General features: G+C 68.7%; 46 protein-coding genes (1 of these 46 running past the window's edge). 27 read left to right on the top strand and 19 right to left on the bottom strand.

The genetic code is table 11. The features are described 5' to 3' along the window. Positions 1 to 202 carry the 3' portion of a DUF2339 domain-containing protein gene (locus AVT10_RS09255; protein ID WP_198158541.1) on the top strand. It extends 2,237 nt beyond the left edge of the window, so only the last 202 of its 2,439 coding nucleotides appear in the window; its start codon lies off the left edge, out of view; it ends in the stop codon at positions 200 to 202. 37 nt (positions 203 to 239) lie between these two features. Here the strand turns inward: AVT10_RS09255 and AVT10_RS09250 are convergent, their stop codons facing one another. Then, positions 240 to 737: a DUF6456 domain-containing protein gene (locus AVT10_RS09250; RefSeq protein ID WP_232307943.1), complete on the bottom strand. Its 498-nt coding sequence runs from the start codon at positions 735 to 737 to the stop codon at positions 240 to 242. 60 nt (positions 738 to 797) lie between these two features. Between AVT10_RS09250 and AVT10_RS09245 the strand changes: the two genes are divergently transcribed. From AVT10_RS09245 to AVT10_RS09215, 7 genes are all read left to right on the top strand, one after another. Beyond that, on the top strand, positions 798 to 1,358 hold the full coding sequence (locus tag AVT10_RS09245) for a helix-turn-helix domain-containing protein (RefSeq protein WP_066690085.1): 561 nt from the start codon (positions 798 to 800) through the stop codon (positions 1,356 to 1,358). Positions 1,359 to 1,552: 194 nt separating this feature from the next. Beyond that, entirely contained in the window at positions 1,553 to 3,829 is a 2,277-nt protein-coding gene (gene ptsP / locus AVT10_RS09240; protein ID WP_066690080.1) for a phosphoenolpyruvate--protein phosphotransferase, read from the top strand. 190 nt (positions 3,830 to 4,019) lie between these two features. Further along, complete coding sequence (locus AVT10_RS09235) at positions 4,020 to 4,838, top strand: helix-turn-helix domain-containing protein (RefSeq protein WP_198158540.1); 819 nt, start codon at positions 4,020 to 4,022, stop codon at positions 4,836 to 4,838. A 65-nt stretch (positions 4,839 to 4,903) separates the two neighbouring features. Then, positions 4,904 to 5,893, top strand: a complete 990-nt coding sequence (locus AVT10_RS09230) for a tetratricopeptide repeat protein (RefSeq protein ID WP_066690078.1) — start codon at positions 4,904 to 4,906, stop codon at positions 5,891 to 5,893. A gap of 290 nt (positions 5,894 to 6,183) precedes the next feature. Then, positions 6,184 to 7,299 carry a tRNA lysidine(34) synthetase TilS gene (gene tilS / locus AVT10_RS09225; protein ID WP_084401538.1) on the top strand — a complete coding sequence of 372 codons (1,116 nt, stop codon included), beginning with the start codon at positions 6,184 to 6,186 and terminating at the stop codon, positions 7,297 to 7,299. 69 nt (positions 7,300 to 7,368) lie between these two features. Beyond that, a complete protein-coding gene (gene ftsH, locus AVT10_RS09220) occupies positions 7,369 to 9,330 on the top strand; it encodes an ATP-dependent zinc metalloprotease FtsH (protein WP_066690076.1) in 1,962 nt (653 codons plus the stop codon). A gap of 203 nt (positions 9,331 to 9,533) precedes the next feature. Further along, entirely contained in the window at positions 9,534 to 11,462 is a 1,929-nt protein-coding gene (locus AVT10_RS09215) for a CocE/NonD family hydrolase (RefSeq protein WP_066690074.1), read from the top strand. A 128-nt stretch (positions 11,463 to 11,590) separates the two neighbouring features. Here the strand turns inward: AVT10_RS09215 and AVT10_RS09210 are convergent, their stop codons facing one another. Beyond that, positions 11,591 to 12,499, bottom strand: a complete 909-nt coding sequence (locus tag AVT10_RS09210) for a prephenate/arogenate dehydrogenase family protein (protein WP_066690072.1) — start codon at positions 12,497 to 12,499, stop codon at positions 11,591 to 11,593. Next, complete coding sequence (hisC, locus tag AVT10_RS09205; RefSeq protein ID WP_066690070.1) at positions 12,499 to 13,593, bottom strand: histidinol-phosphate transaminase; 1,095 nt, start codon at positions 13,591 to 13,593, stop codon at positions 12,499 to 12,501. The genes AVT10_RS09210 and hisC overlap by 1 nt, the downstream gene beginning before the upstream one ends. Before the next feature lie 168 nt (positions 13,594 to 13,761). Here hisC and metX point away from each other — a divergent pair, with 168 nt between their 5' ends. The 4 genes from metX to AVT10_RS09185 all read left to right on the top strand — a co-directional run bounded on the left by metX (position 13,762) and on the right by AVT10_RS09185 (position 17,366). Further along, entirely contained in the window at positions 13,762 to 14,889 is a 1,128-nt protein-coding gene (gene metX / locus AVT10_RS09200) for a homoserine O-acetyltransferase MetX (RefSeq protein WP_066690067.1), read from the top strand. Continuing rightward, a complete protein-coding gene (metW, locus tag AVT10_RS09195) occupies positions 14,886 to 15,497 on the top strand; it encodes a methionine biosynthesis protein MetW (RefSeq protein WP_066690065.1) in 612 nt (203 codons plus the stop codon). The genes metX and metW overlap by 4 nt, the downstream gene beginning before the upstream one ends. A gap of 75 nt (positions 15,498 to 15,572) precedes the next feature. Continuing rightward, positions 15,573 to 16,286 carry a hypothetical protein gene (locus tag AVT10_RS09190; protein ID WP_157092723.1) on the top strand — a complete coding sequence of 238 codons (714 nt, stop codon included), beginning with the start codon at positions 15,573 to 15,575 and terminating at the stop codon, positions 16,284 to 16,286. Between the two features lie 69 nt (positions 16,287 to 16,355). Continuing rightward, positions 16,356 to 17,366: an aldo/keto reductase gene (locus AVT10_RS09185; RefSeq protein ID WP_066690062.1), complete on the top strand. Its 1,011-nt coding sequence runs from the start codon at positions 16,356 to 16,358 to the stop codon at positions 17,364 to 17,366. Here the strand turns inward: AVT10_RS09185 and AVT10_RS09180 are convergent. The 3 genes from AVT10_RS09180 to tsaD form a co-directional block, all read right to left on the bottom strand. Further along, positions 17,363 to 19,570 (bottom strand): TonB-dependent receptor, encoded by a 2,208-nt coding sequence (locus AVT10_RS09180; RefSeq protein WP_126014946.1) that lies wholly within the window; start codon positions 19,568 to 19,570, stop codon positions 17,363 to 17,365. The genes AVT10_RS09185 and AVT10_RS09180 overlap by 4 nt on opposite strands. An 84-nt stretch (positions 19,571 to 19,654) precedes the next feature. Further along, a complete protein-coding gene (locus AVT10_RS09175; RefSeq protein ID WP_066690058.1) occupies positions 19,655 to 20,629 on the bottom strand; it encodes an NAD(P)H-dependent glycerol-3-phosphate dehydrogenase in 975 nt (324 codons plus the stop codon). After that, the gene (tsaD, locus tag AVT10_RS09170) at positions 20,626 to 21,666 is read right to left on the bottom strand and encodes a tRNA (adenosine(37)-N6)-threonylcarbamoyltransferase complex transferase subunit TsaD (protein ID WP_066690056.1); all 1,041 of its coding nucleotides are present in this window, start codon (positions 21,664 to 21,666) and stop codon (positions 20,626 to 20,628) included. The genes AVT10_RS09175 and tsaD overlap by 4 nt, the downstream gene beginning before the upstream one ends. Before the next feature lie 307 nt (positions 21,667 to 21,973). Here tsaD and hemC point away from each other — a divergent pair, with 307 nt between their 5' ends. From hemC to AVT10_RS09140, 6 genes are read left to right on the top strand one after another with little or no spacing between them, the layout of a single operon-like run. Next, complete coding sequence (gene hemC / locus AVT10_RS09165) at positions 21,974 to 22,885, top strand: hydroxymethylbilane synthase (RefSeq protein ID WP_066690053.1); 912 nt, start codon at positions 21,974 to 21,976, stop codon at positions 22,883 to 22,885. After that, positions 22,882 to 23,541: a uroporphyrinogen-III synthase gene (locus AVT10_RS09160; RefSeq protein ID WP_066690051.1), complete on the top strand. Its 660-nt coding sequence runs from the start codon at positions 22,882 to 22,884 to the stop codon at positions 23,539 to 23,541. Before hemC ends, AVT10_RS09160 begins: the two co-directional genes overlap by 4 nt. Before the next feature lie 34 nt (positions 23,542 to 23,575). After that, a complete protein-coding gene (locus AVT10_RS09155) occupies positions 23,576 to 24,496 on the top strand; it encodes a hypothetical protein (RefSeq protein ID WP_066690048.1) in 921 nt (306 codons plus the stop codon). 11 nt (positions 24,497 to 24,507) lie between these two features. Beyond that, positions 24,508 to 25,692, top strand: coding sequence for an acyl-CoA dehydrogenase (locus AVT10_RS09150; protein ID WP_066690046.1), 1,185 nt, complete (start codon positions 24,508 to 24,510; stop codon positions 25,690 to 25,692). Continuing rightward, positions 25,692 to 26,204 (top strand): GNAT family N-acetyltransferase, encoded by a 513-nt coding sequence (locus AVT10_RS09145; RefSeq protein WP_066690040.1) that lies wholly within the window; start codon positions 25,692 to 25,694, stop codon positions 26,202 to 26,204. Before AVT10_RS09150 ends, AVT10_RS09145 begins: the two co-directional genes overlap by 1 nt. Continuing rightward, entirely contained in the window at positions 26,201 to 27,307 is a 1,107-nt protein-coding gene (locus tag AVT10_RS09140; protein WP_066690038.1) for a CaiB/BaiF CoA transferase family protein, read from the top strand. Before AVT10_RS09145 ends, AVT10_RS09140 begins: the two co-directional genes overlap by 4 nt. A gap of 283 nt (positions 27,308 to 27,590) precedes the next feature. Here the strand turns inward: AVT10_RS09140 and AVT10_RS09135 are convergent, their stop codons facing one another. The 4 genes from AVT10_RS09135 to AVT10_RS18730 form a co-directional block, all read right to left on the bottom strand. After that, a complete protein-coding gene (locus AVT10_RS09135) occupies positions 27,591 to 28,037 on the bottom strand; it encodes a DUF1772 domain-containing protein (RefSeq protein WP_066690033.1) in 447 nt (148 codons plus the stop codon). Between the two features lie 186 nt (positions 28,038 to 28,223). Then, a complete protein-coding gene (locus tag AVT10_RS09130) occupies positions 28,224 to 30,050 on the bottom strand; it encodes an AsmA family protein (protein ID WP_066690032.1) in 1,827 nt (608 codons plus the stop codon). 113 nt (positions 30,051 to 30,163) lie between these two features. Then, on the bottom strand, positions 30,164 to 32,596 hold the full coding sequence (locus tag AVT10_RS09125; protein ID WP_198158539.1) for a TonB-dependent receptor domain-containing protein: 2,433 nt from the start codon (positions 32,594 to 32,596) through the stop codon (positions 30,164 to 30,166). A gap of 200 nt (positions 32,597 to 32,796) precedes the next feature. Next, positions 32,797 to 32,994 (bottom strand): hypothetical protein, encoded by a 198-nt coding sequence (locus tag AVT10_RS18730; protein WP_232307951.1) that lies wholly within the window; start codon positions 32,992 to 32,994, stop codon positions 32,797 to 32,799. 1 nt (position 32,995) lies between these two features. On the opposite strand from AVT10_RS18730, the gene AVT10_RS09120 reads away from it, so the two are divergent. Next, a complete protein-coding gene (locus tag AVT10_RS09120) occupies positions 32,996 to 35,272 on the top strand; it encodes a TonB-dependent receptor domain-containing protein (RefSeq protein WP_420038503.1) in 2,277 nt (758 codons plus the stop codon). Positions 35,273 to 35,314: 42 nt separating this feature from the next. Here the strand turns inward: AVT10_RS09120 and AVT10_RS17735 are convergent, their stop codons facing one another. After that, the gene (locus tag AVT10_RS17735) at positions 35,315 to 35,482 is read right to left on the bottom strand and encodes a DUF1674 domain-containing protein (RefSeq protein WP_084401532.1); all 168 of its coding nucleotides are present in this window, start codon (positions 35,480 to 35,482) and stop codon (positions 35,315 to 35,317) included. Between the two features lie 88 nt (positions 35,483 to 35,570). On the opposite strand from AVT10_RS17735, the gene AVT10_RS09115 reads away from it, so the two are divergent. The 4 genes from AVT10_RS09115 (at position 35,571) to AVT10_RS09100 (ending at position 40,051) form a co-directional block, all read left to right on the top strand. Continuing rightward, a complete protein-coding gene (locus AVT10_RS09115) occupies positions 35,571 to 36,830 on the top strand; it encodes an RsmB/NOP family class I SAM-dependent RNA methyltransferase (RefSeq protein WP_066690030.1) in 1,260 nt (419 codons plus the stop codon). A 236-nt stretch (positions 36,831 to 37,066) separates the two neighbouring features. Next, positions 37,067 to 37,726, top strand: a complete 660-nt coding sequence (rpe, locus tag AVT10_RS09110) for a ribulose-phosphate 3-epimerase (protein ID WP_066690029.1) — start codon at positions 37,067 to 37,069, stop codon at positions 37,724 to 37,726. Continuing rightward, positions 37,723 to 39,462, top strand: coding sequence for a heparinase II/III family protein (locus AVT10_RS09105; protein ID WP_066690028.1), 1,740 nt, complete (start codon positions 37,723 to 37,725; stop codon positions 39,460 to 39,462). Before rpe ends, AVT10_RS09105 begins: the two co-directional genes overlap by 4 nt. 16 nt (positions 39,463 to 39,478) lie before the next feature. Further along, the gene (locus tag AVT10_RS09100) at positions 39,479 to 40,051 is read left to right on the top strand and encodes a hypothetical protein (RefSeq protein WP_066690026.1); all 573 of its coding nucleotides are present in this window, start codon (positions 39,479 to 39,481) and stop codon (positions 40,049 to 40,051) included. A gap of 109 nt (positions 40,052 to 40,160) precedes the next feature. Here the strand turns inward: AVT10_RS09100 and AVT10_RS09095 are convergent, their stop codons facing one another. Further along, positions 40,161 to 40,940, bottom strand: coding sequence for an SDR family oxidoreductase (locus AVT10_RS09095; RefSeq protein ID WP_066690024.1), 780 nt, complete (start codon positions 40,938 to 40,940; stop codon positions 40,161 to 40,163). 172 nt (positions 40,941 to 41,112) lie between these two features. On the opposite strand from AVT10_RS09095, the gene purH reads away from it, so the two are divergent. From purH to AVT10_RS09080, 3 genes are all read left to right on the top strand, one after another. Next, positions 41,113 to 42,702, top strand: coding sequence for a bifunctional phosphoribosylaminoimidazolecarboxamide formyltransferase/IMP cyclohydrolase (gene purH / locus AVT10_RS09090; RefSeq protein ID WP_066690022.1), 1,590 nt, complete (start codon positions 41,113 to 41,115; stop codon positions 42,700 to 42,702). A 175-nt stretch (positions 42,703 to 42,877) separates the two neighbouring features. Then, positions 42,878 to 43,480: an HAD-IA family hydrolase gene (locus AVT10_RS09085; RefSeq protein ID WP_066690020.1), complete on the top strand. Its 603-nt coding sequence runs from the start codon at positions 42,878 to 42,880 to the stop codon at positions 43,478 to 43,480. After that, positions 43,458 to 44,540 (top strand): glycoside hydrolase family 43 protein, encoded by a 1,083-nt coding sequence (locus AVT10_RS09080; protein ID WP_084401531.1) that lies wholly within the window; start codon positions 43,458 to 43,460, stop codon positions 44,538 to 44,540. Before AVT10_RS09085 ends, AVT10_RS09080 begins: the two co-directional genes overlap by 23 nt. Before the next feature lie 92 nt (positions 44,541 to 44,632). Here AVT10_RS09080 and bla read toward each other — a convergent pair whose 3' ends face one another. The 7 genes from bla to AVT10_RS09045 all read right to left on the bottom strand — a co-directional run bounded on the left by bla (position 44,633) and on the right by AVT10_RS09045 (position 56,154). Continuing rightward, complete coding sequence (gene bla / locus AVT10_RS09075; protein ID WP_066690162.1) at positions 44,633 to 45,676, bottom strand: class A beta-lactamase; 1,044 nt, start codon at positions 45,674 to 45,676, stop codon at positions 44,633 to 44,635. Positions 45,677 to 45,843: 167 nt separating this feature from the next. After that, positions 45,844 to 47,433: an L-aspartate oxidase gene (gene nadB / locus AVT10_RS09070; protein ID WP_066690018.1), complete on the bottom strand. Its 1,590-nt coding sequence runs from the start codon at positions 47,431 to 47,433 to the stop codon at positions 45,844 to 45,846. A 221-nt stretch (positions 47,434 to 47,654) separates the two neighbouring features. Continuing rightward, positions 47,655 to 50,057, bottom strand: coding sequence for a TonB-dependent receptor (locus tag AVT10_RS09065; RefSeq protein WP_232307942.1), 2,403 nt, complete (start codon positions 50,055 to 50,057; stop codon positions 47,655 to 47,657). A gap of 115 nt (positions 50,058 to 50,172) precedes the next feature. Then, complete coding sequence (locus AVT10_RS09060) at positions 50,173 to 52,266, bottom strand: acetate--CoA ligase family protein (RefSeq protein WP_066690012.1); 2,094 nt, start codon at positions 52,264 to 52,266, stop codon at positions 50,173 to 50,175. A gap of 126 nt (positions 52,267 to 52,392) precedes the next feature. Further along, a complete protein-coding gene (locus AVT10_RS09055) occupies positions 52,393 to 53,229 on the bottom strand; it encodes a p-hydroxycinnamoyl CoA hydratase/lyase (protein WP_066690011.1) in 837 nt (278 codons plus the stop codon). An 89-nt stretch (positions 53,230 to 53,318) separates the two neighbouring features. Beyond that, on the bottom strand, positions 53,319 to 54,725 hold the full coding sequence (locus AVT10_RS09050; protein WP_066690010.1) for an aldehyde dehydrogenase: 1,407 nt from the start codon (positions 54,723 to 54,725) through the stop codon (positions 53,319 to 53,321). 154 nt (positions 54,726 to 54,879) lie between these two features. Beyond that, entirely contained in the window at positions 54,880 to 56,154 is a 1,275-nt protein-coding gene (locus AVT10_RS09045; RefSeq protein ID WP_126015047.1) for an MFS transporter, read from the bottom strand. A 210-nt stretch (positions 56,155 to 56,364) separates the two neighbouring features. Between AVT10_RS09045 and AVT10_RS09040 the strand changes: the two genes are divergently transcribed. Further along, on the top strand, positions 56,365 to 57,471 hold the full coding sequence (locus AVT10_RS09040) for a 5-methyltetrahydropteroyltriglutamate--homocysteine S-methyltransferase (RefSeq protein ID WP_066690007.1): 1,107 nt from the start codon (positions 56,365 to 56,367) through the stop codon (positions 57,469 to 57,471). The last annotated feature ends 200 nt before the right edge of the window (positions 57,472 to 57,671 follow it).

Below are 57,671 nucleotides of genomic sequence, written 5' to 3'. Positions count from 1 at the left end.
CCGCTTCGGCCTGACGCTGCTGACGCTCACCACGCTCAAAGTCTTCCTGATCGACGCCTCTGCGCTCGAAGGGGTGCTGCGCATCCTCTCGTTCATGGCACTGGGCGGCGCGCTGATCGGGATCGGCTGGGCGTACCGGCGGTTCGTGATAGTGACGGCACCGGCCCGCTCCCCCTCCCCGCCACCCACGCCAGTATCCTGAATGGGTGGCGGGGAGGGGGAGCGGGCCGGTGCCGGCTTCATACATTCAGCCGGTAATGCGCCGCCAGCCGATCGAGCGCCAGCGTAAGCACCAGCCGCCCGGCCCGCGCCGGCCATCCCAGCGCCTTCTCCGCCGCCGGCAGCCCTTCGTTCGCGCATACCGTCCGCCACAAGATGTCCGACAGCCCCGGCCCGACCGCCGCCACCGCCGCGTCGAACCGGGCCTTGGCCGCGACCTGTCCGCCCGACGGATCGCCCGGAACCCCCTTCGCCCCCCGCGGCGCACCGTCCCAGCGCATCGTCACCCGCGGCCCCAGCGCCGCGCGCTCATAATCGCCGCGCAGCCGCTCGCCCGCCTCATATTGCCGCGCATCGACCAGCGACCGCGACCGCAGCCAGTCGAGCGGCGATTCGCGCAGGTTCACCTGCACCCGCCGCCCGCCCGGCTCGTCGCGCACCCGTCCGTCCGCCAGCCGCCGCTCCACCAGTTCGCGCAAACCCGCCTCCACCTGCCAATTGAGTGACGGGGTTGCCATGGCGGCACCTTTGTAGGAAAGCGTTTGTACCAGATTGGTTTGCGGACAAAGGATACCGACATGATCACCGCCATCCGCGAAGTCCGCCGCGCACAGGGACTGACGCTGGAGGAGGTCGCGATCCGCTGCGTACCGCCCACGACGGCGCAGACCATCGGCCGCCTCGAAACCGGCACCCGCACCGTCTCGGTCGGCTGGCTCAACCGCATCGCGGCCGCGCTTGCGGTCGATGCCGCCGATCTCGTCCGCTTGCCCGAACGCCCCGACCTGCCCGTCGCCGCGATCCTCGACGGCGCCGGGGCCAGCGCTCCCCGCCGCGCGATGAGCGTCACCCCGCCGCGCAGCGAAGGCGACCTGATCGCGATCATCGTGCAGGCGACCACCGGCGACTATCGCGCGGGCGACATGATCTGGTGCCGCCGCCTCGCCCCCGCCGATTACATCGCCGCGCTCCACCGCGACGTGCTGGCCCCCGCGCCTGCCGGCCGCTTCGCCTTCGGCCGGCTGCTCGCGTTCGATGGCGACATGGTATCGATCCTCCCCGCGACGCTCGGCGCCAGCCCGGTGGCCCTGCGTTGCGCCTGGATCGCGGTGGCCGAACGGCTGGTGCGGAACCTCTAGGGCCGACCCTACCCAGCTCACACCGTACCCCCGCGCAGGCGGGGGTCCAGGGCCCAGCATAACAACGGCCGGCTATCGTGACCCTGGATCCCCGCCTGCGCGGGGATACGAATCCCTTCCCCCCAACCCCCAATTTCCCCAACGTCACCCTAAACCGTGATGACGCCCCGCCCTTCGCGTGTTAGCCCTCGTCCATGCCCGTCTCGGCCACCGCCTCCGCCCGCGAAATCCTGACGAACCTTCACGACGTGATGGCGTCGCGAAGTCCGGCGCAGGCGAAGCTCAACTCGGTCGTCCGCATCATCGCCGAGGCGCTGGATAGCGAGGTCTGCTCGATCTACCTGCTGCGCGAAGGGCTGCTCGAACTCTTCGCCACGGTCGGCCTGTCGCAGGAGGCGGTGCACGTCACCAAGCTGGCGCCCGGCGAAGGCCTCGTCGGCACCATCGTCGCCAATGTCGAAACGCTGAACCTGGCCGAGGCCGCGACCCATCCCGACTTCGCCTATCGGCCGGAGACGGGCGAGGAAATCTATCACAGCTTCGCCGGCGTGCCGATCATCCGCCGCGAGCGCGCGGTCGGGGTGCTGGCGGTGCAGCATGCCGATCCGCGCCGCTATGCCGATGTCGAGATCGAGGCGTTGCAGACCGTCGCGATGGTGCTGTCCGAACTGATCGCCAATGCCGACCTGATCGACGCGACCGGCGCGCCCTCCACCCGGCCGCAGGCGACCGGCGCGGTGCGCGTGCCCGGCTTCAAGCTGGTCGAGGGGATGGCGGCGGGCGTCGCGGTCTTCCACCAGCCGCGCATCGTCATCGAACATACCGTGGCCGAGGATGTCGAGGCGGAGCGCCACCGCGTCTATGCCGCGTTCGACAAGATGCGCGACCAGATCGAACGCATGTCGAACCAGGCCGAATTCGGCGTCGGCGGCGAACATGACGAGGTGCTCGCGACCTACAAGATGTTCGCCTATGACGAGGGTTGGGCGCGCCGGATCAACGAGGCGATCGACAGCGGCCTGACCGCCGAGGCGGCGATCGAGCGCGTGCAGCAGCGCACCCGGATGCGGATGCGCGAGATCAAGGATCCGTTGCTCGCCGACCGGATGCACGATCTGGAGGACCTGTCCAACCGCCTGCTGCGCATCGTGTCGGGCCAGCTCGGCACCGCCGCGCAAATGGGCCTGCGGCAGGACACGATCCTGATCGCCCGCAATCTCGGTCCTGCCGAACTGCTCGAATATGACCGCCGCCGTCTGAAAGGGGTCGTGCTGGAGGAAGGGTCGCTGACCGCGCATGTCGTCATCGTCGCCCGTGCGATGGGCGTGCCGGTCCTGGGCCGCGTCCGCGACATCCGCCGCCTGATCGCGGAGGGCGACCGGCTGCTGCTCAATTCGGTCGAGGACCTGCTGGTCATCCGTCCGACCCCGGCGATGGAGGAGGCGTTCGAGGCCAAGCTGGCGCTGACCCAGAAGCGCCGCGCCGCCTTCGCCGCGATGAAGGGCGAGCCGCCGGTCACGAAGGACGGCCACCGCGTCACGATGATGGTCAATGCGGGGCTGCGCGACGACGTCGCCGCGCTCGACCTGACCGGCGCCGACGGCATCGGCCTGTTCCGCACCGAATTCCAGTTCCTCGTGTCCGCCACCCTGCCCCAGCGCGAGCGCCAGCAGCGCCTGTACCGCGACGTGTTGGACGTCGCCGGCGACCGCCCGGTCGTGTTCCGGACGGTCGATATCGGCGGCGACAAGGCGCTGCCCTATCTCGACCATGCCGAGGGGCATGACGAGGAAAACCCGGCGATGGGCTGGCGCGCGCTGCGCCTCGCCCTCGGCCGCGAAGGGCTGATGAAGGCGCAGGCCCGCGCCCTGATCGAGGCGGCGTCGGGCCGCACCCTCAACGTCATGTTCCCGATGGTCAGCGAACCCTGGGAATTCGACGAAGCACGCGCCCTGTTCGAGGCGCAGCGCGAATGGCTGCGCGGGCGCGGCAAGCCGTTGCCGACCGACATCCGCTACGGTGCGATGCTCGAGGTGCCGGCCCTTGCCGACGTGCTCGATTTCCTGTGGCCCAGCCTCGATTTCCTGTCGATCGGCACCAACGACCTGACGCAGTTCCTCTTCGCCGCCGACCGCGCCGACCCGCGCCTCGCGCTGCGCTACGACTGGCTCAGCCCGGCGATCCTGCGCTTCCTGCGCCGGGTGACGAAGGCGGCGCAGGAAGCGGGCAAGCCCGTCGCCGTCTGCGGCGAGATGGGCGGGCGTCCCTTGGAGGCCATGGCGCTGATCGCACTCGGCATCGACCGCCTGTCGATCACCCCCGCCGCTGTCGGCCCGGTCAAGGCAATGCTCCGCTCGCTAGACCGCGGGGCAGCAATGGCCGAAATCGACCGTCTGCTGGCGACCCCCGCCAGAACCCTCCGCCCCGCCCTCGAAGACTGGGCAAAAACCAACGGCGTAGAACTGTCCTAAAAGCTCCTCCCCGCTCCGCGGGGAGGGGGACCGCCGGCGAAGCCGGTGGTGGAGGGGCCTGCCCCAAACGCACTGCCCCCACCCCAATTCCCCGCCATCCGCCCGCTCCGGCGTTGACAGCCGCCCTGCGCTGGCCGAAACCGCCCATGGACCGGGGGCGGACGATCAGCGGGTTGGAAGGGTAGTGATGATGGACGGCGACAGCACCACGGGCGCGCCACGCACGGCGGGCATGATGCTGCGTTCGGCACGCGAGGCGCAGGGCCTGACCCTGTCGGACGTCGCGCAGCGCACGCGGATTCCGCTGCGCCACCTCGAAGCGGTCGAGGACGGCAAGTTTCAGGCGCTGCCGTCGATCACCTATGCGATGGGCTTCGGCCGTGCCTATGCCCGCGCGGTCGGCGTGGACGAGACGGAGGTCGCGCGCGCGCTGCGTGCCGAACTGGCCGCCAATTACCAGCGCCCCGAACCGCTCCAGGACCTCGAACCGATCGACATGCGCCGTGGCCCCTCGCCCAGCGTCGTCGTGATCGCCGCGGTGATCGCCATCGTCCTGCTGCTGGGCGTCGGCCTGTATTTCGGCACCTCGCTGTTCCGCCGCGACGAACCGGCCAATCCGCAGGCGACCGTCGCCGGCGACCTCGGCATGTTGCCGCCGACCGCCACGCCCGCGACCGGCGGCACCGCCCCCGTCGCCCCGCCGGTCCCGGCGGGCGGTGGACAGGTGACGCTGACCGCCACCGGCACCACCTGGGTCCGCATCTTCGACGACACCGGCACGCTGGTGAACAAGGAGATGAAGGAGGGCGATCGCTACGACGTGCCGATGACCGCCAAGAACCCGCAGATCCGCACCGGCCGTCCCGACCTGCTGACCGTCACCGTCAACGGATCGAACGTGCCACCGCTCGGCACCGGCGAACGCCCGGTCACCGTCGCGCTGAGTGCCGAAGCGCTGCGCAACCGTGGCGCGGCCAGTCCCACGCCGACGCCGTCACCCGCCGGTTAAGCGTGGCGACAGCTCGCCTGCCTAGTTTCCAGCGGCCCGTCCAACCTGCTCCGGGGGGAGTTTTCATGCGCCATTTCAAAGCCCTGCCGCTTCTCGCCCTGCTCGCCGCATGGCCGGCGACCGCCCAGACCACCAGCCAGATCGAACCGCGCGTCAACAAGCTGGAGCGCGAGATGCGCGCCGTGCAGCGGAAAGTCTTTTCGGGCGGCGCCCCCAACCAGGTCGAACCGCAGATCACCGCACCGACCCAGCCGACCGAAATTCCCGGTAGCCCGTCGAGCGGCCCGCTCGCCACGCTGACCTCGCGGGTCGACGCGCTCGAATCGCAGCAGCAGTCGCTGACCGGCCAGCTCGAACAGGCGCAATACAAGCTGCGCCAGCTCGAATCGGCGTTCGAGGCATACAAGTCCGCGACCGATGCGAAGCTGAAGGCACTGGAATCGGCCGGCGCGCCCGCCATCGCCCCCGCCACTCCGGGCGCGGTCGCCGCCTCGGGCGACACCTCGACCGACACCGCCGCCCCCGCGACGCGCGGTCCGGGCAATGGCGGCGGCACGCTCGGCGGCACCACCGTCCGCCCGCCCGCCGTCACCGCACCGGCCGCCACCGCCGACCCGGCGCGCGCCGCCCGCATCGCCGCGATCGACAAGCCCGCCACCGGCGACGCGGCCGACGACGGTTATCTCTACGGCTTCCGCCTGTGGAGCGCGAAACTCTATCCCGAAGCCATTGCCGCCCTGCGCCCGGTCGTCGCGAAATACCCGAAACACCGCCGCGCCAGCTATGCCCAGAACCTGATCGGCCGGTCCTATCTCGACGACGGCAAACCCAGCCTCGCCAGCCGCGAATTCTACGATAACTACAAGAACATGCCCGACGGTGAACGCGCGCCCGACAGTCTGTTCTATCTTGCGGATGCGCTGACCAGGCTGAAGAAGACCAAGGAAGCCTGCGACGTCTATGGCGAACTGACCGACGTCTATGGCGACAAGATTTCGGGTGCGATGAAGGCGGACGTGGCGAAGGGGCGGGCGGCGAACAAGTGCGCGGCGTAAGCGGCCTACCTTCGCTGCCGCCCCCGCTTGTCCTGAGTAGCTGCTGAGCCTGTCGATACAGGTCTTCGACTACGCTCAGCCCTTACTCAGGACGAACGGAGTCCATACCCACCCGTTCGGTTCGAGCAGCTTCGAGCTTGTCGAGAAGCGTCCGTCGAGAACCCGGTGGTCGGGGCAGCCCCTTCTCGACTTCAGTTCTCGACAGGCTCGAACCTGCGCTCGAAGCAAACGGGGGACTAGGGGAAGGAACCCATGCCGCAGTCCGATTCACGTCAACCATGCCGCATTCCATGACCCTCCTCCCCGAAACCCTCACCCGCTTCACCCGCGACCTGACGGCGCTGACCCCGCCGCCGACCCCCGACCGCCCGCTGGCCATCGCCGTCTCCGGCGGACCCGACTCGATGGCGCTCCTCGCCCTCGCCGCGACCGCCTTCCCCGGCAGCGTGATCGCCGCCACCGTCGACCACCGCCTCCGCCCCGCCTCGGCGCAGGAAGCCGCGATGGTCGCCGACTGGTGCCACACCCACGCCATCCCCCACGCCACCCTCGCCCCGGCTACGCCGCCAGCAGGCGCCAGCATCCAGGCGCAGGCGCGCCACGCCCGCTACGCCCTGCTCGGCGGCTGGGCGCTCGCCGCCAGCGCGTCCGCGCTCGCCACCGCGCACCATGCCGACGACCAGGCCGAAACCTTCCTGATGCGCGCCGCCCGCGCTTCCGGCCCGGCGGGCCTCGCCGGCATCCGCCCGCGGTGGGAGTTCGACGCCGATCGCTGGAGGGCATCATCCCGGCAAGAAGCGTACCCCCGCGCAGGCGGGGGGCCAGGGCGACAGGACGCAACCGGTGCGACATGCCGCTCTGGGTCCCCGCGTCCGCGGGGACGCAACCGCGAGGGGGAACGACGCCTCCCCATCCTCCGCCCCCTCCTCACCTGGCGCCGCGCCGAACTGCGTGCCCTCGCCGCCGACCTCCCCTTCATCGACGACCCCTCGAACACCGACCCGCGCCACGACCGCACCGCCGTCCGCGCGCTGCTTGCCGCCGGGCACCTCGACCCACTCGCCCTCGCCGCCAGCGCAGCCCATTGCCGCGAGGTCGATGCGACGCTCACCGAAACCGTCGACTGGCTGTGGCGCACCCGCCGCCGCGATGCCGACGCTGGCGAACACCGCCTCGACATGACCGACCTGCCCCGCGAGCTGCGCCGCCGAATCGCCCGCCGCGCCATCGGCGACGTTCGCCGGATCGACGGGATCACCGAAGGCCCCTGGTCCGACGCCGCCAACATCGAATCGCTGCTGACCGCGCTCGAGTCGGGCAAAAAAGCGACGCAATCCGGCGTTCTGGCCTCGGCAAAAGGCGGAATCTGGCACTTTCGCCCCGCTCCACCGCGCCGATCAGACTGATCGACGTTGTTCCATTGCCATTAACCTCGCCTCGCCTATCTTGGGTGCACTGAGAGGTAGTACGTCCGCATGAACGACAACGACAAGCAGAACGGCCCCGACAATAACGGCGGCAACCCCTGGATGAAGAGCCTGTTGATCTGGGTCGGCATCCTGGTGTCGCTGGCGATCTTCGTCCAGCTGTTCAACGGCCCGTCGACCCAGACCCAGGGGCAGGTGATCCCCTATTCGACCTTCCTGAACCGGGTCGACGAAGGATCGGTGCGTGAGGTCAATATCGCGACCAACACCATCACCGGCATCCAGACCAATGACGAGAAGTTCCGCACCAACGCGCTGAACGATCCCAACCTGATCGAACGGCTGCGCGCGAAGAACGTCGTCATGAACGCCCGTCCGGAGGAAGGGCCGAACATCTGGATGGCGATTCTCGTCCAGTCGCTGCCGTTCCTGCTGTTCCTCGGCATCGCCTTCTTCGTGCTGCGCCAGATGCAGAAGGGCGGCGGCGGTGGCGGCGCAATGGGCTTCGGCAAGTCGCGCGCGCGGATGCTGACGCAGAAGGAAGGCAAGGTCACCTTCGACGATGTCGCCGGCATCGACGAGGCGCGTGCCGAGCTAACCGAGATCGTCGACTTCCTGAAGGACCCGACCAAGTTCGCCCGTCTGGGGGGCAAGATTCCGAAGGGTGCGCTGCTGGTCGGTTCGCCCGGCACCGGCAAGACTTTGCTCGCCCGCGCGATCGCCGGCGAAGCGGGCGTGCCGTTCTTCACCATCTCGGGTTCGGACTTCGTCGAGATGTTCGTCGGCGTCGGCGCATCCCGCGTCCGCGACATGTTCGAACAGGCCAAGAAGTCGGCCCCCTGCATCGTCTTCATCGACGAAATCGACGCGGTCGGTCGCCATCGTGGCGCGGGTCTTGGCAATGGCAATGACGAGCGCGAGCAGACGCTGAACCAGCTGCTGGTCGAAATGGACGGCTTCGAGGCGAACGAGGGCATCATCATCGTTGCGGCGACCAACCGTCCCGACGTGCTCGACCCCGCGCTGCTGCGTCCGGGCCGCTTCGATCGCCAGGTCGTCGTGCCCCGCCCCGATATCGAGGGCCGGATCAAGATCCTGCAGGTCCATATGAAGAAGGTGCCGCTGGCGCCCGACGTCGATGCACGCGTCATCGCGCGCGGCACGCCGGGCTTCTCGGGTGCCGATCTCGCCAACCTCGTCAACGAAGCGGCGCTGATGGCGGCGCGCAAGGGCAAGCGGCTGGTCGCCAATTCGGAATTCGAAGAGGCGAAGGACAAGGTCATGATGGGTGCCGAGCGGCGCTCGATGGTTATGACCGACGACGAAAAGCGCATGACCGCCTATCATGAGGCCGGCCACGCCATCGTCTCGCTCCACGAACCGGCATCGGACCCGATCCACAAGGCGACGATCATCCCGCGCGGCCGCGCGCTGGGCATGGTCATGCGCCTGCCGGAACGCGACTCGTACAGCTATCACCGCGACAAGATGTACGCGAACCTGTCGGTCGCGATGGGCGGCCGCATCGCCGAGGAAATCATCTTCGGCTATGACAAGGTGTCGTCGGGCGCCTCGGGCGACATTCAGCAGGCGACGTCGCTCGCCCGCGACATGGTCACCCGCTGGGGCATGTCCGACGCGGTCGGCCCGGTCGAATATGCCGAACCGCAGGGGGAAAGCTTCCTCGGCTATTCGTCCTCGGCCCCGGCGCGCATGTCGAACAAGACCGCCGAGCTGATCGACAGCGAGATCAAGCGCATCGTCGAAGGTGGCTTGGAGCGCGCGCGTCAACTTCTGACCGAACATGTCGATCAGTTGCACACGCTGGCCGGTGCGCTGCTCGAATATGAAACCCTGTCGGGCGACGAGATCAAGCGGCTGATCGCGGGCGAGGATATCGGCCGCGACGAGGGCACGCCCTCGACCCCGCTGGCCGCTGCCGGCACCTCGATCCCGAAGACCCGCCGCCCGCGCGGCCCCTTCGGATCGCCGACGCCGCAGGGCGCCTGAACGACCTGACCGGTGGCGGAGCGATCGCTTCGCCACCGGTCGGCACATGCGTGCGCGAAGCCGTCACTAGTGTGAACTTAGTGAACTTTGGGCCGATCGTGCCGATATCCACGTCGCCCATATTGACTTCCCTGACACTCCGCCGAACGATGTAACATCATCGCATCGCCGCCCGGCGACACGGTCAGGAGTCCCTTGTTCCCATGCGAATTCGCCCGCTGCTTCTCGCCTGCACCCTCGCGCTCGGCGCCTCGACCCTCGCCGCCCAGACGGCGAAGCCCGGTCCCGACATCTGGCCGCCGAACGGCGACATCCCGGCGAAGTTCGTGCCGCCGACCGACAAATACGACTATGTGAAGCGCGAAGTGATGATCCCGATGCGCGACGGGGTGAAGCTGCACACGGTCATCATGATCCCGAAGGGCGCGGCGAACGCCCCGATCCTGCTGACCCGCACCCCCTACAACGCGTCGGGCCGCGTCGCGCGCGCCGACAGCACCAGCTATGTCGCGACGCTGCCGCAGGGCGACGAGGTCTTCACCCGCGCCGGCTATATCCGCGTGTTCCAGGACATTCGCGGCAAATACGGGTCGGAGGGCGATTATGTCGTCACCCGCCCGGTGCGTGGCCCCCTGAACCCGACCAATGTCGATCACGTCACCGACGCCTATGACACGATCGACTGGCTGGTGAACAAGGCGAACCTGCCCGAAAGCAACGGCCGGGTCGGCATGCTGGGGTCGTCGTACGAAGGATTCACCGTCGTCATGGCGCTGCTGAACCCGCATCCCGCGCTCAAGGTCGCGGCGCCGGAAAGCCCGATGATCGACGGCTGGATGGGCGACGACTGGTTCCATTACGGCGCGTTCCGCCTCGCCAATATCGGCTGGATCGGCAGCCAGACGGGCTACAAGGGCCCCGGCGCCTCGCCGCCCTCCACCACCTATGACGATTACGACCAGTTCCGGAACGTCGGGTCCGCGAACGACTGGGCCAAGGCGTCGGGCTATGCCCAGCTCCCCTTCTGGCAGCGCTTCGTCGCCCACCCGTCCTACGACGCCTATTGGCAGGGACAGGCGCTCGACAAGCTGATCGCCGCCAACCCCTCCAACGTCCCCACGATGTGGGAACAGGGGCTGTGGGATCAGGAGGACATGTACGGCGCCATCACCGCCTGGGAAGCGCTGAAGGCCAAGGGCAAGGGCGGCAATAACTTCCTCGTCATGGGGCCGTGGCGCCACAGCGGCGCGAATTACGACGGCTCGACGCTCGGCGACCTGAAGTTCAACGGCGACACCGCGCTCCAATGGCGCGAGAAGTATCTGTTCCCGTTCTTCGACCAGTATCTGCGCGACGGCCGCCCCGCCTTCACCCCGCCCCAGGCGCTGATCTACAACACCGGCGAGAATCACTGGGACGAACTGCCCCAGTGGCCGCTGTCCTGCGCGAAGGGCTGCGCCGCACCGCTGAAACCCATCTATCTCGGCGCGGACGGCGACCTCGGCTTCACCGCGGCCAAGGCCGGTGGCGACAGCTATGTCTCCGACCCTGCCAAGCCCGTCCCGCACCTGTCGCGTCCGGTCAATTTCGATGACGGCCGGTGGAAGGCGTGGCTGGTCAGCGACCAGCGCCATGTCGACGGCCGCACCGACGTCATGACCTACCAGACGCCGGTGCTCACGCAGCCGGTCAAGGTCGCCGGCGCGCCGATCGCCGATATCTTTGCCAGGACGACCGGCACCGACGGCGATTTCGTGGTGAAGGTGATCGACGTCTATCCCGACGTCGTGCCCGGTCAGCCGGCGATGGGCGGATATCAGCTGCCGATCAGCCTCGACATCTTCCGCGGCCGCTACCGCAACGACTTCGCCAAGCCCTCGGCGATCCCGGCGAACAAGACGCAGCGCTATCGCTTCCGGCTGCCGACCGTGAACCATGTGTTCCAGCCGGGCCACCGCATCATGGTCCAGGTCCAGTCGTCGCTGTTCCCGCTCTACGACCGCAACCCGCAGACCTATGTCCCGAACATCTTCACCGCGCCCAAGGATGCGTACAAGAAGGCGACGGTAACGATCGAACGCGGCGGCAGCAGCCCGAGCGCGGTATGGCTGCCGGTGGTGGAGGCGAAGTAACGGCTCAAGCCAAGAGCGTCACCCCAGCGCAGGCTGGGGTCTCCCTGTTGGTTGGCGGATCGACCGCCACGAGGAGACCCCAGCCTGCGCTGGGGTGACGTTCTTGGTACGTGGGGAGACGAACGCCCCTACCCGTGGCTCCGCCCGAAATCCTCGCGGGCGTCGTCCTGCCCCTGTTCGACGATCGACCGCCGGATCGCCCGGGTCCGGGTGAACAGGTCGAACAGCTCGTCGCCCTTGTCCCACCGGATCGCGCGTTGCAGCGCCGACAGGTCTTCCGAGAAGCGCTGGAGCATCGCCAGCACCGCATCCTTGTTCGCCAGGAACACGTCGCGCCACATCGTCGGGTCCGACGCGGCGATACGGGTGAAGTCGCGGAAGCCGCCCGCCGAATATTTGATGACCTCGCTCTGCGTCACCGCCTCCAGGTCGGATGCGGTGCCGACGATGGTATAGGCGATCAGGTGCGGCAGATGGCTGGTCACCGCCAGCACCAGGTCGTGATGCTGCGCGTCCATCGTGTCGATCTCGGCACCCAGCCGCCGCCAGAACTCACCGACGCGCTCGACCGCCATCGGATCGGCATCGGCCGCCGGGGTCAGGATGCACCAGCGCCCCTTGAACAGGGTCGCGAAGCCCGCGTCCGGCCCGCTGCGCTCGGTCCCCGCCACCGGATGCGCCGGCACCACCGTCACGCCCGGCAGCGCTTCGGCGAAGGCAGTGGCGACCCCGGCCTTGCTCGACCCGACATCGCTGACGATCACGCCTGCCGGCAGATCATCGGCAATCTCCGCGGCGACCGCCCCGATTGCGCCCACCGGCACGCACAGGATGACCAGATCGGCATCGATCACCGCCGCACCGGCATGGTCGGTACAATCGTCGACGAGTCCGAGCGCGCGCACCTGCTCGCGCGCCTCGGCCGACGCATCATGCCCGGTCAGCCGCACCGTCGGCATCTCGGCACGGACCGCCCGCGCGATCGACGACCCGATCAGCCCCAGCCCGATGATGGCGACGCGGGAGAAAGGCAGCATCAGCCGCCCACGATCTCGCGCAGCGCGGCGGCGATCCCGCGCACCTCCGCCTCGGTGCCGATCGAGATGCGCAGGCCGTTGGCAAGGCCCTGTCCCGGCAGCCAGCGCACGATATAGCCCCGGCCCATCAGCGCCTGATACGCATCGCCCGCGCTCACCGGCCCGTCGAACAGGACCAGCACGAAATTGGCCTTGGACGGCACGGCGCGCAGGCCCGCATTGCCCAGTGCCGCGATCTCACCCTCGAACCAGGTGCGCCACTGGCGGTTGTGCGCGCGGCTCGCCTCGACGAAACCCTTGTCGCGGATCGCGGCGATCGCCGCCTGCTGCCCGGCGGTGGTCACGTTGAACGGCGCGCGGATGCGGTGCATCGCATCGATCGCCTCCGCCGAACCATAGCCCCAGCCGATCCGCTCGGCGGCAAGGCCGTGAATCTTCGAAAAGGTCCGGGTCACCAGCACGTTCGGCTGGGTCTTGGCGAGTTCGAGGCCGTGATCGTCCTCCGCCGGCTCCAGATATTCGGCATAGGCCTGATCGAGTACCAGCAGCACGTGCGACGGCAGCCCGGCGTGCAGCCGCGCAATCTCGCTGCGCGCGGCATAGGTGCCGGTCGGATTGTTCGGATTGGCGACGAACACGACGCGCGTCCGCTCGGTCACGCAGGACAGGATCGCATCGACGTCGGTCGCATAGTCCTTGTCCGGGGCGATCACCGGCGTCGCGCCGACCCGCCGCGTGGCGATCTCATAGACCGCAAAGCCGTAGCGGACGAAGATCACCTCGTCGCCCTGCCCCGCATAGGCCCCGGCGGCAAGATGCAGCACCTCGTCCGACCCGGTGCCATAGATGATCCGCGCCGGATCCAGCCCATGCGCCTGCCCGATCGCCACCCGCAGATCGGCGGCGGCAGGGTCGGGATAGCGTTCGAGGCTGCGGTCCGCGGTCGCAAAGGCGGCGCGGGCATGCGGCGAGGTGCCGAGCGGATTTTCGTTCGACGACAGCTTCGCCACCTGCCGCCCGTCATCGGTCTTGGACCGGCCGGGGACATAGGGGGCGATGTCGAGGATCCATGGCTTGGGAGCAGGCGCGTTCATGGGTCCGGGCAGTGGCAAATGCAGCCGCGTAACGCAAGGTTTTGGGGCAAGTGGGGTGGTGCCGGTGGCCCCATATTCCTACGTCACCCCGGGTCAAGCCCGGGGTGACGATGTGCGTGGCGCGCCCCGACCCTTGAACCCGCCGCGCCGCCCGCTTACCGCACCGCCATGGATTCCCGTTTCGGTCCCGATCGCCGCGCTACCCTCTCCACGCCGCTTGCGCTGGATGGCGGCGCGACGCTGCCCGCGATCGACATCGCCTATGAAACCTATGGCACGCTGTCGCCGGCGCGCGACAATGCGATCCTGATCTGCCACGCGCTGACCGGCGACCAGCATGTCGCCTCCACCCATCCGCGCACCGGCAAGCCGGGCTGGTGGTCGCGCATGGTCGGACCGGGCAAGCCGATCGACCTCAACAAGCATTTCGTCATCTGTTCGAACGTGCTGGGCAGCTGCATGGGATCGTCGGGTCCCGCCAGCATCGACCCTGCGACCGGTGCGCCCTACGCGATGCGCTTCCCCGTGCTGACCATCCGCGACATGGTGCGCGCGCAGGGGATGCTGCTCGACCATCTCGGGATCGACCGGCTACGCGCGGTGGTCGGTGGATCGATGGGGGGCATGCAGGCGCTGTCCTGGGCCGCGACCCTGCCCGACCGGGTCGAGGCGGTGGTCGTGATCGCGTCGACCGCGCGGCATTCGGCGCAGAATATCGCGTTCCACGAAGTCGGGCGACAGGCGATCATGGCCGATCCCAACTGGCGCGGCGGCGACTATTATGCCGACGGATCGCCCCCCGCCGCCGGGTTGTCGGTGGCGCGGATGGCGGCGCACATCACCTATCTGTCCGAGGCGGGCCTGACCGCCAAGTTCGGCCGCAAGCTGCAGGCGCGCGCCGATGGACAGGCGGGTGCCAAGACCTTCGGCTTCGACGCCGATTTCCAGGTCGAAAGCTATCTGCGCCACCAGGGGCTGGCGTTCACCGACCGGTTCGACGCGAACAGCTATCTCTACATCACCCGCGCGCTCGATTATTTTGACCTGGCGGAGGAGCATGGCGGGGTGCTCGCCAACGCGTTCCGCGCGACGAAGGCGCGGTTCTGCATCGTCAGTTTCGATACCGACTGGCTGTATCCGACCGCCGAGTCGCGCAACATCGTCCATGCGCTGAACGCCGCCGGGGCGCCGGCCAGCTTCGTCGAACTGTCCTCGCCGTTCGGCCATGACGCGTTCCTGCTCGATTCACCCGAACTCGACCGGATCATGCGCGGGTTTCTGGAGGCAGGCGCATGACGACGACAGGCGGATCACAGCCCTCCCTGCGCCCCGACCTCGCAATCATCGCCGCGCATGTCGCGCGGGGATCGCGCGTGCTGGATGTCGGGTGCGGCGACGGACAGTTGATGGCGGCGCTGCGCGACGAACGCGGCGTCGATGCGCGCGGGCTGGAGATCGATCCGGGCAATGTCGCCGATGCGATGGCGCGCGGGCTGTCGGTGATGCAGGGCGATGCCGATCGCGACCTGGCCGACTATCCCGACGCCAGCTTCGACTATGCGATCCTCAGCCAGACGTTGCAGACTGCGATGCGGCCGCATGTCGTGCTCGACCATCTGCTGCGCATCGGCGCGCAGGCGTTCGTGTCCTTTCCCAACTTCGCCCATTGGCGGGTGCGCGCGTCGCTGCTCTGGGGCGGGCGGATGCCGGTGACGAAGCTGTTGCCGCTCGAATGGTATGAGACGCCGAACATCCACCACCTGACGATCGACGATTTCCGCGCCTATGTCGCCAAGCGGGGGATCACGGTGGTCGATGCATGGTTCCTGTCGAAGGGCAGGCGGACCACGGCGGCGGCGGCCAATTTCCGTGCCGAACATGCGGTGTTCCTGCTCAAACGCTGACGCCGCGTTAACCATTGCGAAGGCTTTGCGGCCGATATTTCCGTGCTGTCGGGGGACAAGACGGGAATCGGTTCGATGCGTACACGCCTGCTCCTGCTCGCTGCCTGTGGTGCCGCGCTGCTCCACGGCTGCGCGCGCAAGACGCCCGAAGTCGCGGTGGTCACGCCGCCACCGGTGCCGGTCGCGACACCCGCGCCCAAGCCGAAGCCGCCGATGGGGGCCGCCGCCAACCTCACCATTCCGGCCGTGCTCGCCGACGGTAATTACGCGACGCCCAACCACGCGCTGTCGGCCGATGCCGCCGTCTGGCATCTGCGGTCGGCGCTGAACGTCGCCGCGCTCCACTGCAATATCGCCGACCCGTCCGGCGTCGCGCAGTATAACCGTCTGCTGAAGGTCCATGCCGCCCGTTTCGCCGCCGCGCACAAGGCGCTGGAGGCCGAATATCGCCGGGGCGGCGGCGACTGGCAGGACCGGTTCGACGACGCGATGACGCGGGTCTATAACTACTTCGCCCAGCCGCCGGTGCGCGACCAGTTCTGCGCCACCGCGCTGCCGATGCTGGCGCAGGTCGCCGACCTGCCGGTGGGCGGGATCGACGGTTTCGCGGCGCCGGGGATCGCCTCGCTCGACCAGCCCTTCGTCGACTTCTACCGCGCCTATGACCAGTATCGGGTCGAACTGGCGGCGTGGCAGGCGGGTCAGGTGCCGACGCTGAAGGTCGATCCGCAGATCCTCGTCGCCTCGACCGATGTGACCGGTGGCGGCTATCGCATGGCGGCGCGCTGACGCCTTGGCTTGACTAGGCCCCCCGTTCGCGCGTCTTGCGGACCGCGAATGCCAAACGGGAGTGCCACCATGACGAATTTGCCGACCCGCACGATCGGACCGTTCACCGTTTCGGCGATCGGTCTCGGCTGCATGAACCTCAGCCATGCCTATGGCGAGCCGGCGACCGAGGCGGAGGGCTTGGCGCTCCTGAACCGCGCACTCGATCTCGGCGTGACGTTGCTCGACACCGCCGCGCTCTATGGCGGCGGGGCGAACGAGCGGCTGGTGGCGCAGGTGCTGCATCGGCGGTCGGAATTTACGCTGGCCAGCAAATGCGTGCTGGATATGCGGGGTGGCCAGCGCATTCTCGACGGATCGCCCGACGCGATCGCGACGACGCTCGACGCCGCGCTCGGCCGGCTCGGGACGGATCATATCGACCTTTATTATCTCCACCGGCTCGACCCGAACGTGCCGATCGAGGAATCGGTCGGAGCGCTGGTTCGCGCGAAGGAAGCCGGCAAGATCGGAGCATTGGGCCTGAGCGAAATGTCCGCCGCGACCATCCGGCGCGCCCATGCGATCCACCCGATCGCCGCGGTGCAGAGCGAATATTCCCCCGCCGTCCGCAATCCGGAGGTCGCCGTGCTCGACACCTGCCGCGAACTCGGCATCGGCTTCGTCGCTTTCTCGCCGGTCGCTCGCGGACTGTTGGCGGGTAGTGTGCGCGCCGACGATTATGTGGCAGGCGATATCCGCCGCACCATGCCGCGCTTCGTCGAGCCGCAGCTGTCGCGCAACCTCGCCGTCATCGATGCCTATGACCGCATCGCCACCGAAGCCGGCATCACTCCGGCGCAGCTGGCGCTCGGCTGGCTGCTCGCCCGCGCGCCGCATATCGTGCCGATCCCCGGTACGCGCTCCATCGCCCATCTCGAGGACAATGTCGCCGCCGCTACGCTGGCGATATCGCCCGACACGCTGGCCGCCGTCGATGCGCTGCTTCCGCCCAATGCACTGACCGGCGCGCGCTATGCCGCCGCCGCGCAGGCGCAGATCGATACCGAACTGCTGACTGGGGAGGAATTGGACGGCTAGAACGCCCGGCGCAGCGTCACCGTCACCTCGCGCGGGGCGACCGGATAGCCGATCGCGCCGACGCTGCCGGTGTTGAAGCGCCGGTCGGTCAGGTTGGTCGCAGCCAGCATCATCGTCCACGGACCCGTAGCATAGGCCAGCTGGGCATTGGCCTGCTCCGCATTGGTCACCCGGTGCTGCGGTTCGTTGCAAAGCGCAATGTTATAGGGCGACGCCCCGGTGACATCACCGCCCAGCCGCCAGCCGCCCCGCGTCACCGCCGCCCGCAGCTGATAACGAAAGGCCGGCGTGAAGCGCAGGTCGAGGTCGCGCTCATCGGCGACGAAGGCGGTGCAGCCGGGGCTGGTCTTCAGCCGGGTGAAGCGGTCGGACAGTGTCGCGATCCAGCCGCCGACCTCCAGCCAGGGCAGAGGCCGTGCACTCGCGTCCGCCTCCAGCCCCTGAATCCGGGCATCGCCGACATTCTGCCGAAAGATTTCGGGCGGGGTGCCGGCGCGGGCGGCGGAGAAGGCGATGTCGGTATAGTCGCTGACGAAATAGTCGACGTCCCAGCGAACGCGCCCACCGGCCGCATTGCCCTTCGCGCCGACCTCATAGGTCCAGACCCGTTCGGGCGCGATTGCCGACTGGCGGTTCATCACGAAGTCGATGTTGCGCGCGCGTCCGTCGAAGCTGCCGCTACGGAAGCCCTTGGCGACCGACGCATAGGCCAGCACCTCGCCCAGCCGGTAATCCACCGCCACGCGCGGCGACAGGTCGCGCCATGACTGCCGGATCGTGCGTTCGGCACGACGACCATCAGGCAGGACCAGCACGGTATCGGGCGCGGTCAGGAACTGCACGTCGTAGCGCTTGCGCTCGTCGGTCCAGCGCGCGCCCAGCGTCAGCCGCGCCTTCCCGATCTTCCCCGTCGCGGAGGCGAAGGCCGACCAGCTGTCGGTGTCGAGCGCCGGACGATAGAGCGACCAGGTGCCGCCGGTGCCCGACCCGCGCGACGGTGCCGCAAAGAAGTCGTCGGTGCGATAGCGCGCCGCGGTTCCCGCCGGGGTGGCGAAGCTGATCGCGGTCAGCTGGTCATTATGTTCGTGGAAATAATAGCCGCCCGCCAGCCAGTCGATCCGCCCGTCCAGCGCGCTGCCGGCAAGGTTGATTTCCTGGCTCACGCTATGCTGGCGCTGGTCCTGCAACAGGATGACCGCCGTCCCGCTGCCGGGGGGATTTGCGGTCTGGTCGAAGCCGATCCGCGAGCGCAAGCTGCGCCAGCCGGTGATCGAGGTCAGCGTCGTGGCCGAACCCAACGCATAGTCGGCGCGCAGCGAGGCGCCGCCGCTGTCGGTCTTGTTGAGCGGCATGGTATCGGCCGAACGGAACCGGTCGATACGCCCGTCGCGCTCGCGAAAGACATTGGTGAAGCGGCCGGGACGCGCTGCGTCGGGCAGGAATTGCTGCGGGAAGCGCGGCGTGGAGCGCTCGCGCGTCAGGTCGGCGGTCGCCAGCAGCGTCAGTCGGTCGGCCGGCGTCCAGAACAGGCTGGCGCGCCCGCCCTGCACGTCCTGTCCGTTGACCACCGCGCCGTCGGTCAGGTTGCGGCCCCAGCCGCGCTGGTTGCGTGAAATGCCCGACAGCCGCAGCGCCGCCTGGTCCGACAGCGGCAGGTTGACCGTGCCGCGTGCGTCGACCCGACGATAGCTGCCGATGGTCAGGTCGGTCATGCCGTTGACGCCATCGGTCGTCGGGCGCTTCGTCACGACCTTGATCGCGCCGCCCGAGGTGTTGCGGCCATAGAGCGTCCCCTGCGGCCCGCGCAGCACCTCGATCCGTTCGATATCGATCAGGTCGAGTAGCGATCCCGTCGCACGCGGCAGCAGCACGTCGTCGACATAGATGCCGACCGGCGGGTCGTTGGTGAAGATCGAATCACCCTCGCCCACCCCCCGCAGGAAGACGAGCGCGCCGGAGGTCGTGCCGAAATTGCGCGTGAGATAGAGGTTGGGGACATTGGCCCCCAGCCGGTCGAGGCTGCGCACGTCCTGATCGTCCAGCCGCGCCGCTTCCAGCACCGTCGCCGCGATCGGCACGTCGTCGGCCCGCTCTTCGCGCCGCTGCGCGGTGACGATGATCTCGCTGTCGCTTGCTCGGTCCTGCGCCATGGCCGGCGTCGCGCACAGGCTCAACGCCGCGACGATGGCCGATCGTGTCGGCACGCTGACGGTCGGTCGCAACTCTCTTCCCCCCAAAACAGGCGCCGGCCCATAGGGAAGAAAATCGCGACCGACCAGCCGGGTCGGTTACAGCCCTTCGTGGCGGAGCGGCCGGGCGAGCAATGTGTCGATCACCTGCGCGACCGGCGTGCCGTCCAGCAATGCCCCGACCGCCGCCGTCACCGGCATGTCGACCCCGGCCTCGGCCGCCGCCTCACGCAGGACCGGGGCGGTGAACGCGCCTTCGGCCACCGTCCGGCGATCGGCCATCAGCTCGGCGGCGGCGCGGCCCTGCCCCAGCCCGACGCCCAACGAATAGTTGCGCGACGCGGTCGACGAACAGGTCAGCACCAGATCGCCCAGCCCCGACAGCCCGGCCAGCGTTTCCGCCCGTGCGCCGCGTGCGAGGCCGAAACGGGTCATTTCGGCAAAGCCGCGCGCGATCACCGATGCCCGCGCATTCTGGCCGAGCCCCGCGCCCTCGACCACGCCGCAGGCGATGGCGAGGACGTTCTTGACCGCGCCGCCGATCTCGGCGCCGATCACGTCGTCGCTCGCATAGGGGCGGAAGGCGGGGGCAGCGAGCCGTTCGGCCAGCCGGTCGCGCAAGGGTGCATCGGCACAGGCGAGGGTGACGGCGGTCGGCTTGCCCGCCGCGACCTCATGCGCGAAGGTCGGGCCGGACAGCACCGCGACCGGCGCCTGGGGATGGACGGCGCGCGCCACCTCGCCCACCAGCAGCCGCGTCCCCGCCTCGATCCCCTTCGCGCACAGCACCAGCGCGCGGGTGCCGACATCGATCGCCGACAACACGCTGCGGACATGCTGCGCCGGGGCGACGACCAGCAGCGCCTCCGTATCGTGCAGTTCGCCGGCATCCGTCGTCGCACGGATGGCGTCGGACAGGGTGACGCCGGGCAGGAACAGCGGGTTGGTGCGGGTGGCGTTGATCGCGTCGGCGACCTCGCCCTCGCGTACCCACAGCGTCACATCGCCGCCGCGCGCCGCAACCTGCGCCAGCGCGGTACCCCATGCGCCGCCGCCGATGACCCCGATCTTCATGCCTTCACTCCTGCCCCACGCACCTTTTCCGCCGACGGATCGAGCGGCCAGCGCGGCCGCGCCGCCACGTCGAGCGGGTCGCTATGCCCCGCCATGAACCGCTCCGCCCCGGCCCAGGCGATCATGGCGGCATTGTCGGTGCACAGCCAGAGCGGCGGCGCGACGAAGCGCAGGCCGTTCGCTGCGGCCAGCCCCTCCAGCGCGCCCCGCACCGCGCGATTGGCGGCGACCCCACCCGCCACTACCAGCGCGCTGACCGGGCCGGCGAGGTGCAGCGCCAGTTTCGTGCGGTCGAGCAGGCAGTCGACCACCGCCTGTTGGAACGACGCCGCGATGTCGGGGGTCGAGTGGATGCCGGCATCGTGCGCGCGCAGCACCGCGCTCTTCAGGCCCGCGAAGGAAAAATGCGGGTCAGGCGTGCCGACCAGCGGCCGGGGCAGCGGCACCGCCTTCGCATCGCCCTCCATCGCCGCCGCTTCGACTCGCGGGCCGCCGGGATAGCCGAGGCCGAGCACCTTCGCGGTCTTGTCGAATGCTTCGCCCGCCGCATCGTCGATGGTGGTGCCCAGCCGCCGATATTGACCGACGCCATCGACGCGGAGCAGCTGGCAATGGCCGCCCGACACCAGCAGCAGCAGATAGGGATAGGCGAGGTCGGGGTCGGTCAGCCGGGGGGAGAGCGCATGGCCCTCCAGATGGTTGACCGCGACCAGCGGCTTGTTCGCCGCCAGCGCCAGCGCCTTGGCGGTGACCAGCCCGACCATCACCCCGCCGATCAGCCCAGGGCCGGCGGTGGCGGCGATCGCATCGACATCGGTTAGCTTGACGCCGGCATCGGCCAGCGCGCCCTCGACCAGCGAGGGCAGGATCTCGACATGCGCGCGCGCGGCGATTTCGGGGACGACACCGCCATAGGGGGCGTGCGCCGCCTCCTGTCCCGCGAGGCGATGCGACAGGATGGTGCGGTCGCCACGCACCAGCGCGACAGCGGTTTCGTCGCAGCTGGATTCGATACCGAGGATGAGGGGGGTGGACATGGGGTCGGCTGTAGCGCGGATCGGGTGGCGGTAGGAAGATTGGTTCACGCGAAGGCGCAGAGGCGCGAAGAAGAAGGGATTTTGATCGCGCAGAGGCGCAGAGGGCGCAGAGGGGTTGCGATTGGGATGACCCGCCCGCGATCGGGAGACGCTTGTCTCGGAGCCGCTGACGCGGCGACACTCGCATCTTCTCTGCGTCCTCTGCGCCTCTGCGCGAAAACAAACTTCTTCTCCGCGCCTCCGCGCCTCCGCGTGAACCAACTTTCTCCACCTTGCCCCAAGCGAACGCGACGGATAGCGAGCACCGATGACGTTCAAACTGGGCACGCGCGGATCGCCGCTGGCATTGGTGCAGGCGCACGCGACCCGCGACGCGCTGGCAAAGGCGCACGGGATCGATCCGGCGACCATCGAGATCGTGATGATCAAGACCACCGGCGACCGGGTGCAGGACCGCGCGCTGGCCGAGATCGGTGGCAAGGCGCTGTGGACCAAGGAACTCGACCGGGCATTGTGCGCGCATGAAATCGACGCGGCGGTCCATTCGATGAAGGACGTCGAGACGGTCCGCCCGACCGAAATCCGCATCGCCGCGATGCTGCCGCGCGCCGATGTCCGCGACCGGCTGGTCGGGATCGCGTCGCTCGCCGACCTGCCCAGGGACGGCGTGGTCGGCACCAGCAGCCCGCGCCGCGCCGCGCAGGTGCTGAGCCACCGCCCCGACGCGCGGATCGTGCTGTTTCGCGGCAATGTCGACACGCGGCTTGCCAAGCTGGCGGCGGGGGAGGTCGATGCGACCCTGCTCGCCGCGGCCGGGCTGGAACGGCTGGGGCGGCATGAGGTCGGCACCGCGCTGTCGATCGACACGCTGCTGCCCGCGCCGTCGCAGGGGGCGGTGGGGATCGAGGTCCGGGCGGAGGACGCCGCCGCGCTCGCCTTTGTCCGCGCGATCGACCATGCGCCGACGCATCAGGCGGTGCGGGCCGAGCGCGGTTTCCTGGCGGCCCTGGGCGCCGATTGCCATTCACCGGTCGGCGCGCTGGCGACGATCGACGGCGACGTACTGACGCTGCGCGCGCAATTGCTGGCGCAGGACGGCAGCGCGCAGGTGGTCGACAGCGCCAGCGGGGCGATCGACGATATCGACCTCCCGCGCACTCTCGCCGAAACGATGCTGGCGCGCGCGCCCGAGAGCGTGGCAAAGCTGTTCGCGCGATGAGCCGGCCGCTGGCGGTGCTGCGCCCCGAACCGGGCAATGCCGCCACCGCGCAGGCGATCGAGGCGCTGGGACGGCGGGCGATCCGCCTGCCGCTGTTCCGCATCGTGCCGCTGGCGTGGGACGCGCCGTCCGCCACGGAGCATGACGCGCTGATCCTGACCAGCGCCAATGCCGTGCGACAGGCGGGCGCGGCGCTGCAAGCCTATGCGACGCTGCCGGTCCATGCGGTCGGCGCGGCGACGGCGGCGGCGGCGCGGGCGGCGGGGCTGCACGTGGTCGCGACCGGCGATAGTGACGGGCAGGCGCTGCTCGACGCGGCCGAACGGGCGGGCGTTCGCCGGGCGCTGCTGCTCACCGCACGCGACCGGGCGGTGGCGGGCCATGCCGTCCTGTCCACGATCCGTGCCGTCTATGCCAGCGAGGCGATCGAAGCGGTCGACGCCGCGCTGCTCGCCGGCACGGTGGCGCTGGTCCATTCGCCGCGCGCGGCACGGCGGCTGGCGATGCTGGCCGAGGATCGTGGCGCGATCGCGGTTGCCGCCATCGCGCCGGCGGTCGCGCAGGCGCTCGGCACCGGCTGGCGCGCCGTCGCGGTTGCCGAGCGTCCCGACGACGCGGCGACGATCGCCGCCGCCCTGTCCCTTGCCGACGCATGATTGACCCGGCGGACGGGCGCGGGGATAAGGCGGCATGATCAGCGAAGATGCGCCCTTCCCGACGACCCGTCATCCGCGTCGCCGGGGCAGCCGGGGATGGCTGGCCATCGCCGTCATCGCCTTCGTCATCGGGATCGGCGCGACGCTGGCGGTGCTGCGCTATGTCGCCCCGCGCTTCGGATGGGGCACGCAGCAACAGACGGCAGCACCGACCGCGCAGCCCACCCCCACCGCCGCCAATCCCGCACCGCCCGCGCAGGTGTCGGCGCTGCCGATCCTGTCGGCGCGCGAGGCGGCACTGGCCGCGCGCATCGCCGATCTGGAGACGCGGATCGTCGGGCTGGACAGCAGCGCGCGCAACGCGGCGGGCTATGCGACCCGGGCCGAGGACATGATGGTGATCGTCGCCACGCGCCGCGCGCTGGATCGCGGTCGTCCCCTCGACTATCTCGAGGCGCAGCTGCGCGACCGGTTCGGCAGCAGCCGGCCCGATGCGGTCCGAACCCTGATCGCCGCCGCGCAGAACCCGGTGACGCTGGACGATCTGCGCACCGCGCTGGACGCCGCCGCCATCCCGCTGACCGCCGGCCCGACGGGCGAGAATTGGTGGGACGGGCTGCGCCGGGAGCTGGGCCAGCTGATCGTGATCCGCCAGGGCACGACGCCGAGCAGCCGCCCGAGCGACCGGCTGGAGCGCGCGCGCCGACGGCTCGATACCGGACAGGTCGAACAGGCCGTCGCCGAGGTCGAACGGCTGCCCGGCGTCGCCAACGCCACGGCGTGGACCAGTGCCGCCAAACGCTATGTCGATGCGCGCAAGGCGCTGATCGAGCTGGAATCGGTCGCGCTCACCACGCCGCGCCCCGCTCCGGTGGCACCGCCGGTGATCCTGCAGCAAGCTCCGCTGCCCTCCGCTCCCCCCGAAGCTACCGGGACGGTCTCCCCCACGCTGTAAAGGAAACGCCCATGGCCGATATGGGCCGGTTCGACTGGCAAGACCCCTTCGCCCTCGACGCGCAGCTGACCGACGAGGAGCGCATGGTCCGCGAGGTGGCGCATGGCTATGCCCGGAGCAAGCTGCTGCCCCGCGTCACCCGCGCGTTCCTCGACGAGGATTTCGCGCGCGGGATCATGACCGAGATGGGCGAGCTCGGCCTGCTGGGCGTCACCATCGACCCGCAATATGGCGGCGCGGGCATGGGCTATGTCGCGTACGGCCTGGTCGCGCGCGAGGTCGAGGCGATCGATTCGGGCTATCGCAGCGCGATGAGCGTGCAGTCGAGCCTCGTGATGCATCCGATCAATGCCTATGGGTCGGAGGAGCAGAAGGCGAAATATCTGCCGAAGCTGGCGAGCGGCGAATGGGTCGGCTGTTTCGGGCTGACCGAACCCGATGCCGGGTCGGACCCCGCCGGCATGCGGACGCGGGCGGAAAAGATCGACGGCGGCTATCGCCTGTCGGGCGCGAAGATGTGGATCACCAACGCGCCGATCGCCGACGTCTTCGTCGTGTGGGCCAAGTCCGACGCGCATGGCGGCAAGATCCGCGGCTTCGTGCTGGAAAAGGGCATGGCCGGGCTGTCGGCGCCCAAGATCGAGGGCAAGCTGAGCTTGCGCGCCTCGATCACCGGCGAGATCGTGATGGAGGGCGTGGAGGTCGGCGAGGACGCGCTGCTGCCCAATGTCGAAGGGCTGAAAGGTCCGTTCGGCTGTCTCAACCGCGCGCGCTACGGCATTGCGTGGGGTACGATGGGCGCGGCCGAGTTCTGCATGCACGCCGCCCGCCAGTACACGCTCGACCGGCAGCAGTTCGGCGTGCCGCTGGCGTCGAAGCAGCTGGTCCAGCTGAAGCTCGCCGACATGCAGACCGAGATCGCGCTGGGGTTGCAGGCGGCGCTCAGGGCCGGGCGGATGTTCGACGAGGGGCAGTTGGCACCCGAGGCGATCAGCATCATCAAGCGCAACAATTGCGGCAAGGCGCTGGCCATCGCCCGCACCGCGCGCGACATGCATGGCGGCAACGGCATCGCGGCCGAGTTCCATGTGATGCGCCATGCGATCAACCTGGAGACGGTCAACACCTATGAGGGGACGCATGACGTGCATGGCCTGATCCTCGGCCGCGCGATCACCGGGATCGCCGCGTTCTGATGAATCGGCAGCCGGTCCTGATCGGCGCGCTGGTGACGGTGCGACCGACGACTGCCGAAGACTATGACGCGCTGTACGGCGTCGCGGCGGACCCGGCGATCTGGGACCAGCATCCGGCGCACGACCGGTGGCAGCCGGCGGTGTTCCGCACCTTTTTCGACGAGGGGCTGGCCGGGGCCGGGATGCTGACCATCCGCGATGCGCGCGACGGCAGCGTCATCGGGTCGAGCCGCTATGGCCCGTATGACCCGCAGGCGGACGAGATCGAGATCGGCTGGACCTTCCTTGCGCGCGACCGGTGGCGGCGGGGCCATAACCGCGAGACCAAGCGGCTGATGATCGACCATATCGCTCCGTCGGTGTCGGCGGTCACCTTCCATGTCGGGCAGGACAATCGCCGGTCGCGGAGCGCGGTCGAGGCACTGGGCGCGACGTTGCGGCCGGGCACGATCGACGTGCCGCGCGGCGGACGGGTGGTGCCGCACGTCGTCTACGAACTGCGCCGCCGGTGAAGCCGCTGGCCGGCATTCGCGTGGTCGAACTGGCACGTATCCTTGCTGGGCCATGGTGCGGGCAGCTGCTCGCCGACCTGGGAGCGGAGGTGGTGAAGGTCGAGCGGCCGGGCAGCGGCGACGACACGCGCCACTGGGGGCCGCCCTTCGTCACCGCGCCCGACGGAAGCCCGCGCGATGCCGCCTATTTCCATGCGACCAATCGCGGCAAGCGCTCGGTCGCGATCGACATCACCACGCCCGAGGGACAGGCCGAGGTCCGTGCGCTGGTCGCCACCGCCGATGTCGTGATCGAGAATTACAAGGTCGGCGGCCTCGCCAAATACGGTCTCGACCATGCCGCGCTGTCGGCGGTGCGGTCGGGCCTCGTCACCTGCTCGATCACCGGGTTCGGGCAGGACGGGCCCTATGCCCATCGTGCTGGCTACGACTTCCTGATCCAGGCGATGGGCGGGGCGATGTCACTGACCGGGGAGCCGGACGGGGCGCCGCAAAAGGCCGGCGTCGCCTATGCCGACCTGTTCACCGGGCTGTATGCGGCGGTCGCGATCCTTGCCGCGCTGCGCCGCCGCACGCTGACCGGCGAGGGGGCATGGATCGACATGGCGTTGATGGATACGCAGGTGGCGGTGCTGGCGAACCAGGCGCTGAACTATATGGCCGGGGGCAGCGTGCCGACGCGGATGGGCAATGGCCACGCCAATCTGGTCCCCTATCAGGCGTTCGAGACGGCGGACGGCGCGCTGATCGTCGCGGTCGGCAATGACGGGCAGTTCGCGCGGCTGTGCGGCGTGCTCGGGCTGACGCTGCATAGCGAGGCGCGCTTTGCGACCAATCCGGCACGGGTGACGCATCGCCGCGACCTGATCCCGGCACTGCAGGCGGCGATCGCGCAGTGGCGCAAGGCCGAGCTTGCGCAGGCGCTGGAGACGGCCGGCATCCCCGCCGGGCCGATCAACGCGCTGGACGAGGTGTTCGTCGACCCGCAGGTGATCGCCCGCGGCATGGCGATCCGGCCCGACGGGCTGCCGGGGCTGGCGAGTCCGATCGTGATCGACGGCGAGCGGATGGTCGCCGAGCGGGGGGCGCCGGAGCGGCCGTGAGGTCCAAAGTTCACTAAGTTCACACTAGTGCGCAGTTTGTCGCGCGGTCACGTTGCCTGAAGAAGTAGCGGCTCCCGGATCAGGTCGGAGCGAACCGGTGGTCGCCGAACGGAGCACGCCGGAGCGGCCGCGGGGTCCAAAGTTCACTAAGTTCACACTCGTGCGCAGTTTGTCGCGCGGTCATATTGCCGTGAAAAGAAGAAGCGGGACCCCGGATCAAGTCCGGGGTGACGTTGGGGTTTGCGGCCATCAGAAAGAGCGGGCGCGGGTCGCGCGTCGCCGATCATGGCGTCGCGATCCCCTGTAGGAAAGCGCAAAGCAGCAGCACCGTCCCCGCCACCCCCAGCAGGCTGCGAACGTCGTGCAGCCGGCCCCAGCGCAGCAGCAGCAAATGGCTGTGCGCGTCACCCCGGCCGGCGATGGCGGGCGACAGGCGGCGGTTGATCGGCAGCAGCGCCGACACGGTGAACGGCCAGTTGGCCAGCATGGCGACCCCGCCGGCGATCGCCCAGCCGTCGCGCAGGACCCAGCCGGCGACAAGACCGCCGATTCCTGCGACCAGCGCCAGCGAGGACTGGATCGGCAGCGCGCGGCGATAGCTTTGCTGCCACTGGGTGAGCATCGGCTCCTCGGCCAGCGACAGGCGCGCCGGATGTTCGACCAATGTGATGTAGAGCGCCGCCCCGGTAAACAGCGTCGCGGCGAGCAGGGCGACCAGCAGGAAGAGCATGACGGCATCCTTTCACAATGCGGGATGACGCCTGACGGAAACGGCCCGGTGCGCCATCCCGAACGGGTTCGGGTTGACGCCGCGGACGGGGGAACCGGCGCACCACGGCGCTGGCGCAGGAACTACCAACCTGCTGCTCTCTTTTCGGCCCGCCCAAGATAACCGCCGTGCGGCCCGGTCGCAAGCCTAGCCCAGCACGCGGCGGACCAGCGCGCCGCAATCGGCATTGCCCGCGCGCGGCGTGTCGTCGCCCTTGATCGCGCGGCCCAGCATGCGCAGGATCCCGCCCGCGCTCTTCACGCCGGGAGGAATCTGCACCTCCGGCGTCTGGAGGCGGCCGGTGACGCGCACCGGACGGTCGAGGTGCAGCAGCGTGCGCTGCTTCGGTGTGCCGGTCAGCGCGATCGACAGGGTTTCGTCGGACAGGCGCACCACCCCCTGCCCCCGCGTCTGCGCGCGCGAGGTGTCGATCAGCAGCGGGTCGATCCGCCCGATGCCGTTGGCGACGTCCAGCCGCAGCCCCAGGCAGCGCAGCCGCGCCTGCGCATCGTCGTCGGTCAGCACGCCGCGCGCCACATCGGCGCCGAGCATCGACGCCATCTTGGCCGGCAGCACGCCGCCCGCCGCGGCAAAGCCGATGGTGCCGTTCGAGCGGCCGACCGCCTGGCGGATGGTATCGCCGCTGCCGACCAGCCGCACCCGCGCGCGCAGCGGGGCATCGACCGGCGCGCCGCCGGCGAAGGTGGAGATGCGCGAATCGCTCAGCCGCAGGTCGAACGTCGTCTTGGGCGTCGTGCGGCCACGCTGATCGACCACCACCTGCCCGGTGATCTTCCCCTGTGCCAACCGCACGCTCAGCGGCGCGACGGTCAGGCGGCTATGGTCGATCGCCAGCACGGTATCGAGGCTGCGCAAGCCCGCCATGTCGAGCAGCCGGTCGACGCGAATGGCGAGCCTTCCGTCGAGCTCGCCCATCTTGGCGAGGTTGATGCGGGTGCCGGGCACGACGCGCGGGCCGATGCGGCGCTCGATCGCGGCGGCTTCGGCGCGACCTTCGTCGGTGGCGAGGTCGTCGAACGACAGGGTGGCGAAGTGCAGCCGCCCGTCGATGCCGGTGCGCTCGTCCGCCTTGGTCACGGTCGCGTTGGCCGATGCCAGCCGCGACCGGCCGATGGTGCCCGACAATCTTTCGATCACCCAGGTCGGATCGTCGTGCCGCACGCGGGCGGTCAGCTTGACCGGCTGGGTGCCGAACAGCCCGGCCTCGATCAGGGCGTCGAGCGTCTTCAGGTCGTTGGCGCGCGCGGTCAGGTCGACGGTCATCTGCCGCGTGTCGAGCGGCGAGGCCATCGTCCCCTTCGCATCGACGGTGATCGTCGGCCCGGCGACGCGCGCGGTGAACGGCCACGCACCGTCGCCGGCGATGGTCGGACCGGCGAGCGACACGGTCACCGGGCGATTGTCGATCGCGCCGTCGCCGCTGGCGCGGAACCCCTGTCCGTCCGACGCCACGGTCACGGCGAAGCGACGATTCTGCACCGCGTCGCGATAGTCGATGACGAGGTCGCGCACGGTCAGGCTGGTGATCGCGGAGGCCGAGCCGTTGCCGCCGCGCTTGTCGGGGGCCCAGTTCTTGCGACCGTCGTGCGACCGCACCATCGCCACCCGGCCGCCGTCGATGGCGAGTGCGGTCAGGTCGAACTTGCCGCGGAGCAAGGGCAGCACGCGAAAGCGGAAATCGATGCGCCGCAACCGGACGAGATCGCCCGGCCCCGCCCAGCTGGGCTGCGCGATGCGCAGGTCGCGCACGATCAGGGTGGGCGAGAAGGACAGCGGCTCGACCCGTTCGATCGTGCCGATCGACACGTCGGAGCCGAAGCGTTCGGCGAGCTTCACCGACACCCGGTCGCGCAGCACCCCCCAGGGAAAGGCGGCGAGGATCAGGAGGATGAGCAGCAGCAGCCCGACCAGACCACCGAGGATGAACCGCCAAGTACGCGAGAGCCGAGCCATCAAGCGACAAACCGGAAGCAGGCAGTTCGTTCCATCTCCGCAATGGAATTACTGACAGGCATGTAGGTTGGATGCCCGGCCGTCGCGCAGCGGCGACGGCCGGGCTGCAGCCGTCAGAAGTCCAGTCGCAGCGTGGTGGAGATCGCCCGCCCGTTCAGCAACCGCCCGCGCACGATCCCGCTGGCGGGAATGCGATCCTCGTCGATGCCGGTCAGCGCCACCGTGTCGAACAGGTTGGTGGCGTTCAGCGACAGCAGCAGCCGGTCGACCAGCCGGACCTGCGCGAAGGCGTTGGTCGTGACATAGCCGGGGATCTTCAGCAGGTTGACGTCCTGTGCATAGGTATCGGTCGTGCCGATGAACACCGCGCCGACCGCGAACCGATCGGTGCTGACCTGCGGCGTCGCCTGGAAGATCAGATTGGCCTGATGCCGCGGCGTATTGCCGTTCAGCGCCGGGTTGACCCGGTCCCTAACGATCAGCGCATCGGTGTAGGTCGCACCCGCCGTCAGGCTGAACATGCCGCGCCGCACGCCGCCTTCGAACTCCAGCCCCTTCGCACGGTAATCGCGGGCGATGACCGCCCCGGTCGAGGTGTTGATGTTCGAATCCTGTGCATCGACATGAAAGCCGGTCAGGTTCAGCGTCAGCCCGGCATGGCGGTATTTGACGCCCAGTTCGGCCTGCTTGACCGGGTCGAACGCGGCCGACGGGATGGCCAGCCTGCCGGTCGCATTGTCGATCACGCTGCCGAAGGTGATCCGGTCGGCATTGGCCCGCGCCCCCCGGCTGTAGCGGCCGAACACCGCCAGCGGCTCGGCCACGCGGAAGACGACGCCGCTCGAATAGGACAGGTAGCGATAGCCGTAATCGACCAGGCCGGGCGCGGTCGGCGTGATGCCGACGCGCTGTTCGGGTGCGGAGATCACGCCGTCGCCATCGATGTCGCGCGCGACCTGCCCGATGCGTCCGCCGCCCAGCTCGACGCCGAACACCTGCCCGCTGGCATGGCCCCAGTCGTAGCGCAGGCTGCCGCCGATCGAGACCCGGCCGATCTTGTAATTGGCCGATGCGAAGGGGGCGTTCACCCGATAGGCCAGCCGCAGCGTGCGGCGCTGCGTGCCCGACAACGGGTTATAGGCATAGATGCCGCCCGCGGTGCGCGCCGTGCCGGCGGCATCGAACACGTCGAGCAGCGCGGCATCGCCGCCGCCCGTCACCTCGGTCACCGCCACGCCGTACAGGATCGACGTGTCGATCGCCTGGCGCGCGGCATAGAATCCGGCGGTGGTGGTCAGGCTGCCGTCGCCGACCTGCCAGACGCGGCTGGCGCGGATGTCGTTGGTGATGTTGCCGACATCCTGCTGACGCCGGTCGCGGATGTTGTAGATCGCGATCAGCCCGTTGCCGTTCAGCGCGGTCGGATCGGTGATGGCCTGCCCGACGTTCGCGCCGCTGGCATAGCGGAACGAACCGCCGGTCGCGCCCAGCCGCGTCAGCGCCGCCGACGGCGACAGCATGAGGCTGCTGAACGGGCCGATCAGCCCGCCCGAGCGCCCGGCGACCCGGAAGCGTTCGGTCACGGTCCATTCCGCCACCGTCACCTGCGATTCGAGGCCGAACGACGTTTCCCGGACCCGCTGGCCGTCGCGGATATCCTCGACGATCGGCCGGTTCGCTTCGTCCAGCAGCGTGACCGACTGGAGCGCACGGGTCGACAGCGTGTCGTGCGTCGGATCGAACGATGCGACCGCCGCGAACGATGGATCGGCATCGCTGCCGGTCACCCGCAACGGCACCGAATCGTAGAAGGGCGAGCGGTCGTCGAGATATTTGCCGTACAGCCGGATATAGCCGCCTGCGAAGTCGCGGGTGACATTCGCCTTGATCTGCCCACCGCGCTGACCGGTGAAGCCGATGCGGCGCGGCCCTTCCCCCTGGCGATAGAAGCCGCCGACATGGAAGCGAAGATGGTCGCCCAGCCGCGCGCCATAGTCGAAATCGCCGCGATACTGGTCGAAGTCGAGCCCGGCGGTCAGCGCGATCGCGCCGCCCTCACGCTCCCCGGTCTTCGAGATGAAGTTGATGATGCCGCCCGGCGCATTGCTGGTGAAGGTGGAGGCGGAGCCGCCGCGGATCGCCTCGACCTGCGCGAGGTTCAGGTCGACGCGCACGAAGCTGTCGGCGCTGGCACCGACGATGTCGCCGAATTCCATGACCGGCAGGCCGTCTTCCTGCAGCTGCACGAACTTCGCGCCCGACGACGACAGCGGCAGGCCGCGGATGGTGATGTTGGCGATGCTTTCGCCATTGGGTGCCTCGGCCAGGATGCCGGGAATGGCGCGCAGCAGTTCGCCGACCGACCGCGGCGCCAGCTTCGCGATTTCCCCCTCGCGCAGCACGCTGGTCGATGTGGCGCTGTCCAGCCGGTCGCGCCCCTTGGCGACGCCGGTCGTGACCGTGTCCTGCTCGGGCGCCACCTGCTGCGCCTGCGCCGGAAGTGCCAACGCGATGGACGACAGGCCACAGATGATTCGCCAATTCATATTCATGCATCCCCCCGGAATTCCCGAAGGGACAATGGTAGGGCGAAGAGTTTCCCAAATAGCTAAGTCGCCGGTAAGACTTTGTTATACGTTGCAAAAACCTCGCTGCTGCGCGACTGCAATCGTTGTCAACGCTCTGTTAAATCGTATTCCATAGGGACGCGATCATTCCGAAGGGGGATTGCGACATCGCGTTCACATCAAATTTTTGCCGGCCTGATTCCACTCATCGCCTGTACGCCGGCCCATGCCCAGACGGTCGCCACGCCCGACAAGGCGGCCGATGAATCGGCCACACGGCAGAAGCCGCCGGCCGACATCGTCGTCACCGCCGTCGCGCGGGGTCGCGATCGGCTGGACAGCGCGATTTCGACCAGCTCGCTGCGCGAAAACGACATATTGAAGGCTGCGCCGCGCTCGACCGCCGAGATTTTCCGCAACGTGCCGGGCATCCGCGCCGAAAGCTCGGGCGGCGACGGCAACGCCAATATCTCGATCCGCGGCCTGCCGATCGCATCGGGCGGCGCCAAGTTCCTGCAGTTGCAGGAAGACGGCCTGCCGGTGCTGGAATTCGGCGACATCACCTTCGGCAATGCCGACATCTTCCTGCGGTCCGACCTGAACCTGTCGTCGGTCGAGGCGATTCGCGGCGGGTCGGCCTCCACCTTCTCGTCCAACTCGCCCGGCGGCGTGCTCAACCTGATCTCCAAGACCGGGGAGCGCGAAGGCGGCGCGATCCAGCTGGGCGCCGGCCTCGATTACGAGGAATATCGCGTCGATGCCGATGTTGGCGGCAAGATCGACAGCACGACGCGCTTTCATGTCGGCGGCTTCTATCGCCAGGGCGAGGGGCCGCGCCGGATCGGCTATGACGGCAATCGCGGCGGCCAGTTCAAGGCGAACCTGACCAAGAGCTTCACCGGTGGCTATGTCCGGCTGTACGCCAAATATCTGGACGACCGCGCCGTCGGCTATCTGCCCAATCCGGTTCGCGTCACCGGCACCGATGCCGATCCCAAATATCGCAGCCTGCCCAATTTCTCGATCACCGACGATGCGCTGCTGACGCGCAACTTCACGACCAACGTGACGCTCGACGGCCGCAACAACCCGGTCCAGCGCGACCTGCGCGACGGGCAGCATCCGGTGGTCAAGGCGTTCGGCGTGGAAGGGCAGATCGACCTCGCCGGCTGGACCGTGACCAACCGCTTCCGCTACGCCGATATCAGCGGCGGTTTCTCGTCGCTGTTCCCGTCCAATGTCGCGGCGGCGGGCGAGATCGCGACCGCGCTGGGCGGTGCGGGCGCGACGCTGCGCTATGCCAGCGGCCCGTCGGCGGGACAGGCGATCGCCAACCCGGCCGCGCTGAACGGCAACGGCCTGCTGGCGCAGATTGTCGTGTTTGACGTCAAGCTGAACAGCCTAGACAACATCACCAACGACCTGCGCGCCAGCCGGGTCTTCCGCGTGGGTGAGGGCGACCTGACCACGACGGCCGGCTTCTACAAGTCGCGCCAGACGATCGACAGCGACTGGCTGTGGACCTCCACGCTGCTCGACGTGCGGGGCGGCGGGCGCGCCGCGCTGGTCGATATCGTGTCGGCTGCCGGTACGCCGGTCACCCAGAACGGCTTCTACGGCTATGGCGCCAGCTATTTCGGTGATTGCTGCCGCCGCAGCTACCGCGTCGATTACGACGTCAACGCGCCGTTCGGGTCGCTGAACTACAAGATCGGCCGCGTCGCGCTGGGCGCCAGCGTCCGCTATGACTTCGGCGATGCGTCGGGGGCGATCTTCGGGTCGGACCTGGGCGGGGGCCGCACCGGTGTCGTGACGCGCGACATGAACGGCGACGGCGTGATCTCGGCCGCCGAGCGGCGCGTGGCGGTCATGCCGCTCGGCAGCCCGGCACCGGTCGATTATGGCTGGAACTACCTGTCCTATTCGGCGGGCATCAACTTCCGCATCGCCGAGCCGTTCGCAGTGTTCGCCCGCTACAGCCGCGGCGGGCGCGCCAATGCCGACCGGCTGCTGTTCGGTCCGGCGGTCAGCACGGTTGACGGGTCGCTGCGCAGCAAGGCCGCGGCGGTCGATTTCGTCCGCCAGGCCGAAGCCGGCGCGAAATATCGCCACAACGGGCTGGTCGTGAACGTCACCGGCTTCTGGGCACGCACCGAGGAACAGAATTACGAAGCGACGCGCCAGGTGTTCATCGACCGCGCGTACCGCGCCTATGGCGTCGAACTGGACGGCGGCTACAGCGTCGGACCGTTCGGCATTACCGGCGGGGCGACGTGGACCGATGCGACGATCGTCAGCGACGCGCTCAACCCCGGCGTCGTCGGCAATACCCCGCGCCGCCAGGCCCGGCTGATCTTTCAGGCGACGCCGCAGGTGGAGCTGGGCCGGATCACGGTCGGTGCGAACGTCATCGGCACGACCAGCAGCTATGCGCAGGACAGCAACCAGCTGAAGCTGCCGGGCTATACCGTCGCCAACGGCTTCCTCCAGTTCCGCGCGACCGACCGGCTGCTGGTGTCGCTCAACGCCAACAACCTGTTCGACGTGCAGGGCTTTACCGAGGCCGAGGATGCGGTGATCCCGGCCAACGGCATCGTGCGCGCACGGTCGATCAACGGCCGCACGACATCGGTGACGCTGCGCGCGATGTTCTGATGCCGACGTCCGGGCCGCGCCTCGGCGTGGCCCGGCGCAGGATCAGAAATCGACGGCGATGCCCTTGTGCGTCCAGTCGCCGTAGCGGGTCGGGCTGAGGCCCAGCGGATCGTCGCCGTCCGATTGGGGCGGCAGCGGTTCCGGGGTCGGCACCGTCGGCGACTTGGAGAGATGCGCGGGTGGCTTCACATGCGGGGGCCGCTTGCCCATAGGGGTTCCTTTCCGGTTCGCTCGGGACTGCACTTGGCGGACCGGCGACAGGATTCAAGTACCCCCTTTGCCGCATCGGAACCCGAACATGGCCCGCCCCCGTCTTGCCCCCGAACCCCCCGGCGTTCCCGCGCGCCGGGCTGCGCTCAAATTGCTCGATGCCGTCATCCGGCGCGGGCTGCCGCTGGAGGCGGCGCTCGCGAGTTCGACCGCCGAGCTCGACCGGCGCGAGGATCGTGGCCTTGCCCATGCCATCGCCGCCGCGGTGCTGCGCCGGCTGCCCGATCTCGACGCGCTGATCGACAGCGCGACGCAGCGGCCGCTCCCCGACGATGCCAAGGCGCGGTTCGTGCTGCGCCTCGCGCTGGCGCAGGCGCTGGTGCTGAACACGCCGCCGCATGCCGCGATCGCCACCGCGCTTCCGCTGGTCGATGGCGGGCCGCGCAAGCTGGTGCATGGCGTGTTCGGCACGCTGATGCGCGGCAATGCGCGACTGCCCGACGCCGCCACCCTGCCCGCCGATACCGATGCCCGGTGGGTCGCGGCATGGGGCGAGGACATGGTGATCGCCGCCGCACAGGCGATCGCGCAGCAGCCGCCGGTCGACCTGTCGCTTAAAGGTCAGGACGGCCCCGAAGGGTTGGCGCTCGCCCCGCGGCATCGCCGCCTCGCCGAGCATGGCGCGATCGCCGACCTGCCGGGCTATGCCGAGGGCGACTGGTGGGTGCAGGATCTGGCGGCGTCGATCCCCGCGCGGCTGCTGGGGAACGGGCCGGGCCGTGCGCTCGACCTGTGCGCGGCACCCGGCGGCAAGACGCTGCAGCTGGCCGCCGCCGGATGGGACGTGACCGCACTCGACAATTCGGAGAGCCGGTTGATGCGCCTCACCGAAAATCTGGAGCGCACCGGGCTGTCGGCGAAGGTCGTGACCGGCGATGCGTTGGTGTGGAAGCCGGCCGAGCCGGTCGACGCGATCCTGCTCGACGCGCCGTGCAGCGCGACCGGCATCTTCCGCCGCCACCCCGACGTGCTCCACCGCGTCCGGCCGAGCGTGATCGCCGAGACGGCGGCGTTGCAGGCGCGGCTGCTGGCGCGCGCCGCCGACTGGGTGAAGCCGGGCGGGCGGCTGGTCTATGCCACCTGTTCGCTGGAGCCGGCCGAGGGCGAGGCACAGCTCGACCGGTTCCTGAGCGGCCGGTCGGATTTCGCGGTCGAGCCGGCGACCGCCGACGAACTTCCGCAAGGGGTGGAGGCGAACCGCCGAGGCTATGTGCGGACGCTGCCGGGGATGCTGGCGGATCACGGCGGGCTGGACGGGTTCTTCATCGTCCGGTTGCGGCGGAGTTGAAGAAGATCCGTTCACGCGGAGGCGCGGAGGCGCGGAGGGGTTGCGCTTGCCGTCCCCTTCCCGCGCAGCGGGCCTGTCGCTCGGCACGGCAACCGGGAAGCAAAGGGCCGCTTGCGCGGCGTGCAGGGGCCACGGACGCACTACCTCCGCGCCTTCGCGCCTTCGCGTGAACCAAATCTTGCTTCCTCCTTTACCCTTTGCTTGCCGAGTCGGCAGACCATGCTAGGACGGACGCCATGCAAGCTGTCCGTATCGCGCCCTCCATCCTGTCCGCCGACTTTGCCAAGCTGGGCGAGGAAGTCCGTGCCATCGATGCCGCCGGCGCCGACTGGATCCATATCGATGTGATGGACGGGCATTTCGTGCCCAACCTGACCATCGGTCCGGCGGTGGTGAAGGCGCTGCGCCCGCACAGCCCCAAGCCGTTCGACGTGCATCTGATGGTGTCGCCGGTCGACCCGCTGGTCGACGCCTTTGCCGAGGCGGGTGCCGATATCCTGTCGGTCCACCCGGAATCGGGGCCGCACCTCCACCGCACGCTCCAGCGGATCAAGGCACTGGGCAAGCGCGCCGGCGTGGTCCTCAATCCCGGCACCCCGGTCGAGGTGGTCGATCAGGTGATCGACCTGACCGACCTGCTGCTGGTGATGAGCGTCAATCCGGGCTTTGGCGGGCAGAAGTTCATCGACAGCCAGTTGCGCAAGATCGAGGTGCTGCGCGCGAAGATCGACGCGACCGGCCGGGCGATCGACCTGCAGGTCGATGGTGGGATCGACCGCGTGACCGCACCCAAGGCGATCGCCGCCGGGGCCGACTGCCTGGTCGCCGGCACCGCGACCTTTACCGGCGGTCCGACCGCCTATGCCGCGAATATCGCCGCACTGCGCGGCGCATGATCCCGCCCCAGCCGATCGACGAACCGCGCGACGGGATCGACGTCGGCAAGCGGCTGGTGCGACAGGGCGGCGGCACCGGACTGTCGCTGTCCGAACGGATCGCCGAGAAGCTGCAGCGCCTCGCATGGCGCACGCCGCTGCACGGGTTGCGGTTGAAGGGGCGGCATCCGCTCAAGCTGATCGCGGTCGCCGACGACCCGTTTTTCGGTGACGTCGCGCGGGGGCAGGCGCTGCTGAACGGCGATCTGATGTTCCGGGGCGAGGCGGTGGCCATCGACCGGCTCGGGCTCGACCGTCCCAAATTCTCCGCCGCGTTCGCCGAGCATCTCCACAGCTTTGCGTGGCTGCGCGACCTGTCGAGCGTCGCGCCGCGCGTGACGGCGGTGCCGATCGCCGAGACGCTGATGCTGCAATGGCTGGCCGCGCATGGCGAGCGCGTGTCGGAACCGGCGTGGAGCGCGCATGTCACCGGGCGGCGGATGCTGTTCTGGATCGCGCATGCCCCGCTGATCCTGTCATCGACCGACCTGGTCTATCGCTCGCGCGTGCTCAACACCATCGCCCGCGCCGCCCGGCATCTGGATGGCGAGGCGGGCAAGGCACCCGCCGGCGTTCGCGCGATCACCGCGTGGGCGGGGGTGGTCGCCGCCGGCCTCGTCATTCCCGGCGGCGATCCGCGCCGGGCGTTCGGCGAACATGGCCTCGCGCGGGCATTGGCGACGGGCATGTTCGAGGATGGCGGTATTGTAGGCCGCTCGCCCGCCGAACAGCTCGATGCGGTGATGACGCTGACGTCGTTGCGCGAAATCTATGCCGCGCGGCGGCTGGACGTACCCGAGGCGCAGGGGCTGGCGCTGACCCGCATGGTCGCCGCGCTGCTGGGCGTATGCCATGGCGAGGGTGGCCTTGCTTGCTGGCAGGGATCGGGACCGGTCAGCGGCGAACGCATCGCCGATGTCGTCGCGGCAACCGGGGTGCGCACCCGCCCGCTACGCCATGCAGGCGACTGGGGCTATCAGCGCCTTGCCGCCGGGCGCACCGTGCTGATGGTCGATTCCGCCCCGCCGCCGGTCGCACGCGCCGCGCGCGAGGGCTGCGCGTCGACGCTGGCGTTCGAGTTGTCGGACGGCGGGCAGCGGATCGTGGTCAATTGCGGCGGCGCGGGCGCCGCGCTGCTGACGCTCTCCCCCGAACTGCGCCGGGCGCTGCGCACCACCGCCGCGCATTCGACGCTGGTGCTGGCCGATGCCAATTCGACCGCGATCCATGCCGACGGGTCGCTGGGCAAGGGCGTCGGCGTGGTCGACCTGGCACGGCAGGAAAGCGACGCGATCAGCCGGATCGAGGTCGCGCATGACGGCTATGCCAAGCGGCTGGGCTTCCAGCATCGCCGCGTCCTGACGCTCTCCGCCGATGGCCGCGACGTGCAGGGCGAGGATATGCTGATCCCGACCGGCCGGCGCGGGCGCAAGGGCGAGACGGGGTTCGTCGCCCGCTTCCACCTGGCGCCCGGCATCGAGATCGCGCCGACCCCCGACGGGCAGGCCGCGTTCCTGCGCGTCCCCGATGGCGGCCCGGTGTGGCAGTTCCGCTGCAAGGGCGCGACGCTGGGCGTCGAGGAAAGCCTGTGGATCGACGAGTCGGGCAAGCCGGTGCCGACCTTCCAGCTGGTCCTGTCGGGCGCGACCCCGGCGGGGGGGCATGATTTTTCGTGGCGGTTCCACCGCGCGCGGTAGGCGAAAGGGTTGATCGATGCTGTTGCTGGTCGTCGCATTGCTGGGTGCCGCTGCCCCGGATTGCCGGTTCGACCGGGCGGCAATGCTCGCGCTGGACCAGCAGGCGTTCGATCAGGACATGGACGGCGGCTGGCGCGCGCTGTCGAAGCGGGGCTGCATGGTCGAAGCTGCCGACCTGATCCGCGACTGGCGCACCGCGCACCCGTCCGACAAGCCGGATGCCAGGATCCTGTTCTGGCACGAGGGACAGATGCGCGCCGAACTCGGCCAGACCGAACAGGCGATCGCGCTGTTCGAGCAAAGCCGCAAGCCGGCGGACAAGGACCAGGCCTGGGGCTGGAATCTGTATGTCGATGGCAGCATCGCCTTCCTGCGCGGCGACCGGGCGGGTCTGGAGCGCGCCCGTGCCGCGCTGGCCGTGCTGCCGAAACCGCCCGAACTGGCCAATGCGCGCGGGCCGGACGGCAAGCCGATGACGGTGCGCTGGCCGATGAACCTCAACGTCCTCGACGGTTTCCTGCGCTGCTGGGGGCAATCCTATCACGACGCCTATGGCTGTGCCGCGCCGATGTCGGTGAAGAAGGGGTAGTCCGGGACAATATCCGTCACCCCAGCGCAGGCTGGGGTCTCCTCGTGACGAAGCGCGCGCCTCGCCGCAGGAGGCTCCAGCCTTCGCTGGAGCGACGGTGAGGAATCGCCTATCCGGGCGCTGCCGCCGATCCGGCGAGCAGCCCGCCATCGATATTGACCTCGGTCCCGGTCAGATACGCCGCCTCGTCCGACGCGAGCATCGCTGCGACCGCCGCGACTTCCTCCGGCAGACCGAAGCGCTTGAGCGGGGTGTCGGCGACCAATGCCGCCATCCGCGCCTCCCGGTCCGGCCCGTCGCCCAGCATCGGTTCCCAGATCGGCGTCAGGATCGCCGCGGGATGGACCGAGTTGCAGCGGATGCGCCAGCCCTGTTGCGCGCAATAGAGCGCGACGCTCTTGCTATGGTTGCGGATCGCCGCCTTCGACGAAGCATAGGCCGCCGCGCCGGGAATGCCGACCAGGCCCGAACGCGACGCAATGTTGATGATCGATCCCGTCCCCGCGACCTTCATCGCACCGATCGCATAGCGACAGCCGAGAAAGGTGCCGTCGAGATTGACGGCATGGACCGCGCGCCAGTCGTCGAGCGACGCATGTTCGGGATCGTGGGCGACCATGCCGCCTTCGAACCCGGTCACCCCGGCATTGTTGACCACGACATCGGCGACCGGCACCTCGGCGGCCAGCCGCGCCCAGTCACCCTCCTCGCGCACGTCGAGCGGCAGGAAGCGACAGCCGAGCGCATCGGCGGCGGCCTGTCCGGCGTGGGCGTCGATATCGGTCAGGACGACAATGCCGCCCTCTTCATGGAAGCGCGTGGCGATGGCATGGCCGATCCCGCGCGCCGCGCCGGTGACGACGCAGAGTTTCGATTGCAGACGTTGCATGATGGAATCCCGGTACGAGTGATCGTGCGGCGGACCTGCCGCCGGTTCAGCGCAGGGACTGGACCATCGTACCGACTCCGTTTGGGGCGGGGCGCAGGGTACGCCCGCCCGCCGAAAGTCGCAAGTCGCGCCCCCTTGCCCCGCCGCCGCATTCGCGCGAAAGGGCGCGGCCATGGATCATGTCACCGCACAGCGCGCGCTCCTCTCGGTCTCCGACAAGAGCGGCATCGTCGACCTCGCCACCGCCCTTGCCAGCCATGGCGTCGAGCTGGTTTCCACCGGCGGCACGGCCAGCGCCTTGCGCGATGCAGGCCTCAACGTCCGTGACATTTCGGAGCTGACCGGCTTTCCCGAAATGATGGATGGGCGGGTCAAGACGCTGCACCCGGTGGTCCATGGCGGGCTGCTGGCGGTGCGCGACAATCCGCAGCACGTCGCGTCGATGAACGAACATGCGATCGGCGCGATCGATATCGTCGTCGTGAACCTCTATCCGTTCGAAGCGACCGTCGCCAAGGGCGCCGACCGCGACACGATCATCGAGAATATCGACATCGGTGGCCCGTCGATGGTGCGTTCGGCGGCGAAGAACCATGACGCGGTGGCGATCGTCACCGATCCGGCCGACTATGCCGCGCTGATCGCCGAACTGGCCGAAACCGGCGGCGCGACGACGCTCGCCACCCGCCGCCGCTTCGCCGCCAAGGCCTATGCCGCGACCGCCGCGTACGACTCGGCGATCGCGCAGTGGTTCGCCGTTGCCGATCAGGGGCAGGCATTCCCCGACACGCTCCCCCTCGCCTTCACCCGTGGGGCCGAGCTGCGCTATGGCGAGAATCCGCACCAGTCGGCGTCGCTCTACATCCCGCGCGGCCCCGCCGCCCGTGGCATCGCGCAGGCCGAACAGGTGCAGGGCAAGGCGCTGAGCTACAATAATTATAACGACGCCGATGCCGCGCTGGAGCTGGTCAGCGAATTCCGCGACGGCCCGCCGACCGTGGTCATCGTCAAGCACGCCAATCCGTGCGGCGTCGCGACCGGCGAAACCTTGATCGAGGCGTATCAGGCGGCGCTCGCCTGCGACAGCGTGTCGGCGTTCGGCGGGATCATTGCGGTCAACCGTCCGCTCGACGGCGAAACCGCCCGCGCGATCAGCGGCATCTTCACCGAAGTCGTCGCCGCCCCTTCCGCCGATGACGAGGCGAAGGCGGTGTTCGCGGCCAAGAAGAACCTCCGCCTGCTGCTGACCGGCGAGCTGCCCGATCCGGCGCGCGGCGGGCTGATGGTCAAGACCATCGCCGGCGGGCTGCTGGTCCAGTCGCGCGATGCCGGCAACCTCGATCAGGTCGAGCTGAAGGTCGTGACCAAACGCCAGCCGACTAGCCAAGAACTGGCCGATTGCCGCTTCGCGTGGACCGTCGCCAAGCATGTGAAGTCGAACGCGATCGTCTATGCCAAGGGCGGCAGCACGGCGGGCATCGGCGCGGGGCAGATGAACCGGCTGGAATCGGCGCGTATCGCCGCGTGGAAGGCGAAGGATGCAGCCGACAAGGCCGGCTGGAGCGAAGCCCGCACCATCGGTTCGGCGGTCGCGTCGGACGCGTTCTTCCCCTTCGCCGACGGCTTGCTGGCCGCGGTCGAGGCAGGGGCGACGGCGGTGATCCAGCCGGGCGGCTCGATCCGCGACGACGAAGTCATCGCTGCGGCGGACGAGGCGGGGCTGGCGATGGTGTTCACCGGGATGCGCCACTTCCGGCATTGAGGCGCAGCACGCTTCCGCACCGATAACGTACCCCCGCGCAGGCGGGGGTCCAGAGTGGCGCACGCAGGCGCCTGTTTTGCCTTGGCTCTGGGCCCCCGCCTGCGCGGGGGCACGTTCGGAGAGATGGCGCCGAGGTTCATTTGCCTCCCCCGCCGCCACCCGGTACGACGCCGCGATGCCGTCGTTCCGCAACACCGACTACGCCGCCTTCCTGTTCGACATGGACGGAACGCTGCTCGATTCTTCTCAAGCGGTCGAGCGCGTGTGGCGGCGCTGGTGCGACCGGCACGGCATCGATGCCGAGGCGCTGATCGCGGTGTGCCACGGGGTGCGCGGCGAGGATACGGTGCGCCGCTTCGCCACGCCGGACATGGATATCGAAGCCGAGGCCGCCTGGCTGAACGCCGCCGAGCTGGCGGATGTCGACGGCATCGTCGCGATCGATGGCATCCATGCGCTGATCGAAGGGCTGGCGCCGTACCAATGGGCAATCGTCACCTCCGCGCCGCGCAACCTGGCCGAGGTGCGGCTGCGCGCGATCGGCCTGCCCGTTCCGGATGTATTCGTCACCGCCGAAGACGTGACGCAAGGCAAGCCCGATCCGCAGGGCTTCCGCCTCGCCGCCGAGCGGCTGAGCGTGGCGACCGAGGACTGCCTGGTGTTCGAGGATGCACCGGCCGGAGTCGCGGCAGGCAAGGCGGCCGGCGCAGCGGTCGCGATCGTTGGGCCGCGCGTGGCGGCGGAGGAAGGGACCTATGCGATCGCCGATTATCGCTGATCTTCGGATCGATCGTCGTACGCTGATCGCCGGACTCGGCGCGTCGCTGGCATTCCCGCGCGCGGTGCTGGCCGCCAATCCGGCCTTTCCCGGCTGGTATGCCGATCCCGAAATCCGCATCTTCGGCGACCGCTACTGGATCTATCCGACCTATTCGGCGGACCAGGGCACGCCCGCGCCGCCGAGCTGCTTCACGCCATGGCAGGTGCAGGAGCGCAAAGCCCCGCATATCTGGCACCCGTTCCTGCGGCAGACCTTCCTCGACGCCTTTTCCTCGCCCGACCTCGCGCACTGGACGCGGCATCCCCGCGTGCTGGACGTCGAACGCGTCGGCTGGGCCGCCTATTCGCTATGGGCGCCCTCGGCGATCGAGCATCGCGGGCGCTATTATCTGTTCTTCGGCGCGAACGACATCAAGAACGATGCGCAGACGGGCGGCATCGGCGTCGCGGTGGCGGACCGGCCGGAGGGGCCGTTTCGCGACGCGATCGGCAAGCCGCTGATCGGCCGGATCGTGAACGGCGCGCAGCCGATCGACCAGATGGCGTTTCGCGACGATGACGGGCAGGTCTATCTTTATTATGGCGGATGGAAGCACTGCAACGTCGTGCGGCTGTCCGATACGCTGACCGGGATCGTGCCGTTCGCCGATGGCACGACGTTCAAATCGATCACGCCCTCGCCCGATTATGTCGAGGGGCCGTTCATGGCCAAGCGGGGCGGCGTCTATTATCTGATGTGGTCGGAGGGCGACTGGACCGGGCCGGACTATCGCGTCGCCTATGCCACCGGTCCCACTGCGCTGGGCCCGTTCACCCCGCGCGGCGTCGTGCTGCAGCAGGACGCCCGGGTCGCGCGCGGCGCGGGGCATCATTCGTTGCTGCAGATCCCCGGCACCGACGACTGGTATATCGTCTATCACCGCCGCCCGCTGACCGAAACCGACGGCAACCACCGCGAAGTCGCCATCGACCGCCTGCATTTCCGCAGCGACGGCAGCATCGTGCCGGTGGTGATCACCGATAAGGGTGTCGGGCCGAGGGTGTTGGCGAAGCGATAGACCGTACCCCCGCGCAGGCGGGGGTCCAGGGTTATCAGCGATGTCGTCCGTGGCTCTGGATCCCCGCCCGCGCGGGGATACGGGTCGTGAGCCTACCCGCCGTGCACCGCGACGATCGACGACACGACCGTCTGGATCAGTTGCTGGCGTTCGGGCACCGGGCGGGAGGTGTCGCCGATCAGCACCGCGATGGCATAGGATTTGCCATCGGGGGCGGTCAGGATGCCGACATCGTTGAAGCCCGCGGTGCGCCCGCCCAGATCCTGTCCGGTGCCGGTCTTGTGCGCGACGCTCCATCCGGCGGGCAGCGCGGCGCGGATGCGGGCGCGGCCGGTGCGGGTGTGGCTCATCGTGTCGAGCAGCCAGCTGGTCGATTGCGGGGTCAGCAGCATGCCGTGGTGCAGCCGCGCCAGCGCATCGGCGATCGCACCTGCCCCCGCGCCATCGGGCGGATCGGACACATAGGCCTGGTACGCGGCACGGCGGACATTGGGGTCGAGCCGTGAGCGCGCCTGGGCAAAGGCATTGCCCTGCGAATATTCCTGTTTCCACGGCAGCCCGGCGGTCTTCGCCTGCAACAGCCGCTCGCCCGGACCGAAGCGGATATTGCCCAGGCCCCGGCTGGCGATGAAGTCGCGCACCGCGACCGGCCCGCCGGCAAGGTTCAGCAGCTTGTCGTTCGCGGTATTGTCGCTCATCGTCAGCGCGCGGCGCAGCAGGTCGCCGACGGTCGTCCGGAACACGCCGTCCTTCATCAGATAGGCGATCGGCTGGTGAAACAGCGTCAGGTCGCTGCGGGTGATCGTGACCGGCGTGGTCAGCGCCAGCCGCCCCTCGTCGACAGCATTCATCACGGTCAGCGCGACCCACAGCTTGCTGACCGATTGCTGCGGCATGCGTTCGTCCATGGCATGACCGACGACCCAGCCATCATCGATGCTGCGCACCGCGATGCCGACCTTGCCCTGGAACCCGCCGCCCAGCGCATTGATCGCCGACACCAACGCCGGCGGCGCCGGCCGGGTCTGTGCCGGCAGCGGCACCGGCACCGCATAGCGCGGCGCGGCGGCCTGTGCCGTCGGCGGCAAGGTCCGCGTCGCCAGCCCGGCGCCGCCCAATGCCACAACCGCCACCATCAGGGCCGCCTTGCGCGACCCGATTCGATTTATCATCTGCGCGACCATCTCACCCCGGAACGTGGCCCGACCATGCTTGTCCGTGTGTTAACATAACAGGGCGTACGGCGACGCTTGCGACGAATCCCCCCGGATGGACGACGAATGGTTACCGGGTCCGGCGAGCGTCAGGGAACCAGGATCGTATCGACGGCCTCCGCCGCGGCTTCCGGATAATCCAGCGTATAGTGCAGCCCGCGACTCTCCTGCCGCTTGAGCGCCGAGCGCACGATCAGGTCGGCCGATTGCAACAGGTTGCGCAGTTCGATCAGGTCGGCGGTCACGCGGAAATGGCCGTAATAATCGGCGACCTCCTCGGTCAGCATTGCGATGCGGTGGCGCGCCCGCTCCAGCCGCTTGGTCGAGCGGACGATACCGACATAATTCCACATGAAGCGGCGGATTTCGGTCCAGTTCTGCTTGATGACCACCTCTTCGTCGGAATCGGTCACCCGGCTTTCGTCCCAGCCCCGGATCGCGGGCGGCGGCGGCAGCGCGTCCCAGCGCGCGGCAATGTCCTTCGCCGCCGCTTCGCCGAACACGAAACATTCGAGCAGCGAGTTGGACGCAAGGCGGTTGGCGCCGTGCAGCCCCGATTGCGATACCTCGCCCACCGCATAGAGGCCGGGCAGGTCGGTGCGCCCATCGCGGTCGATCACCACCCCGCCGCACGTATAATGCTGCGCCGGCACCACCGGGATCGGCTGGGTGGTCATGTCGATGCCGAGGCCCAGCAGCTTCTCGTAGATATTGGGAAAATGGCCGCGCACGAACGCCGGGTCCATGTGGCTGATGTCGAGATGGACGTAGTCGAGCCCGAAGCGCTTGATCTCCGCATCGATCGCCCGCGCCACGATGTCGCGCGGGGCCAGTTCGGCGCGCGGGTCGTAATAGGGCATGAAATTCTTGCCCGTCGTCGGGTTGATCAGCTTGCCGCCCTCACCCCGCACCGCTTCGGTGATCAGGAAGTTCTTGACCTCCAGATTATAGAGGCAGGTCGGGTGGAACTGCATGAATTCCATGTTCGAGACGCGACACCCGGCGCGCCACGCCATCGCGATGCCGTCGCCGGTGGCTCCGCGCGGCGCGGTGCTGAACAGATAGGTGCGCCCTGCCCCGCCGGTCGCGAGGATCGTCGCGCGCGCGGTGAACAGCTCGACCCGGTCGGTGGCGCGGTTGAAGGCATAGACCCCCCACACATTGCCCGCACCCGAATAGCGCTGCTCGTGCCGGCTGGTCGCGAGATCGACCGCGACCATGTCCGGCAGCAGGGTGATGTTGGGATGCGCCTTCGCCGCGCGGATCAGCGCCTCCTGTACCGCCCAGCCGGTCGCGTCGTCGACATGGACGATGCGGCGGTGCGAATGGCCGCCCTCGCGCGTCAGGTGCAGCGCCTCGCCGTCCATGTTGAACGGTACGCCCAGCGACGCCAGCCGCTCGATCGCCGCCGGCGCGGATTCGACCACGAACTCGACGATCGCCCGGTCGTTCAGGCCCGCGCCCGCGACCATCGTGTCCTCGACATGGTTTTCGAACGTGTCGCCGGGTTCGAGGACGGCGGCGATCCCGCCCTGCGCCCACGCGGTCGACCCTTCGTTCAGCGCGCCCTTGGCCAGCACCGTCACGCGGAACCGCTCGGCCAGATGCAGCGCGGCGGTCAGGCCGGCGGCACCCGATCCGATGATGAGGACGTCGCTCTGGGCAGGGTCGTGGGACAAGATGCGCTCCGCTTGGGGGTTGTCCGACGACTAGGCGGGTTTCGTGGGGCGTGACAAGCGTGGTGGCACGCGTGCCGTTCGTCATTCCCGCGAAGGCGGGAGCATCCCTTCCCGTCACCCCGGACTTGATCCGGGGTCCCGCTTCTTCTTCCAGCGGCGGACAAGAAGCGGGACCCTGGGTCAAGCCCGGGGTGACGACGAAGGGGTGGGGTGGTCGTCGATCAGAACGACGCCGACAGCTGCGCGAACCAGTTGCGCGGCCGGGCGAAGATGCGCTCCGCATAGCCGAGCGTCGCGAGCGAGGCGTTGCCCTGGATCAGGTAGCGCTGGTCGAGGATGTTGTTCACTCCGGCGCTGATCTCGATGCCGTTGGCGAGCTTCAGGCCGACCGATCCGTTGCCGACGAAATAGCCATCCTCTTCGATGATCGGGATGCTGCCGGTGATGAAGGTGATCTTCGACGTATAGCTGCCATCGACACGCGGGGTCAGCGTCATGCCGTTGCCCAGCTCGATCTTGTACGCCAGCCCGAGATTGGCCTGCAGGTCGGGGGTGAAGGGCAGATCGTCGTTCGGCGTCACGGTGGCAGTCGCACCCGGGATCGGGGTGATGCTCTTGATCTTGTCCTTGAGCACGCTCAGCCCGCCATCGACCATCAGGCCCCACGGCGCGCGCCAGTTCGCCTCCGCCTCGAACCCGCGGATGCGCGCTTCGCCGGCGTTGAACAGCAACGGCACGACCCCTTGGCGGAAGATCAGCTGGATATCCTGATATTCCGCCTGGAACGCGGCGAGGTTCAGCCGCAGCCGGCCGATATTGGTCTTCATGCCGACTTCGTAGCTGGTGACGCTTTCGTCGGCGAAGGGCACCGGCAGGTTGTTCGACGTCGCCGCGTTATAGCGGGTGTTGAAGCCACCCGACTTGAAGCTCTTGGCATAGGACGCATAGGTGCTGACCGCGCCACTCCAGCGATATTGCACGCTGGCCGAGCCGGTGAGCGCGGCGAAATCGCGCTGGAACGGGCGCGGAAAGATGAACAGCGGCCCGCCCTGCGTCGTCGCCAGCTGCGGCAGCGGGTTGGGATCGGGCTGGGTCGCGGGGAACAGGTTCAGCACCGTTCCCTGATAATATTTGCGGTCCGACGTGTAGCGCAGGCCCCCGCTCAGTTCGAGCCGATCGGTCGGGGACCAGGTCGCCTCCCCGAACAGCGCGACCGAATTGGTCTTCAGGCGCGACACCTGAAGGTCGCGGCTGCCGGGGCCGCCGGCCAGCAGCGAGCGGATGACCGGCGGCGACGGCGGGAAGGCGAGGAAGACCGTCGCACGCTCGTCGGTGGTTTCGTTGAAATAATAGCCGCCAAGGATGCCGCTGACCTTGCCGAAATCGAGCTGGAGCTGGACCTCCTGGCTGAACTGTGCCGACTGCGCCGCGACATCGGTGGTGATGAGCGTCAAGGGCGTGTTGTCGGCATCGCGCACGCCGCGCGAGCTGGTTTCGCGATAGGCGGTGATGAGCTTCACCAGCGCCTGATCGGTCAGGTGGATGTTGGCGGTGCCGGCGACCCCCCACACCTCCGACATGCTCATGACCGGCGCGTTGCCGCCGTTCACGAAATCGCCCTTCGCCTGCAAATCGTTGGCGCAGCGCGCATCGTTGATCAGCGGCACGTTGGGCGCGCCGAAGCGCGGGTCGCCCGGCACGATCGGTGCGAAGGGGATGGTCGCACCGGGGCAGCCGGCGGCGACGCTGGCGATGGCGGCGACCGGCGCCTGTTCATTGACCCCGGCCAGCACGAAGGGTGCGCCATGTTCGTCGCGGCGCGAATAATCGGCGCGCAGGAACAGGTCGAACTGGTCCGACGGCTCCCATTTCAGCGCGCCGTTCAACGAATAGCCATTCTCGTTGCCGAGATCGAGGCCGTCGAACGCGCGGATGACATAGCCGTCGCGGCGGCGGAACCCGCCCGACACGCGCGCCGCCAGCGTCTCACCCAGCGGCACGTTCACCGCCGCGAACCCTTCGCGCAGATTATAGTCACCGACGCGGAGGCGCGCGCGGACGCTGGTCTTGCCCATTTCCGGCTGGCGGGTGCGCACCAGGATCGCGCCGCCGATGGTGTTACGCCCGAACAGCGTGCCCTGCGGCCCGCGCAGCACCTCGACGCCATCGATATCGCCGAAATCGATCGCCCCGCCGACCGCGCGGCCGAGATAGACTTCATCGAGATAGATGCCGACGCCCGGATCGACCGCCGCGGTCGGATCGACCTGGCCTACGCCGCGGATGAACACCACCGATGCCGCGCTGTTGCCCGACAGCTGGCCGGCAGGCTTGAATTGCAGGCTGGGGGTGATGCGTTCCAGATCCTGCGTCTGCACGATCTGGCGCTGGTCGAGCATTTCCGAAGTGAACGCCGAAATCGCGACCGGCGTGTCCTGCAGGCTTTCCGCGCGGCGGCGGGCGGTGACGATGATCTCGCCCTCCTCCGCCTCGGCGGTGGCAGCGGGCGCGTCCTGCGCCACCTCTTGCGCGGCGGCGGCGGCAGGGATGGCGGCGATTGCCAGCGCGCCGATCGCGGCATGACAATGCAGGGCGGCAACCATCGTCGAACGAAGGCCAGTCATAGCATCCTCCCAAGACGGGGAGATCTGTCGCTCCCCTTTATCCACAGGCTACGCCGTCAAACGCTATTGTCAATAACTGTAATGCTACATTGCTATCATTGGGCGAGGGACGCCGCTACTCTGCGTCGGCAAGGATCAGCGCGTCGAGCGCGACCACCCCCTCACCCTTCGGATAGACGACGACCGGGTTCAGATCGATCTCGCGGATCGTGGGGCTTCCCGCCAGCACGCGCCCCAGCCCGGCGATCAACACCGCCACCGCCTCCACGTCGAGCGCGGGGCTGCCGCGATAGCCGTCGAACAGCGCCCCCTGCTTCAGCGCGCGCAGTTCGGCGACGATGGCGTCCGGGGTCAGGTCCACGGCCAACAGCCGGACGTCGTGGAGCAGCTCGGCGGTCACCCCGCCGAATCCGGCGAGGATCACCGGCCCCCATTCCGGATCGTTGCGCGCCCCGACGATCAGCTCGACCCCGCGCTTGCCCATCGCCTCGACCTGCGCCCCGTCGAGCGCGATCGACGCGTCATAGGCCGCGACATTGGCGAACAGCCGCTCCCACGCCTCGGCAAGCGCATCATCGTCGGCGATGTTCAGGATGACGCCGCCGGCATCGCTCTTGTGGCTGAGCGCCGCCGCCTGTGCTTTGATCGCGACCGGATAGCCGACGCGCGACGCGATCGCCTGCGCTTCCGCCACATCGGCGGCGAACCCGCCCGCCGGGAACGGAATGCCGACCGGGGCCAGCAGCTCCTTCGCACGATATTCGGGGATCACTCCGCCGGGCAGGTCGAGCGTCACCGGCGCCGCCTCCGCCGCCGTAAAGTCCCGCGCGGCATGGCGCAGCAGATGGCCCAGCGCCCGGAACGCCCGGTCGGGCGACGGGAAGTACGGCACGCCGATCGCGCGCAGTCCGGCAATGTATTCGCCCGGCACCGGTGCGCCATCGTCCAGCCCGGCGAAGATCACCGGCTTGTCCGGCGCCAGCGCGCGCACCGCATCGATGATCGGCGGAAACTTGCGCGCAGAGGTCGCGGCATCGGTCTGGATGATGCCGAACACCAGCGCGGCATAGGCATCGTCGGCCAGCAGCGGGATCAGCGTACGGCGATACAGGTCGGGATCGACCAACGCCTGCGCGGTCAGGTCCATCGGGTTCGACACCGGAATGAAGTCGGGCACCGCCGCGCGCATCGCCGCCGCCGTCTCCCCCGCCATCGCCGGCAGGTCGAGGCCGATCGCCTCGGCCAGGTCGAGCGTCAGCGCCTTGAACGCGCCGCTTTCGGTCAGCACCGCCGTGCCGCCGCGCCGCACCGGCTTCGCCCGCACTGCGATGTCGATAACGTCGCCCAGCGCTTCGAGGCTGTCGACCAGCACGACCCCGGCGCGTTCGACCTTCGCCTTCATCAGCTGCCAGTCGCCCGCCATCGCACCCGTGTGCGTCGCGGCACTTTCGCGCGCCGCGCTCGACGTACCGGGATGGAGCAGGACGATCGGCTTGCCCGCCGCGCGGGCGCGGTCGGCCAGTTTGAGGAAGTGCGCAGGCTGGCGGAATTGTTCGACGATCATCGCGATGGCCAGCGTCTGCGGATCGCCCAGCAGATGCTCGACATAATCCTCGACCCCCGACGCCGCCTCGTTCCCCGTCGACACCGATGCGGTGATGCCGAGGTCCTTCGCCATCAGCGTCGCGCCCAGCACCACCGCCATCGCGCCCGACTGGCTGACGATCCCGACCGAAGGCTTGTGCGTCAGGTCGAGCACCGGCGCCTCGACAAAGGTCAGCGGCACGCCGGCGGCATAGTTGACCAACCCGAGGCAGTTCGGCCCCTCGACCACCATGCCATACTCGGCCGCGATCCGTGCGACCTCGGCCTGCGCGGCCAAACCCTCCTCGCCCCCTTCGGCGAACCCGGCCGAAAAGATGATCGCCGCGCCGACGTTCCGCCGCGCCAACGCCTGTACCGCGCCCAGCACCGCCGGCCCCGGAATCGCCAGCACCGCCGTATCGACGCCGTCGGGCAGGTCGTCGATCGATTGCAGGCAGGGCCGCCCGTCGATCGTGTCGCGCTTCGGGTTGATCAGGTGGATGTCGCCGGCATAGCCGTGCCGTTCGAGATTGCGCAGGACGGAGTTCCCCAACGCCCCCGGCGTCGGCGACGCGCCGACGATGACGACCGAACGGGGGGTGAGCAGGCGGGAAAGGTCGGGCATGGCAGTTCTCTGAAGCCCCTCCCCTTCAAGGGAGGGGTTGGGGTGGGGCAGTGCGGCGAGCGGCGGTCTCGGACGAGGCATCCCCCGCCCCAACCCCTCCCCTAGAGGGGAGGGACTTTAAGCAGGTCAGGCTCCGGCGCGGTCCTTGTCGTACGCGCCCAGCCCCGGCTTGTAGCTCTTCTCGTCGATGAACTGGCGGATACCTTCCTTGCGACCTTCATTGTCGTAGGAATTGGCCGCTTCCTGCGCGCGGACCAGATAGTCCTCGGCATCGTCATAGCTCATCACGCCGACCCGGCGCATCGCGTCCTTGGTCGCCTTGAGCGCCACCGGATTCTTGGCCAGCAGCACCTTGGCCACCTCGGTCACCCGGTCCTTCAGCTGCGCCAGCGGCAGCGCTTCGTTGACCAGGCCCCATTCGGCTGCGGTCCGCCCATCGATATTCTCGCCCATCATCGCGTGGTACATCGCCTTGCGGAACGGCAGCAGCTCCTGCGCCACCTTCGTCGCGCCGCCGCCGGGCAGGATGCCCCAGTTGATCTCCGACAGGCCGAACTTCGCCTCTTCCGCCGCAAAGGCCAAGTCGCAGGAAAATAGCGGGCCGTATCCGCCGCCGAAGCACCAGCCATTGACCATCGCGATGGTCGGCTTCTGATACCAGCGCAGCCGCCGCCACCAGCCATAGCTCTCGCGCTGCGCCTTGCGCGTGCCGGCCAGCCCCTGCGATTCGGTTTCGCGGAAATATTCCTTCAGATCCATGCCGGCGGTCCAGGCCGGTCCCTCGCCCGACAGCACCAGCACGCCGACATCGTCGCGGAATTCCAGCGCGTCGAGCACTTCCATCATGTCGCGGTTGAGCGTCGGGCTCATCGCATTGCGCTTGTCGGGCCGGTTGAACCGGACCCAGGCGATGCGGTCCTCGACATCGTAGGCGACGACGCCGTTGCTGCTATATTCGGTCATGGTGCAAACCTTCTGCAGGCGCCGGCGAGCATGTTCGCCAGCGAGAATGTCGGATGGAAAGGGGACCGGCGCGCCGCGCGCCCGTTGCGTCAGATCGGATAATGGCCCGGCTGGGTCTCGATCGTGACCCAGCGCAGTTCGGTAAAGGCGTCGATCCCGGCCTTGCCGCCGAACCGGCCATAGCCCGATGCCTTGACCCCGCCGAACGGCATCTGCGCCTCGTCATGCACGGTGGGACCGTTGACATGGCAGATGCCCGACTTGATCCGCCTGGCGACGCCTAGCCCCCGCGCGGTGTCGCGGGTGAAGACCGACGCGGACAGGCCGTATTCGGTATCGTTGGCCAGCTCGATCGCATGGGCTTCGTCGCGGGCGCGGATGATGCCGACGACCGGGCCGAAGCTCTCGTCGCGAAACAGCTTCATGTCCGGCGTCACCTTGTCGATGACGTGCGCCGGCATCAGCACGCCGTTCGCATCGCCGCCATTGACCTGCACCGCGCCGGCGCCGACCGCATCCTCGATCAGCGATTTGACGTGATCGACCGTCTTCTGGTCGACCACCGCACCCAGCGGGGTCTTGCCTTCGCGGGGATCGCCGACCGCCATCGTGGCGACCTTCGCCTTGAACTTCTCGACGAACGCGTCCGCCACCGCGTCGACGACGATGATCCGCTCGGTCGACATGCAGATCTGGCCCTGGTTCATGAACGCGCCGAACGCCGCCGCCTTGACCGCTTCGTCGAGGTCGGCATCCTCCAGCACGATCAACGGCGCCTTGCCGCCCAACTCCAGCAGCACGGGTTTCAGATGCTCGGCCGCACGCTTGGCGATGATCCGGCCGACATGGGTCGATCCGGTGAAGTTGATCCGGCGGACATGGGCGTTGTCGATCAGCGCGCCGACGACCTCACCCGCGTCCTGCGGCGCGTTGGTCACGATCGAGACCGCACCGGCGGGCAGCGCCTCGGCAAAGGCTTCGGCGATCAGGCTGTGGGTACGCGGGCATTGCTCGCTCGCCTTCAGCACCACCGTGTTGCCGCATGCCAGCGGCACCGCGACCGCGCGCACGCCCAGGATGATCGGCGCGTTCCACGGCGCGATGCCCAGCATCACGCCGACCGGCTCGCGCAGCGCCATCGCGATGCAGCCCGGCTTGTCCGACGGGATCACCTCGCCGCCGATCTGGGTCGTCAGCGCGGCCGCTTCGCGCACCATGCCGACCGCCAGCATCAGGTTGAACCGCGCCCAGCCCTCGGTCGCGCCGATCTCGCCCATCATCGCATCGACGAACTGGTCGGCCTTGCCGGCCAGCGCATCTGCCGCCTTGGTCAGCGCGGCGCGGCGGGCATTGGGGCCGAGCGCCGACCATGCGGGAAAGGCGGCGGCGGCGGCGTCGACCGCTGCATTCGCCTCTGCCGGACCGAACGCCTCGGCCGTGGTCGCGACCGCACCGGTCACGGGGTTCATCCGGTCGAATGTTGCTGCGGACGCCATCGGCCCTCTCCTGATTTGTTATGTTTCATAGCCTAAATCGAGTCGCGGGCGGCGTCAATCAGGCAAATCACTTGAGGTGCAACCGGCCTGCCCCCTCCCCGTCACCCCGGGCTTGATCCGGGGTCCCGCTTCTTCTTCTGCGGATGACACGCCGCTATGCCGCCACCGCCGACTTGCCCCGCAACAGCAGCAGCGCGACCGCCGCGACCAGCGACCCGATCCCCATCAGCACCGCGACGATCTGCAACCCGTATCCCGCGGCGAACAGGAACCCGGCGACCATCGGTGCCAGCGCCGCCCCGCCCCGGCCGATGCCGATGACGAAGCCGGTCGCGGTGGCGCGGGCACTCGTCGGGAATCGCTCGGCGACCAGCGCGTAGAGGCCGACCACCCCGGCGTTGGTTGCGAAGCCGGCGGCGGCGGCGACGATCGACAGGCCGGTCAGGTCGCTCTGCGCCCGCCCGAACACGATCACCAGCACGGTCGACAACAGCATTGCGCCGATGGTCAGCGCCAGCAGCCGGAGCCTGCCGGTCAGCAGCCCCAGGATCAGCGATCCCGTCGCCCCGCCGATGCTGGCCCAGACCAGCACGCCCGCCGCCTGCGGCGCGGGAAAGCCCATGTCGACGACGATCTTCGGAATCCATTTCAGAATGAAATAGAAGGTCATGATATGCGCCAGATAGGCGATGGTCAGCGCCAGCGTGGTGCGCAGCAGTTGTGGGGAGAAGAGCGCGACGACCGGTGCCTTGGCGGCCACCGCGCGCGGCTCGGGATCGGGCAGCGCTGCGACGGGCGCATAGCCCATGCGCTTCAAGGTCGCGTTGATCCTTGCCAGCGCATTCGCCGGGCGACGGTGCATCAGGAACGCGACCGATTCCGGTGCGCGCCACAGCACGAGCGGCACGAACAGTGCGCTGCACAGCGCCCCGAACACGAACACCGCGCGCCAGTCATAATGGGTGAGCAAAACCGCCGACACCGACCCGCCGACAATGGTCCCGATCGGATAGCCCGCCGCCATCAACACGACGGCGAGCGAGCGATGCTTCGCATTGGCCGCTTCGGCGACGGCGGCGTTGGTCGATGCCAGCATGCCGCCGATGCCTAGGCCGGTCAGCACCCGCCAGATCGACAGGGTGACGATGCCCGCCGCGCTCGCCGCGCCCAACATGCCCAATGTCATCAGCGCCAGGCACGACAGGATCGTCGTGCGCCGCCCCAACCGGTCGGCGACACCGCCCAGCAGCAGCGATCCGATCGCCATGCCGACCAGCTCCATCGACAATACGATGCCCAGCGCCGCACGGTCGATCCCCCAGTCGGCGGCGATGCCGGGCGAAGCGAAGCTGATCGACAGCACGTCGAATCCGTCCAGCGCGTTCAGCCCGATCATGGTCGCGACGATACCCCATTGGAACCGCGACATCGGTGCCTGCTCGATCGCTATGCGTGGGTCATGCGCCACTTTGTGCACCCTCTCCGGAATTTTTTGTTATGCGGGGTAACATATACCGGTATGGTGGCCGCCGACAACCGGCATTGCCAGTCCACGCAATAATCCACACAAGCCTGTGGATAACTGTGGATAAGTCGGGACAACCCCTGTGGATAACTGCAGGCTGACGGGAGAGAGACGATGCCTACCCCACCCTTTCGGGCCGATCATGTCGGCAGTTTCCTTCGCCCCAAAGCACTGATCGAGGCGCGCGAGGCGTATCGTGCCGGCGCGATCGACGCGGACGCGCTGCGTGCGGCGGAGGATGCGGCAATCCGCGACGTGGTCCGCTTCCAGGAGGATCTGGGGCTGCAGGGCATCACCGATGGCGAATTCCGGCGCACCTATTTCCACACCGACTTCCTGCTCCAGCTCGATGGCGTGGAGGAAGCGGGCGGCACACAAGTAAAATTCCACCAACACGGCGGCAAGGCGTTGGAATATGCCCCACCGGTGATGAAGATCACGGGCAAGGTCGCCCATGCCCACGACATCCAGCGGGCCGACTATGAATTTCTCGCCAGCTGCACGACGCGCACGCCCAAGGTGACGATTCCGTCGCCGACAATGCTGCACTTCCGCGGCGGGCGCGATGCGATCGACGTCGCGACCTATCCCGATCTAGAGGATTTCTACGCCGATCTTGCCGCCGCCTATCGTGCGGAAATCGCCAGCCTCGCCGATGCGGGATGCCGCTATCTCCAGCTCGACGACACCAACCTCGCCTATCTGTGCGACACGACCCAGCGCGAAAATGCGCGGGCGCGCGGCATGGACCCGGATGCGCTGCCGCGGCTCTATGCGCGGCTTATCAACGAATCGATCCGCGATCGTCCCGACGACATGACCGTTTGCGTCCATCTGTGCCGCGGCAACTTCCGCTCGTCCTGGGCGGCGGAGGGCGGCTATGAACCGGTGGCCGAGGTGCTGTTCAACCAACTCGAGATTGACGGCTATTTCCTCGAATATGACGATCCCCGCTCGGGCGACTTCGCACCGCTGCGGCATTTGCCCAAGGGCAAGACGGTGGTGCTGGGGCTGGTGACGACCAAGCTCGGCGACCTCGAATCCGCCGACGACGTAAAGCGCCGCATCGACGAAGCCGCCCGCTTCGCGCCCCTCGACCAGCTGGCGCTGTCGCCGCAATGCGGTTTCTCCTCAACGGTCCACGGCAACGACATCGAGGTCGAGCAGCAGGCGGCGAAGCTGCGGTTGGTCCTGGACGTCGCGCGCGATGTGTGGGGATAAGGCGCAGCGCATGCAAAGCGTCAAGATCGCGATACGGGCTGCCTGCCCGCATCGCGATTGATCTGAATAGCATCTCGAGCGACCAACCTCGGACCGTGGTAGAAACGCGAACAGCCCGCTGGTCTTTCGGCCAGGGGCTGTGTGTCGTTGAAACGCGAGCGGCCCGTGTGTCTGCGACAGGCGGGCCGTGTGTTGTATAG

The organism is Sphingomonas hankookensis (genome assembly GCF_001619955.1).
Lineage (GTDB): Bacteria > Pseudomonadota > Alphaproteobacteria > Sphingomonadales > Sphingomonadaceae > Sphingomonas > Sphingomonas hankookensis_A.
Note: the sequence above shows the minus strand (reverse complement) of the source record. Positions and strands in the feature narration are given on the sequence as shown.

Coding starts and splice junctions, on each gene's coding strand:
- AVT10_RS09045 (WP_126015047.1), bottom strand. CDS start 56,154: ATGTCGCGGTTCCAATGGGGTATCGTCGCGACCATGATCGGGCTGAAC.
- bla (WP_066690162.1), bottom strand. CDS start 45,676: ATGGTGGCGGTTGTGGCATTGGGCGGCGCCGGGCTGGCGACGCGGACC.
- AVT10_RS09050 (WP_066690010.1), bottom strand. CDS start 54,725: ATGGCGTCCGCAGCAACATTCGACCGGATGAACCCCGTGACCGGTGCG.
- ftsH (WP_066690076.1), top strand. CDS start 7,369: ATGAACGACAACGACAAGCAGAACGGCCCCGACAATAACGGCGGCAAC.
- AVT10_RS09145 (WP_066690040.1), top strand. CDS start 25,692: ATGAATCGGCAGCCGGTCCTGATCGGCGCGCTGGTGACGGTGCGACCG.
- AVT10_RS09080 (WP_084401531.1), top strand. CDS start 43,458: ATGCGATCGCCGATTATCGCTGATCTTCGGATCGATCGTCGTACGCTG.
- AVT10_RS09115 (WP_066690030.1), top strand. CDS start 35,571: ATGGCCCGCCCCCGTCTTGCCCCCGAACCCCCCGGCGTTCCCGCGCGC.
- AVT10_RS09210 (WP_066690072.1), bottom strand. CDS start 12,499: ATGCTGCCTTTCTCCCGCGTCGCCATCATCGGGCTGGGGCTGATCGGG.
- AVT10_RS09245 (WP_066690085.1), top strand. CDS start 798: ATGATCACCGCCATCCGCGAAGTCCGCCGCGCACAGGGACTGACGCTG.
- AVT10_RS09130 (WP_066690032.1), bottom strand. CDS start 30,050: ATGGCTCGGCTCTCGCGTACTTGGCGGTTCATCCTCGGTGGTCTGGTC.
- AVT10_RS09065 (WP_232307942.1), bottom strand. CDS start 50,057: ATGACTGGCCTTCGTTCGACGATGGTTGCCGCCCTGCATTGTCATGCC.
- tilS (WP_084401538.1), top strand. CDS start 6,184: ATGACCCTCCTCCCCGAAACCCTCACCCGCTTCACCCGCGACCTGACG.
- AVT10_RS09185 (WP_066690062.1), top strand. CDS start 16,356: ATGACGAATTTGCCGACCCGCACGATCGGACCGTTCACCGTTTCGGCG.
- AVT10_RS09095 (WP_066690024.1), bottom strand. CDS start 40,940: ATGCAACGTCTGCAATCGAAACTCTGCGTCGTCACCGGCGCGGCGCGC.
- tsaD (WP_066690056.1), bottom strand. CDS start 21,666: ATGTCCACCCCCCTCATCCTCGGTATCGAATCCAGCTGCGACGAAACC.
- AVT10_RS09155 (WP_066690048.1), top strand. CDS start 23,576: ATGATCAGCGAAGATGCGCCCTTCCCGACGACCCGTCATCCGCGTCGC.
- rpe (WP_066690029.1), top strand. CDS start 37,067: ATGCAAGCTGTCCGTATCGCGCCCTCCATCCTGTCCGCCGACTTTGCC.
- hisC (WP_066690070.1), bottom strand. CDS start 13,593: ATGAACGCGCCTGCTCCCAAGCCATGGATCCTCGACATCGCCCCCTAT.
- AVT10_RS09250 (WP_232307943.1), bottom strand. CDS start 737: ATGGCAACCCCGTCACTCAATTGGCAGGTGGAGGCGGGTTTGCGCGAA.
- AVT10_RS18730 (WP_232307951.1), bottom strand. CDS start 32,994: ATGTCGTTTTCGCGCAGCGAGCTGGTCGAAATCGCGCTGTCCAGCCGA.
- AVT10_RS09150 (WP_066690046.1), top strand. CDS start 24,508: ATGGCCGATATGGGCCGGTTCGACTGGCAAGACCCCTTCGCCCTCGAC.
- hemC (WP_066690053.1), top strand. CDS start 21,974: ATGACGTTCAAACTGGGCACGCGCGGATCGCCGCTGGCATTGGTGCAG.
- ptsP (WP_066690080.1), top strand. CDS start 1,553: ATGCCCGTCTCGGCCACCGCCTCCGCCCGCGAAATCCTGACGAACCTT.
- AVT10_RS09235 (WP_198158540.1), top strand. CDS start 4,020: ATGGACGGCGACAGCACCACGGGCGCGCCACGCACGGCGGGCATGATG.
- AVT10_RS09190 (WP_157092723.1), top strand. CDS start 15,573: ATGCGTACACGCCTGCTCCTGCTCGCTGCCTGTGGTGCCGCGCTGCTC.
- AVT10_RS09175 (WP_066690058.1), bottom strand. CDS start 20,629: ATGAAGATCGGGGTCATCGGCGGCGGCGCATGGGGTACCGCGCTGGCG.
- AVT10_RS09105 (WP_066690028.1), top strand. CDS start 37,723: ATGATCCCGCCCCAGCCGATCGACGAACCGCGCGACGGGATCGACGTC.
- metW (WP_066690065.1), top strand. CDS start 14,886: ATGACGACGACAGGCGGATCACAGCCCTCCCTGCGCCCCGACCTCGCA.
- purH (WP_066690022.1), top strand. CDS start 41,113: ATGGATCATGTCACCGCACAGCGCGCGCTCCTCTCGGTCTCCGACAAG.
- AVT10_RS09215 (WP_066690074.1), top strand. CDS start 9,534: ATGCGAATTCGCCCGCTGCTTCTCGCCTGCACCCTCGCGCTCGGCGCC.
- AVT10_RS09100 (WP_066690026.1), top strand. CDS start 39,479: ATGCTGTTGCTGGTCGTCGCATTGCTGGGTGCCGCTGCCCCGGATTGC.
- AVT10_RS09055 (WP_066690011.1), bottom strand. CDS start 53,229: ATGACCGAATATAGCAGCAACGGCGTCGTCGCCTACGATGTCGAGGAC.
- AVT10_RS09060 (WP_066690012.1), bottom strand. CDS start 52,266: ATGCCCGACCTTTCCCGCCTGCTCACCCCCCGTTCGGTCGTCATCGTC.
- metX (WP_066690067.1), top strand. CDS start 13,762: ATGGATTCCCGTTTCGGTCCCGATCGCCGCGCTACCCTCTCCACGCCG.
- AVT10_RS17735 (WP_084401532.1), bottom strand. CDS start 35,482: ATGGGCAAGCGGCCCCCGCATGTGAAGCCACCCGCGCATCTCTCCAAG.
- AVT10_RS09085 (WP_066690020.1), top strand. CDS start 42,878: ATGCCGTCGTTCCGCAACACCGACTACGCCGCCTTCCTGTTCGACATG.
- AVT10_RS09125 (WP_198158539.1), bottom strand. CDS start 32,596: ATGAATTGGCGAATCATCTGTGGCCTGTCGTCCATCGCGTTGGCACTT.
- AVT10_RS09160 (WP_066690051.1), top strand. CDS start 22,882: ATGAGCCGGCCGCTGGCGGTGCTGCGCCCCGAACCGGGCAATGCCGCC.
- AVT10_RS09040 (WP_066690007.1), top strand. CDS start 56,365: ATGCCTACCCCACCCTTTCGGGCCGATCATGTCGGCAGTTTCCTTCGC.
- AVT10_RS09135 (WP_066690033.1), bottom strand. CDS start 28,037: ATGCTCTTCCTGCTGGTCGCCCTGCTCGCCGCGACGCTGTTTACCGGG.
- AVT10_RS09230 (WP_066690078.1), top strand. CDS start 4,904: ATGCGCCATTTCAAAGCCCTGCCGCTTCTCGCCCTGCTCGCCGCATGG.